This window comes from Edaphobacter sp. HDX4 (assembly GCF_036877565.1).
Lineage (GTDB): Bacteria > Acidobacteriota > Terriglobia > Terriglobales > Acidobacteriaceae > Edaphobacter.
Genome location: NZ_JAEDXW010000021.1, coordinates 57,672 through 104,347 on the forward strand (window position 1 = coordinate 57,672; position 46,676 = coordinate 104,347).

The 46,676-nt window shown below is 57.9% G+C and carries 42 protein-coding genes (1 of these 42 only partly in view); 19 read left to right on the top strand and 23 right to left on the bottom strand.

The annotated features are described in order from the left end of the window. Nucleotides 1-1,021, bottom strand: the 5' portion of a protein-coding gene (locus JAO29_RS18170; protein ID WP_334269680.1) for a glycoside hydrolase family 18 protein. Its footprint begins 116 nt before the window's first position; the window shows 1,021 of its 1,137 coding nt (coding positions 1-1,021); it begins with the start codon at nucleotides 1,019-1,021; its stop codon lies off the left edge, out of view. 658 nt (nucleotides 1,022-1,679) lie between these two features. Here JAO29_RS18170 and JAO29_RS18175 point away from each other — a divergent pair. From JAO29_RS18175 to JAO29_RS18190, 4 genes are all read left to right on the top strand, one after another. Beyond that, nucleotides 1,680-1,982: a hypothetical protein gene (locus JAO29_RS18175; protein ID WP_334269681.1), complete on the top strand. Its 303-nt coding sequence runs from the start codon at nucleotides 1,680-1,682 to the stop codon at nucleotides 1,980-1,982. 60 nt (nucleotides 1,983-2,042) lie between these two features. Continuing rightward, entirely contained in the window at nucleotides 2,043-2,624 is a 582-nt protein-coding gene (locus JAO29_RS18180) for a KdsC family phosphatase (RefSeq protein WP_334269682.1), read from the top strand. Between the two features lie 90 nt (nucleotides 2,625-2,714). Further along, nucleotides 2,715-7,148: a DEAD/DEAH box helicase gene (locus JAO29_RS18185; protein ID WP_334269683.1), complete on the top strand. Its 4,434-nt coding sequence runs from the start codon at nucleotides 2,715-2,717 to the stop codon at nucleotides 7,146-7,148. Beyond that, nucleotides 7,135-7,308 carry a DUF5522 domain-containing protein gene (locus JAO29_RS18190; protein ID WP_334269684.1) on the top strand — a complete coding sequence of 58 codons (174 nt, stop codon included), beginning with the start codon at nucleotides 7,135-7,137 and terminating at the stop codon, nucleotides 7,306-7,308. Before JAO29_RS18185 ends, JAO29_RS18190 begins: the two co-directional genes overlap by 14 nt. Nucleotides 7,309-7,318: 10 nt before the next feature. On the opposite strand, the gene JAO29_RS18195 is transcribed toward JAO29_RS18190, so the two are convergent. The 4 genes from JAO29_RS18195 to JAO29_RS18210 form a co-directional block, all read right to left on the bottom strand. Next, nucleotides 7,319-8,218 (bottom strand): tetratricopeptide repeat protein, encoded by a 900-nt coding sequence (locus JAO29_RS18195; RefSeq protein ID WP_334269685.1) that lies wholly within the window; start codon nucleotides 8,216-8,218, stop codon nucleotides 7,319-7,321. Nucleotides 8,219-8,296: 78 nt separating this feature from the next. After that, nucleotides 8,297-10,456 (bottom strand): VWA domain-containing protein, encoded by a 2,160-nt coding sequence (locus JAO29_RS18200; protein ID WP_334269686.1) that lies wholly within the window; start codon nucleotides 10,454-10,456, stop codon nucleotides 8,297-8,299. 14 nt (nucleotides 10,457-10,470) lie between these two features. Continuing rightward, on the bottom strand, nucleotides 10,471-13,914 hold the full coding sequence (locus JAO29_RS18205; protein ID WP_334269687.1) for a TonB-dependent receptor: 3,444 nt from the start codon (nucleotides 13,912-13,914) through the stop codon (nucleotides 10,471-10,473). 58 nt (nucleotides 13,915-13,972) lie between these two features. After that, nucleotides 13,973-14,752: a hypothetical protein gene (locus JAO29_RS18210; RefSeq protein WP_334269688.1), complete on the bottom strand. Its 780-nt coding sequence runs from the start codon at nucleotides 14,750-14,752 to the stop codon at nucleotides 13,973-13,975. Between the two features lie 175 nt (nucleotides 14,753-14,927). On the opposite strand from JAO29_RS18210, the gene JAO29_RS18215 reads away from it, so the two are divergent. From JAO29_RS18215 to JAO29_RS18225, 3 genes are all read left to right on the top strand, one after another. After that, a complete protein-coding gene (locus tag JAO29_RS18215; RefSeq protein WP_334269689.1) occupies nucleotides 14,928-15,626 on the top strand; it encodes a VIT1/CCC1 transporter family protein in 699 nt (232 codons plus the stop codon). A gap of 73 nt (nucleotides 15,627-15,699) precedes the next feature. Next, a complete protein-coding gene (egtB, locus tag JAO29_RS18220; protein ID WP_334269690.1) occupies nucleotides 15,700-17,055 on the top strand; it encodes an ergothioneine biosynthesis protein EgtB in 1,356 nt (451 codons plus the stop codon). Nucleotides 17,056-17,216: 161 nt separating this feature from the next. Continuing rightward, on the top strand, nucleotides 17,217-17,681 hold the full coding sequence (locus JAO29_RS18225; protein WP_334269691.1) for a hypothetical protein: 465 nt from the start codon (nucleotides 17,217-17,219) through the stop codon (nucleotides 17,679-17,681). An 88-nt stretch (nucleotides 17,682-17,769) separates the two neighbouring features. On the opposite strand, the gene JAO29_RS18230 is transcribed toward JAO29_RS18225, so the two are convergent. Further along, nucleotides 17,770-18,546, bottom strand: coding sequence for a ThuA domain-containing protein (locus JAO29_RS18230; protein WP_334269692.1), 777 nt, complete (start codon nucleotides 18,544-18,546; stop codon nucleotides 17,770-17,772). Between the two features lie 141 nt (nucleotides 18,547-18,687). Between JAO29_RS18230 and JAO29_RS18235 the strand changes: the two genes are divergently transcribed. After that, complete coding sequence (locus JAO29_RS18235) at nucleotides 18,688-19,737, top strand: YncE family protein (RefSeq protein WP_334269693.1); 1,050 nt, start codon at nucleotides 18,688-18,690, stop codon at nucleotides 19,735-19,737. A 120-nt stretch (nucleotides 19,738-19,857) separates the two neighbouring features. Continuing rightward, complete coding sequence (gene egtD / locus JAO29_RS18240; protein ID WP_334269694.1) at nucleotides 19,858-20,910, top strand: L-histidine N(alpha)-methyltransferase; 1,053 nt, start codon at nucleotides 19,858-19,860, stop codon at nucleotides 20,908-20,910. Here egtD and moaC read toward each other — a convergent pair. The 10 genes from moaC to JAO29_RS18290 all read right to left on the bottom strand — a co-directional run bounded on the left by moaC (nucleotide 20,907) and on the right by JAO29_RS18290 (nucleotide 30,076). Beyond that, the gene (gene moaC, locus JAO29_RS18245; protein ID WP_334269695.1) at nucleotides 20,907-21,383 is read right to left on the bottom strand and encodes a cyclic pyranopterin monophosphate synthase MoaC; all 477 of its coding nucleotides are present in this window, start codon (nucleotides 21,381-21,383) and stop codon (nucleotides 20,907-20,909) included. The genes egtD and moaC overlap by 4 nt on opposite strands. Before the next feature lie 107 nt (nucleotides 21,384-21,490). Then, nucleotides 21,491-22,765, bottom strand: coding sequence for a molybdopterin molybdotransferase MoeA (locus JAO29_RS18250; protein ID WP_334269696.1), 1,275 nt, complete (start codon nucleotides 22,763-22,765; stop codon nucleotides 21,491-21,493). 83 nt (nucleotides 22,766-22,848) lie between these two features. Further along, the gene (locus JAO29_RS18255) at nucleotides 22,849-24,033 is read right to left on the bottom strand and encodes a tetratricopeptide repeat protein (RefSeq protein WP_334269697.1); all 1,185 of its coding nucleotides are present in this window, start codon (nucleotides 24,031-24,033) and stop codon (nucleotides 22,849-22,851) included. A gap of 59 nt (nucleotides 24,034-24,092) precedes the next feature. Continuing rightward, nucleotides 24,093-24,773 (bottom strand): 7-cyano-7-deazaguanine synthase QueC, encoded by a 681-nt coding sequence (gene queC, locus JAO29_RS18260; protein WP_442886432.1) that lies wholly within the window; start codon nucleotides 24,771-24,773, stop codon nucleotides 24,093-24,095. Nucleotides 24,774-24,832: 59 nt separating this feature from the next. Beyond that, entirely contained in the window at nucleotides 24,833-25,114 is a 282-nt protein-coding gene (locus tag JAO29_RS18265) for a putative signal transducing protein (RefSeq protein WP_334269699.1), read from the bottom strand. 8 nt (nucleotides 25,115-25,122) lie between these two features. Further along, nucleotides 25,123-25,827: a DUF3108 domain-containing protein gene (locus JAO29_RS18270; protein WP_334269700.1), complete on the bottom strand. Its 705-nt coding sequence runs from the start codon at nucleotides 25,825-25,827 to the stop codon at nucleotides 25,123-25,125. Between the two features lie 238 nt (nucleotides 25,828-26,065). Further along, nucleotides 26,066-26,623 (bottom strand): methyltransferase family protein, encoded by a 558-nt coding sequence (locus JAO29_RS18275; protein WP_334269701.1) that lies wholly within the window; start codon nucleotides 26,621-26,623, stop codon nucleotides 26,066-26,068. 4 nt (nucleotides 26,624-26,627) lie between these two features. Then, nucleotides 26,628-27,734, bottom strand: coding sequence for a glycosyltransferase family 9 protein (locus JAO29_RS18280; protein WP_334269702.1), 1,107 nt, complete (start codon nucleotides 27,732-27,734; stop codon nucleotides 26,628-26,630). A 12-nt stretch (nucleotides 27,735-27,746) separates the two neighbouring features. Continuing rightward, nucleotides 27,747-28,784 (bottom strand): tetraacyldisaccharide 4'-kinase, encoded by a 1,038-nt coding sequence (gene lpxK, locus JAO29_RS18285; RefSeq protein WP_334269703.1) that lies wholly within the window; start codon nucleotides 28,782-28,784, stop codon nucleotides 27,747-27,749. Further along, nucleotides 28,781-30,076, bottom strand: coding sequence for a 3-deoxy-D-manno-octulosonic acid transferase (locus tag JAO29_RS18290; protein WP_334269704.1), 1,296 nt, complete (start codon nucleotides 30,074-30,076; stop codon nucleotides 28,781-28,783). The genes lpxK and JAO29_RS18290 overlap by 4 nt, the downstream gene beginning before the upstream one ends. Before the next feature lie 58 nt (nucleotides 30,077-30,134). Here JAO29_RS18290 and JAO29_RS18295 point away from each other — a divergent pair, with 58 nt between their 5' ends. Together JAO29_RS18295 and JAO29_RS18300 are read left to right on the top strand one after the other, a co-directional pair. Beyond that, on the top strand, nucleotides 30,135-30,830 hold the full coding sequence (locus JAO29_RS18295) for a hypothetical protein (protein ID WP_334269705.1): 696 nt from the start codon (nucleotides 30,135-30,137) through the stop codon (nucleotides 30,828-30,830). A gap of 7 nt (nucleotides 30,831-30,837) precedes the next feature. Then, nucleotides 30,838-31,401, top strand: a complete 564-nt coding sequence (locus JAO29_RS18300; protein WP_334269706.1) for a GNAT family N-acetyltransferase — start codon at nucleotides 30,838-30,840, stop codon at nucleotides 31,399-31,401. A gap of 88 nt (nucleotides 31,402-31,489) precedes the next feature. On the opposite strand, the gene JAO29_RS18305 is transcribed toward JAO29_RS18300, so the two are convergent. Next, nucleotides 31,490-32,248 carry a PEP-CTERM sorting domain-containing protein gene (locus tag JAO29_RS18305; protein ID WP_334269707.1) on the bottom strand — a complete coding sequence of 253 codons (759 nt, stop codon included), beginning with the start codon at nucleotides 32,246-32,248 and terminating at the stop codon, nucleotides 31,490-31,492. A 194-nt stretch (nucleotides 32,249-32,442) separates the two neighbouring features. Here JAO29_RS18305 and trmFO point away from each other — a divergent pair, with 194 nt between their 5' ends. Continuing rightward, nucleotides 32,443-33,822 (top strand): methylenetetrahydrofolate--tRNA-(uracil(54)-C(5))-methyltransferase (FADH(2)-oxidizing) TrmFO, encoded by a 1,380-nt coding sequence (gene trmFO, locus JAO29_RS18310; protein ID WP_334269721.1) that lies wholly within the window; start codon nucleotides 32,443-32,445, stop codon nucleotides 33,820-33,822. Here the strand turns inward: trmFO and der are convergent. After that, the gene (gene der, locus JAO29_RS18315) at nucleotides 33,819-35,609 is read right to left on the bottom strand and encodes a ribosome biogenesis GTPase Der (protein WP_334269708.1); all 1,791 of its coding nucleotides are present in this window, start codon (nucleotides 35,607-35,609) and stop codon (nucleotides 33,819-33,821) included. The genes trmFO and der overlap by 4 nt on opposite strands. Nucleotides 35,610-35,879: 270 nt before the next feature. Between der and JAO29_RS18320 the strand changes: the two genes are divergently transcribed. From JAO29_RS18320 to JAO29_RS18340, 5 genes are all read left to right on the top strand, one after another. Beyond that, nucleotides 35,880-37,784, top strand: a complete 1,905-nt coding sequence (locus JAO29_RS18320; protein WP_334269709.1) for an ATP-dependent DNA helicase — start codon at nucleotides 35,880-35,882, stop codon at nucleotides 37,782-37,784. Between the two features lie 8 nt (nucleotides 37,785-37,792). After that, nucleotides 37,793-38,038, top strand: coding sequence for a hypothetical protein (locus JAO29_RS18325; RefSeq protein WP_334269710.1), 246 nt, complete (start codon nucleotides 37,793-37,795; stop codon nucleotides 38,036-38,038). Nucleotides 38,039-38,132: 94 nt separating this feature from the next. Continuing rightward, entirely contained in the window at nucleotides 38,133-38,510 is a 378-nt protein-coding gene (gene queD / locus JAO29_RS18330) for a 6-carboxytetrahydropterin synthase QueD (RefSeq protein WP_334269711.1), read from the top strand. 7 nt (nucleotides 38,511-38,517) lie between these two features. Next, a complete protein-coding gene (locus JAO29_RS18335; protein WP_334269712.1) occupies nucleotides 38,518-39,201 on the top strand; it encodes a 7-carboxy-7-deazaguanine synthase QueE in 684 nt (227 codons plus the stop codon). 43 nt (nucleotides 39,202-39,244) lie between these two features. Next, nucleotides 39,245-40,300 carry a purine nucleoside permease gene (locus tag JAO29_RS18340; RefSeq protein WP_334269713.1) on the top strand — a complete coding sequence of 352 codons (1,056 nt, stop codon included), beginning with the start codon at nucleotides 39,245-39,247 and terminating at the stop codon, nucleotides 40,298-40,300. Between the two features lie 22 nt (nucleotides 40,301-40,322). Here JAO29_RS18340 and JAO29_RS18345 read toward each other — a convergent pair whose 3' ends face one another. The 4 genes from JAO29_RS18345 to JAO29_RS18360 form a co-directional block, all read right to left on the bottom strand. Then, nucleotides 40,323-40,784: a DUF1440 domain-containing protein gene (locus JAO29_RS18345; protein WP_334269714.1), complete on the bottom strand. Its 462-nt coding sequence runs from the start codon at nucleotides 40,782-40,784 to the stop codon at nucleotides 40,323-40,325. Nucleotides 40,785-40,864: 80 nt separating this feature from the next. After that, nucleotides 40,865-42,379: a monocarboxylate uptake permease MctP gene (mctP, locus tag JAO29_RS18350; protein WP_334269715.1), complete on the bottom strand. Its 1,515-nt coding sequence runs from the start codon at nucleotides 42,377-42,379 to the stop codon at nucleotides 40,865-40,867. 129 nt (nucleotides 42,380-42,508) lie between these two features. Beyond that, on the bottom strand, nucleotides 42,509-43,081 hold the full coding sequence (locus tag JAO29_RS18355; RefSeq protein ID WP_334269716.1) for a hypothetical protein: 573 nt from the start codon (nucleotides 43,079-43,081) through the stop codon (nucleotides 42,509-42,511). 36 nt (nucleotides 43,082-43,117) lie between these two features. Next, nucleotides 43,118-43,912 (bottom strand): enoyl-CoA hydratase/isomerase family protein, encoded by a 795-nt coding sequence (locus JAO29_RS18360; RefSeq protein ID WP_334269717.1) that lies wholly within the window; start codon nucleotides 43,910-43,912, stop codon nucleotides 43,118-43,120. 95 nt (nucleotides 43,913-44,007) lie between these two features. On the opposite strand from JAO29_RS18360, the gene ribH reads away from it, so the two are divergent. Continuing rightward, nucleotides 44,008-44,895, top strand: coding sequence for a 6,7-dimethyl-8-ribityllumazine synthase (gene ribH, locus JAO29_RS18365; protein ID WP_334269718.1), 888 nt, complete (start codon nucleotides 44,008-44,010; stop codon nucleotides 44,893-44,895). After that, nucleotides 44,895-45,317 (top strand): transcription antitermination factor NusB, encoded by a 423-nt coding sequence (gene nusB, locus JAO29_RS18370; RefSeq protein ID WP_334269719.1) that lies wholly within the window; start codon nucleotides 44,895-44,897, stop codon nucleotides 45,315-45,317. Before ribH ends, nusB begins: the two co-directional genes overlap by 1 nt. Before the next feature lie 71 nt (nucleotides 45,318-45,388). On the opposite strand, the gene JAO29_RS18375 is transcribed toward nusB, so the two are convergent. Continuing rightward, nucleotides 45,389-46,676: hypothetical protein (locus tag JAO29_RS18375; protein ID WP_334269720.1), on the bottom strand; the 1,288-nt coding region annotated here is incomplete at its 5' end.

The window sequence follows — 46,676 nt, forward strand, 5'->3', positions numbered from 1 at the left end:
TCTCGGCTTCCGGATCGTTGTAGGTTATGAAGGTCTTTGTCTCTCCGTTGTAGAGATAAGGAGCCTGCGCCGTGGCGTCCCAGTACCGCACGAATCCTTCCGCATTTACGAGCGGCACAACATCCCTGTAGAAGATGTCTGCGCCAGAGGGTGCGGCGATCGGCTGCCATAGCCCGTTGCCTGTGGCCTCGACGCCCGTCCACTTGCGGCCATAAAAGGGCACCCCGAGGACAAGCTTTTTTCTCGGAACTCCCGCGGCAAGGTTCATCCTTACTGCATTGTCGATCGAGATCTGTTTTGGATCTGCGCTGCTGGTGTAGAGGGGGGAGTCGTGGCCGGTGTTCTTCTCAACCGCGTTGTACCAGTCGTAGCACATCATGTTGACGCTGGTAAGCCAGCGTGAGGCGGCTCGCATGTCGGTGTGATCGAGCCAGATCTGCGTCGCTCCTGTTGCTGAGGACGTCACCAGCGGCCGACCGAGACGCTTCTGCTCACGGTTGAAGCGCAGCCGCAGCTCTTTGAGCAACAGTGTGTACGTCTGCTTATCCTGCGGGCGTACGGTCGTGTTGATCGCATGGGTGTAGCCGGGATACTCCCAGTCCACATCGACGCCGTCGAGCTGGTACTTCTCCACCATCTCCACGGCGCTATCGACGAATCGCTTGCGACCCTCTGCTGTGATTGCCATGTCCGAGAATCCGGCAGATCCGTTGCCTCCGCCACCGACGGAGATCAGCACCTGCAGCATCGGATTCTGTTTGCGCAGGCTCGTCAGGACGGCCAGGTTTGCGCGGTCGGTATCCCGGCGTTCCGCGATCAAGCCATCCTTCAGGGTGAAGAAGGCATAGTTGATCCGCGTCATCTTCATCGCTGCGAACGTGCCTGGATCGAGCGTGCCGGTGCGGGGACCGAGGACGTACCCCACCACCTCATACCGCGGCCTTTTCGCCATACTGCTTGCATGTTCGGTAGCGACGCAGACCCACAGAATCGCCAGGCACAGCATCCATCTTTTGTGCATTCATCCTCCATAACTTCGGCGACCCGTCTGCCTGTTCCCAAGATCATCAGGAGCGACGGAAACGCTGGTTTCCCGCTGCCAGGATCGGTTCGGTTCTTCCAATGTAGTGAGTCAGTCCTCAATTTCATAATGAATCGAAGATGCGGGCGTCCGCTCAAATGCAGGCGACAGATCGGGAAAGAAGATGCGCGGCAAGTGGAAATCTCTTGTCTTCCGGCCGAGCCACAATAAATAATGAAGGTAGGAACTGTTTCAAAGACGATTCCATGCTCCAAGCTGACACGTATGCTGAGGAGCGTCTGCTGTGCTTGTTGATTTCTCAATCCCTGCTTTGAGGTCTGTATGGTTTCTCCCAATCTTTCTCCTGTGAGCGAGCGCGACCCACGGTCTGCCGGCCACATCCATCCCAAGCCCTTGCTTCCGTATTCTGCTGTGATGTGCGAACAGTGTGGAAACTTCCATACACTGCGATCGGGGAGAAAAACTCTTCTTGAGAGGGCCGTTCTGGCACAGCTCGGTTACTATCCGTGGAAGTGTCTCGACTGCTCGCATCGGTTTATCGCGAAGAGCCGCGGCTGAGGACTGCCACCCTTAGGGAAATTCCGCGTCCAATGCTTCGGAGCCGGGTCTAACCGCTTCAGGAGACGCAAACGAGACGATGAGAACTTCTGTATCTGCTGCAATCTGCACATTTGTAGTCTTTTTCTCGATGGCGTATGGGGCGCCAGCTCAACACCTGCACATGGGCCCGCCACCGCCACCGCCTGAGGCTATCCCGGCCGTTCCGGCGGCACACCCGAACTGGGCTTGGCGCGGCGGCTATTACCGCTGGCATGGGAATCGATATGTCTGGGTTCCAGGTGCCTACGTTCGTCCGCCACACGTAGGGTATCGCTGGTATCCCGGACATTGGCGGCAGACCCGGCACGGCTGGGTGTGGGTGGCAGGGCATTGGCGTTGATCGTTGGGCACGGCAGGCGGTGGTCCATCCTACCCAAGGACCCAAGCTATCATTGTGATCATGAATGCTGAAGCCCGTGCCAAAAAGATTAAAGTTCTGATCTTCGATGTCGATGGAGTTCTGACCGACGGACAGATCTTCGTTATTCCCGGCCCCGACGGAAAAGGGATCGAAGCCAAAGGGTTTGCTGCGCATGATGGCCTGGGAATCACGCTCGGTCGCCTGGGAGGCCTGCGGATTGGCATCATCACAAAACGCAACTCTCAGACGGTGGCGATACGAGCGCGCGACCTGAAGCTTGAGTTCGTCTACCAGGGGCAGGCGCATAAGATGCATGCCATTCGCGAGATCCTCGAGAAGACGGGATACTCGATGGATGAGCTGGCTTATGTGGGCGATGACATTATCGATCTCCCGGTGATGCGGGTGTGTGGGTTGTCAATTGCCACCGCCAACGCACGCCAGCAGGTAAAAGACGCCGCTCACTACACGACGCCGAACCGGGGAGGCGAGGGAGCGGGGCGGGATGCGATCGACTTTATTCTGTCTGCGCAGGGGACTCTTACGAAAGTTATTGAGCAATATCTCGACGAGGACAATCAGGCGGCCGAGGTAGCGGACGTCGGAGTCGGAAATATGTGATTCTGGTGAGGTCTCCAGGCTTTGCGATGCCTGAGGTCTGCTAAGTCCTTGGCGAATAAAGATCGAACAAGTTCGCGCTAGAATAGCGCAATGTCCACGGCTGCCGAAGAAATTGAGATTCCGACCTCGCTCGCCTGGGCACATCCGGTCACAGCGGAGTGGTTCCTTCGCCGCTTCGGTTCACCGACGGAACCACAGCAGGAGGGCTGGCCCAGCATCCTTGCTGGAAAGGCCACGTTGATCTCTGCTCCCACCGGGAGTGGAAAGACACTGGCCGCTTTCCTGGTCTGCATCGATAAGCTGTTGCGCGATGCCATCGCGGGTACGCTTGCGCCAGCGACGCAGGTCGTCTATGTAAGTCCGCTTAAGGCTCTTTCGAACGACATCCAGAAGAATCTCGAGCAGCCGTTGCGGGAGATTCAGCAGCTCGCGCTGGAGCGAGGCTATCTCTCCACCGAGATCCGGACCGGAGTGCGTACGGGCGACACCCTTCCGAAAGAGCGCGCGGCCATGTTGCGGAATCCGCCGCACATTCTGGTCACGACTCCCGAGTCGCTCTATATTCTGCTGACGGCAGGGAAGTCACGCGAGCATCTGCGCGGCGTTCAAACGGTGATCGTCGATGAGATTCACGCGATCGCCGACGATAAGCGGGGCGCTCATCTGGCGCTCTCGCTCGAGCGCCTGGACGCTCTGGTACGTGGAGAAAACCGATTGTCGCCGGGTAGTTTTCTAACCGGGCGGGCGACTTCGCCTCAGCGCATCGGTCTGTCAGCGACGCAGAATCCTATCCAGCTGGTCGCGGACTTCCTTACTGGCGTACACCCGGAGCGGCCCAGGGCAACGATCGTGCAGGTGGGGCAGCGTCGTGAACTGGATCTCGCGATCGAGGTTCCCTCTGACGAGTTGAGTGCCGTTCTCACAACCAAGATGTGGGATGAGATCTTCGACAAGCTGGCCACGTATACGCAGTCGCACCGCTCTACGTTGGTGTTTGTCAATACCAGGCGTCTGGTGGAGAAGATTGCGTTCGCCCTTGCAGAGCGCATTGGATCGGAGAATGTAGCGGCGCACCATGGATCGCTTTCGCGCACCCTTCGACTCGATGCCGAGCAGCGATTGAAGAATGGCCAGATCAAAATCCTTATCGCGACAGCTTCGTTGGAACTGGGTATCGATATCGGCGATATCGATCTGGTCTGCCAGATTGCGACCACGCGATCGGTCTCGGTGGCGATGCAGCGCATCGGGCGCGCCGGCCACTGGAGAGGAGCGATCCCGAAGGGGCGTTTCTTCGCCACGACCCGCGATGACCTGATGGAGCAGGCTGCGCTGATTCACTCGATGCGTTCCGGCATACTCGATCAACTTGAGATTCCGCATCAACCAATCGACGTCGCCATGCAGCAGATTGTGGCCGCCTGTGGGGCTGAACCCTGGCAGGAAGATGCACTCTATGCTCTGGTAATCCGTGCGTGGCCTTATCGTGACCTGACGCGCGAACGATTCGACGAGATTATTGGTCTGCTTGCCTCGGGGATAGAGTCAAGCCGCGGACGTTACGGCGCCTATCTGTCTCGCGATGGAATCCATGAGGAGCTGCATCCTCGCCGCGGAGCGCGCATGATTGCGATCTCCAACGGCGGTGCGATTCCTGAGACCAATCTCTACTCGGTGGTGCTTCAGCCTGAGGGGGTCCAGATTGCGACCTTGGATGAGCACTTTGCCGTCGATTCCTCGCCGGGCGACGTGGTTCTGCTTGGCAATACAAGCTGGCGTATTCAGCGGGTGGAAGCTGCTGGGCGTGTCTTGGTGGAAGATGCTCACGGTGCGCCTCCAAGCCTTCCCTTCTGGGAAGGCGAGGCTCCACAGCGCACAAGCGTTCTGTCCGACGGCGTGAGTGAGTTGCGCGAGCAGATTGCGGCGCTTACGGCCGGGGTCTCTCCGGAACATATCTCGCCTTCTATTCCTGAGGTTGCGGAGGCAACGGCCTGGCTGATGGAGCATTGCGGCGTGTGCGCAGGCGGTGCCAGGCAGTTGATTGAGTATGTCGTGATGGGTCGGGCTGTTCTGGGATCCGTTCCATCGAAGACGACGATCATCGCGGAACGCTTCTTCGACGAAGGCGGCGGGATGCAGCTCATCCTGCATGCTCCCTTTGGCGGCCGGATCAACAAAGCATGGGGGCTGGCACTGCGAAAGCGCTTCTGCCGCGGGTTCAACTTCGAGCTGCAGGCGGCCGCGACGGATAACGGTATCAACATCTCCCTTGCAGAACAGCACAGCTTCCCGCTGGCGGACGTCTTCCAGTTCCTTACGGAGCACACGACGAAGGAGCTGCTGGAGCAGGCATCTCTCGCATCTCCCATCTTCAAGACCAGATGGCGATGGGCAGCGAATCGCAGCCTGCAGCTTCTCCGGTTTTCGAAAGGCAAGCGTGTAGCTCCGCAGATTCAGCGCACACGCTCCGAGGATCTGCTGGCCAGCGTCTTCCCGCAGGCAGCTGCATGTTTTGAAAATATCGAAGGAGACATCCAGATTCCTGCTCATCCGCTGGTGGATGAGGTGATGAAGGACGTTCTGGGAGAGGCGATGGATCTTGAGGGTCTCATCGCTGTTCTTCAGGGAATCAAGGACGGAAGCATCCGTTGCCTTGCGGTGGATACTCCCGTGCCGTCGCAGTTTGCACATGAGCTGTTGAATGCAAACCCGTATGCTTTTCTGGATGAAGCCGGGCTCGAGGAGCGACGCGCGCGCGCGGTATCGCTCTCCCGTACACTGCCGTCGAGCGTGATGGAAGAAGCGGGTCGACTGGATCCAGAAGCGATCGATCAGGTTCGGCGGGAGTGCTGGCCGGACATACGCGACGAGCACGAGCTCCATGACTTGTTGCACTCGCTGATTGCGTTGCCCCTGGACTTCTTTGCCGGAAAAAAAGAGGCGCAGAACTGGCAGGTATTTTTCGAACGGCTTTTGCGTTCGGGGCGTGCGCAGGCGGTGGAGTGTGAGGGAATTGCCTGCTGGGCGTCCACCGAACGAACGGCTCATCTGGCCGCGCTGTGGAAAGATGACGGGGATAGCGCCACCAGAGAGCAAGCTCTGCGCCAGTGCATTCAAGGCTGGGTACAGGTGCTTGGACCCACGACCGCGGGGGACTTCGCGGAGCGGCTTGGGCTCAAGGCCGCCGATGTCTTTCAGGTCTTTCTTGCAATGGAGATGCAGGGTTTGCTGATGCGCGGCATCTTCGAGCGTGCCAAGCCTGCGAATGATCATGAGATTGAGTGGTGTGAGCGACGCATTCTGCAACGAATTCATCGACGCACGATGCATGCTCTTCGGAAACAGATTGAGCCTGTCTCGCCGGCGGTGTACATGCGCTGGCTGCTCGGATGGCAACATCTGGCCCCACAGACGCAACTCAGCGGGGAAGAAGGTGTGCTCGAGGCACTGCATCAGCTGGAAGGATTTGAAGCTCCTGCGATCGAATGGGAACGAACGCTGTTGCCGGCACGGGTTGCTAATTACGATAGCCGCTGGCTCGATTCCCTGTGTCTCTCGGGAGCTGTGGGGTGGGGCCGGATCTCTCCGCATCCTGCATGGTCGAGTTCCGAAGGAGCGGGACCGCGGCGTGTCATCCCGACGAATGCAGCACCTATCGCGTTCTACATTCGGGAATCTGCTGAGTGGCTGCCGCATGCCCTTAGCAGAGAGCGTATCGAAGAATCACGACTGAACCAGGTGCTTAGCTCCGATGGCCTTCAGGTGAGAGCTTTGCTCGAGCAGCGCGGGGCCTGCTTTGCGAACGATATCGGCCGCATCCTTGGGCTGTCGCGGCAGTCGACGCAACTTGCTTTGTGGGAGCTGGCCACGGCCGGTCTTGCCTCGGCCGACGGTTTCGACCAGCTTCGCGCGATGATGGATCCGCGCCGCCGCACGACCTCAACGGCCTCTGCCGCGCGACGTCACGGACGCTCAACTGCAGGGCGCTGGTCGTTGCTCAACGAGGTGGTCCATGCCGCGCCGACTGCGATTGAGCAGGCAAAGCGCACCGACGAGGCGCTGGAGTCCTATGCATGCATGCTGCTCAACCGGTATGGCGTCCTCTGTCGTGACCTGCTGGTGCGGGAATCGAATGCACCCAAGTGGCGAGACCTGATAGGGATTCTGCGTCGCTTGGAAGCGCGCGGAGAGATTCGAGGAGGCCGCTTCGTTACAGGCTTTGGAGGGGAGCAGTACGCATTGCCCGAGGCTGCCGACTCCTTGCGTGCTTCGCGAACTCGCGAGTGCGATGCTGTGATCGCGGTGGCCGGTGCCGACCCCATGAACCTCGTTGGTATCGTACTGCCGGGCGAGCGGGTTCCCTCAATCCCTGGTAAGCAGGTGCGATATCGCAATGGAAGGCTCCATGACGATCTAACGTCTGGCGCCGAGATCGTGGACAGCGTTCCGATGTCCCCGCCTCCTTTTACAACGGTGCAACCGGCGGTCGCGGCCGTGTCTCTCTTCAGCCATGTGGAATCCTAAGGCCGCCAGCGACGACACAAAACCCGATGACTCAGAAGGCCGTGGGCTGGAGTCAGAAGACTTCTACTATGAGGGACCGTACCTCGTCTTCACGGAGAAGTACCACCTGAAGCGTGGCTATTGCTGCAATTCCGGCTGTCGGCACTGCCCTTACAAATAGCCTTCCCGCATCAGTGCTTTTCTGGAGGAAGTGGAGGCGGCGGACCCGAACCTTCGGCGATGTTGGTGCCCTTGCTGCGAAGTTCCTTCGCATTCTTCACGATGACAAGGATGCGAGGATCTTTCCGGTAGGGAGCAAACATCTGATCGGAGTTCATGGCACTCAGGATGTCAAAGCCCGCTTCGCTCGCGCTTGTAAGGTAGTGCATCATCATCGGCTCATCGCCGCGCTGCAGATACAGTCGCGCCAGCTCGAAGCAGTAACGTGCGTGGTCTTCAGGTGAGAGCATCCGGGTTGTGACTCCAAGGGTGCTGTGGTGCTGCAGCATCTCTGGATCGAGCTTGAGAGCGGTGTCAAATTCTTTGCGGGCCTGGTCGAAGTCCTTCCTCTCGAAGAGAGCGGTCCCCATGTTGGAGTGATAGGTCGCGGAGGTTCTATCCAGCTTGCTGGCGCGTTTGTAATTACCGATGGCGCGATCGTAACGCCGGTTCAGGTACTCAATGACGCCGAGATTATTCCAGGCCTCGGGACTCTTTTTATTGATCTTCACCGCGCGTTGGAATAGAGAGCGCGCGGCATTCATGTCGCGCAGTTCCATCTCGGTCACGCCCATCTTGTTCAGGAGATGGACGGGTTCGCCACCTCGGCCGAGAGCATAGCCGTAGAAGTCCATCGCGTCTTCGAAGAAGCGCCGCGCACGCAGAATGTCTGCGGCGGATTCCAACCGTTCTGTCGATGCAGAAGCTGGATCAGGAAGATGAGGACGTATCGAATCCCACACCGGATTTTGATGATCGAGAGCGCGAGCTTCTTCGTGGGTCAAAGCCTTCTGACCGGAAAGGTTCGTGCCGAGGAGCAGTAGGATGGCGAGGATAGAAAGGGAGGAAAAGGAGCGTGCCGCGTGACCCATGGCATACCTCCATGAGGTAGGACAAAATCATCCGCCGGAAGCATGCAACTGTCAATGTCGTTCGTCACGGTACTTGGCCTACTGTTGTCCTCCGGAGCCTGCAGTCGCGGGTGCATTTAATTGTGGACTGGAGGCTTCGACTCGCAGCGCCAGCCTAGGAAAACTGAAACTTCCGCCAGCATCGTCGATGACGTTGACCTGGCAGATATATGTACCGGGTTTCAACTGGGTTAGCGGCACGTCGAACTGGAAGGCAACTGCTCCGCGGTCGGGAACATTGACGGTATCCGCAGAGATCAGGGGTGTCTCGTATACTTTGACTCCCCCATTCATAAATTCAATGCTGGTAAGTACTTTCACGGCTCCTGAGGCACGTCGCGTCAGCCCTAGTGAGGGCTTTGGCACTGCGTTTTCTTTCTCGCGCGTTGGATCGTACACCTCATAAAGGAGATAAAGATGCTGGTTCTGGCGGAAGACGTGAGCGATGTTGGGAATCCACTCGACACCGTCACGAACCAAGGGGTTCGTAGATTTCTTTGTCGGATTTGGCGTCTGCTGACTTGCAAGCACGACCGAGCTGAGCTTGAGTGGGACCTTTTTGAGATCGGGAACCTGCAGATCGGTCTCGAAGCTTCCCATGCGACCGGTCTGATTCTCTCGAAGAACGAATTTGAGGTGATAGTGACCCGGCGCGAGGGTGAAGCCTGTCGAGTATTGGATGTTCTTCCGGCTGACCTGCTGCGAAGGATCGAGCGCCAGCTTCACCGTGTCGCGAACTTCGCCAACCGAGATGCCCTGCGCATTTTTGACCTGCCCCAGAATGTCGATGCTCGCCTTGTCCCTGTCGCCATTCTTGAGAAAAGGGATCTGTGAACCGGGAACGATCAGCGAGACCGGGATGAAGAAACGATTCTCTTCCATGCGGAAGTAGAGCGCTTGAAGATAGACAGCAACGTCGGTTGCGGGAAGATCGCTGCGCATCTGTTCCATCAGCGCAAGCTCCCGGTCCTCGTTCTTCTGGTGCTGAAAGTCTGCAGGAGCGTAGTAGCCGGGACGGTACTCCAGCTTGGCGTCGTTGCGGTTCAGCTTGATGGTCAGCTTGCGGTAGGCACCGTTGCGAGCAGTATCGGTCGAGCGGAAACCAAGAATGTAGTAAGCCTCAGTATCGTGCTGGATCTGCTGGAATGCGGGAGCGAAGTCATTGGAGTCAAAGAAGGCCTTCCCTCCGGTATCCGCTGAAAGAGTTGCCAGGACCTCCTGTGAGCCGAAGTTCGCATCCAGTTGACTCTGCATGGCGCCACCGCTGTATGCGGCGGTTCCACGCAGGCTGCCTTTGGAGGCATCTCCAACAGGCGGGAGTGCCTGCAGGCCGCGGGAATCGACACTGTAGATGGCCATGTTGGCACGAACCGCTGCGTTTGTCGCCGCACGCATACTGGCCTGATTTTCGATGCCTTGCCGGGTGAGACCACCTGAAAAGTAGAGCATGCTCTTGCGCTGATCGACGCCTTCAAGGCTCTTCGCAATCGTGCGAATGGCGTACAACTCCCGGTCGGTATTGAGCGAGTTGTATTCGGAGTCGTCCGCGGTGAAGCTCGAAGCGTCGTCGGAGGTACCACCGGAGTTGCCGCCTTCGTTTCCAGCGGCAAATCCTGTGCCTTCCGTACCGTTGTAGCGCCCGACCGCTTTCAGCAGTGCAGCCTTATCCGCGGTGAAGTCCTGGTCCAGGCTGAGGGAGGTGTTCATGCTCACTGCGGCGACCAGATCGGCCGGCTGCATCTTCTTATTGATGTAGTCCTGTGCGGCTTCGACTGCGCGGTCAACGTCCTCAGGCTGCATGCTGCTGAGGTCGAAGAACATCACGATCAGCCGATGATCTTTGAGCAGGGCGGGATTGGCGGCGAAGTTACGATTGACGAGATCGGCCACGGAGGCCGTGCCGCTGACCGTAGCCTTCTCGTGCAAGGAGACGGCCTCGTCGACGTTTTGAAAGTCGAAGCTAGCAATCTTCTGGGGTTTGCCGTTCTCGAGTACGGTGAAATCTGCCGGTGTTAGGCCCTTGATCACCGCGCCTGTTTTTTTATCGCGCACGACGACATTCGTGAGCACGATGTTGCTCTCAACCCTGAGCGTGAAGGTGCTGGTCGGCGGGGCCTGCTGTGCCATGACAGGCAGCGTTCCATAGCAAACCGGTCCTGTCATCAGCCCTGCCAGTAGTGCCGCAGTGATGCGCCGCATCGCCTTCATCCTTTCTAAAACCTGTACCGTGCTGTAAACGTCAGCCTTCGCATGTCTGCGGTCGAGGTTACCTGGCCGAAGGTGCGGGAGTTCAGCGTTGTATCGATCGCCGAGTACTGGACCGTGTTGAAGACGTTGTTGGCAGTCATGCGGGCTTCGAAGGAACGCGTCTCCCCCAGCGGAACTGTTCGCGAGAGCGAAGCATCTACCGCGACGGTTCCTGGTCCCATGATCGAGCCGCGGGAGGCGGTTCCGTAGACGTTTGCAGGAGCCGTGAAGGCATCCGGGTTGAACCAGTCAAGTATCGTTCCTGCGCCATGAATAGGTTGAGAGAAGATACGATCAGGGCGAAGGGAGTTGTTTGTTCCTGTCGCAGTCTCTGCAACGGTAGCAACATAATGCGGTGTGTAATAAGTGCCGCTGGCGAAGGTGAAGTCGCCCGAGAGGGAGAAGTTGTCGAGAGCCTTCGACCAGAAGCCACCCTTGGAGAAATAGGCGCGATTGGGGCCAAAGGGAAGCTCCAGGACCCAGTTGCCTGTAAGTTTGTGACGGATGTCGAAGGAGCTGTTTCCTTCTTCTGCATTCAGATTCAGATCATTCTGTGCGGGAACCACGGTTGTGCCGCCAATCGAGGAGGCATTATCAATCGAGTGGCCGTACTGGTAGGTGGCCTGCAACGAGATGCCCTTCTGCATTCGCTTCCGCACGTTGATTGCAAGTGCATTGAAACGAGAAAAGCCAAGGGAATCCTCATAGTTGAACGGTTGCACCGAGGGATTGAGAACACTGCTTGCACTTCGGTTGGGGACTCTCACGATGTCCAGATTCCCACCCAGTGCGCCGTTGTAGCCGACGTTGAGGACGATATCGAGGGGCAGGGTTCGCTGAATATCGAGATTCCATACCTGAACCCGCCCGAGGCGATAGTTAAGATTGACACTGTAGTTGTTCTGGACAGAGGCAGTGGAGCAGTTGAAGGCGTCCGGCAGTTGAAGCACACCGCAGCCCTGACGCTGAGCGATGTTGGTCTGCGTGACGGCAAAGGGAGGCTGGAAGGCAAGCTGACGCGCAAAGCTTGAGTACTGCTGGGTGTTGTAGTTGATGCCGTAGCCGCCGCGGACGACCGTCTGTTTGAAGAAGCTCCCTTTCGGCCTGTATGCGAAACCGAATCGCGGAGAGAACATCGTGCGGTCAGGATTGACGAGCGAACGGGGAAAGGCTCCGCTGTATGGCCCGCTCTGTCCTGGCATCACCTGGGCTACCTGTGTGAAATCCGCGTTGTGGTCGAGGTTTACGAGGTGATCGTACTTCTCCGAATAGGGAGAGAAGTACTCATAGCGCAGCCCGTAATTCAACGTCAGGTTCGGCAGGATTCGCCAGTCGTCGGTCGCGTAGAGGTCCCAGACGTTTGCTCGCAGATAACTCTTTGAGAGTCCAGCCTGCACGGCAGCCTGTTGGGGCAGCCCGAGCAAAAAGTCGGCAAAGCTGAAGCCGCCGGTCTGTGCGGAGGCAGCAGTCTGGGTTGCATAACCAGTAAACGTAAAGGAGCCGAGCGGACTTGCTCCACTCTGCAGATTCCCGGGCGCGGTCAGGCTGTCGGCGTGTACTCGCCGATAATCTCCACCGAACCTGAGATTGTGTTTCTTGTGACTCCAGCTGACAAAATCGCTAAACGAGATGGTCTGGTTGGCGACGTCGCTCGGGGTGGTCTCGTTTAGCCCTGTGAGGCCGGAGAAGGTGAGCGAAGGGACACCGTAGTAGAAGGGATTGGAGGCGATTGTCTCGTTGCCGACGAGAATACCGGCATCGGCAGCGGGATTGTAGGTGCCATTCGTAAAGTAGTTCAGTGTCGTTGCATGCGAACGATTCCAGGTCACGGTCGCATTGTTGGTCAGCCTTCCATAGCCGATCGTGTATCCGGCCGACACGTTATAGCCGTCGGAGGACGACGAGCCGCCCAGCGGGAGGAAGACTTTTGGAAGGTCGGAGGCGGAGTGGCTGTATGCAAATCCGAAGTTGATGTTCTGGCGCAACGTCTTCGGGCCATTGCTTTGCTGCCTCATGCGGAAGCCGCCGAAGCCGGGGCTCTGACCGAAGTTCCGAACGAAGCGTCCGTTGATACTGAGAGTGTTTTGTCCAGCCGAGGTGATTGTTTGGTAGTTGTAGCCCTGTTGTCCTACGGCGGCGATGTTGGGGGCTGGATAGTATTTGAGCAGCGCTGTCGCCTGGGGTGAGACTCGGTTGCCGCAGATGACATTTGCAATCCCATTGCATTGAAACTGCTGACCAGTTGAAGGGTCGTAGATCGGTGTTGTCAGGCGCGAGAAGTCGCCGCTGCGTTCCGCTTCGGTTGGAACCGTGGCATACAGGTTCTGCGGAGTCGTGTTGCGACGTCCCGTGAGGTTGAAAAAGACGAATTGCTTGGTGCTCGGCTTAATCAGCCCCGGGATGAAGGGAGAACCGGCGAAGGTGACACCGAATTGGTTGCTGCTGTAGGCGGGTTTGACAACGGGGGCTCCCGTAAGCGAATAGTTGGTGGCGTCGAGAGCGCCATTTCCGCCCTGATAGAAGATAGCTCCGTGAGGCTGCGTGGGGTTGAATCCACGTCCCCCTCGGCCACCTCCCCCGACGGTGAACGCTCTGCCTCCAGGCCCGCCACCAAAACCACCTCGACCGCCTCCCCCGCCGACTATGCCGCCTAGCATTCCTGCTACGGCATTTGCGACATCGGACCCGCTCCCTCCCTGCTGTCGCGCACGGGACATTGCTTCTTCTACTCGTTCACGAATTTCATCTTCACTCAGGTTCCCAAGTCCGTTGGTCTGGCCCATCTGGCCGCTCACCGCAACGGAGTCTGCGGATGCGGTGTCGCCTCCAAGGTTGGCCATCGAGGGCAACTGAGCACCGGTGTTTCCCATGCCCGCGCTGGCATCGGCGAGATCACTGCCGCTTCCTGTTACGCTGAGCGATTGGACTCCTCGGCCGAGCGTGCCGGCAAGAGCATTTACCGCCGATGCGGTCTGCGTTTGCTGTCGTTCCTGCTGCTGTTCTACCCGCGACGCCAGCTGCATGGTAAAGTCGACCGTCTGATCTCGTCTGACTCCATTCTCTGCCGTCGTACTTAGCAGCACTTCTTTGCTGTCGGTAGCGAATGCGGCGAGCTCCGCGCGAAGAACATACCGCCCATTTCGAGGAATGCTCATGACAAACGTCCCGGTCGCGTCGGTAGTGGTAGCGTATTTCTTTCCGGTAAGAGTGTTCGTCGCGGTAATAGCGACCCCGGGCAAGGGAACTGCTCCGGCACGGGCTGTTCCTTTGATAGTTCCGCCCGCCTGTGCAGCAGAGGTAGCAGCAGGGCTCTTCACTAAATTTGTGTCCTGAGCGTGTGCCGCTGCCGTCTGTCCAACGGTGATCACGGCCAGGATGAAGACCGCTACCCTTTGAAATGCCCTTCTCACGAGACCTCGCTCCGATCGTTCAAAAAGCCGAATCACCAAGATGATCCAATGAGCAAACTCAGGGTTTCGTCGGAGAGGGTGTCTCCGACGGCGCTTTGGCTGGTCCCCCGGCGCGGCGGCCTCCCATTCCCATCGCCCCTGCACTTCCAGGCGGAAGGATGGCGAGCGTGGTCGGAACGAATACGCCTTGCTTAAGGCCCCCTCGTCCCGCGATCATGTCGCCAACTTTTACATCCGCGAGGGTGACGATCTCGCCACTGCCGTCGGCTTCTCCAGCCGGGGTGGCGTTCTGAGCCGGAGGAGTACCCCCGGCCATCGATCCGGCTCTCCGACGTCCCCTCCCTTTGCGGAATGAGGTAGTCTCATCAACTGCGATGACCTGGCTGACGTGGTCAGGGCGTTGAACTGTGAGCTTCAGATCGTCGATGGCGGTGACCTTGCCTGTTATATACGTCTTGCCAAGGTCCTCGCGCATCTTCCTGACCTGCTCGGCGTCGACGACAGCGACAAACAGGGCATGCAAGGTCTTCGCGGGGGCATCCAACTCTCCCATCGCTCCAACACCGTCTCCCACCTTGATCGCCGAGACCTGGATGGGTTGTCGATCCTTGACCAGCCGTGTATTTGGAGTCAAAGATACCTGATAGATCTCATCGGAATCGGTCTTGATGGTCACATGGTCGGAGGCGGCTGCGGTCACGGTGCCCCGTATCATGGGACTTCCGGCCAGACCGGCTCCTTCATCGCTAGGCGTCTCCTGAGCGGAAGATGCTGATACGCCTGCCACTAGAACCACGGCGGTCAACAGATACCGCACCCGCCTCGCTCTCATCTGCATTGCCCTCATCCCTTTGAACCCGTGCTGATAGAGACGCTTTCTTGCGAGGAAAGACGCTGTGGGTCAACAAAAAACTCCCCGGACTCCTGCATCCTGAACGGAGTCGGTCTACACTACCGCAGTGTCCGAGCTTTCCAATAGCCCCACTATCACTCCCACTTCGGCTGGAAGAGGCATGCAGCCGCACGTTGAAAAACATTTTGAGTCGTCCGCAACGGTTCGCGATATTGTCATCGGCCTGTCCGACGGCCTGACCGTGCCCTTTGCACTCGCCGCAGGACTGTCTGGCGCCGTCAATTCGTCGCGAATTGTTGTTCTCGCCGGACTCGCAGAGATCGCGGCAGGATCGATCGCAATGGGGCTTGGAGGGTACCTGGCGGCGAAGGGCGATGCGGAGCACTACATTTCGGAGAAGCAGCGCGAAGAGCGCGAGGTTGTGGAACGAACCCATGATGAAGAAGAGGAGATATACGAGATATTTGAGCAGTATTCTGTGCCCAGGGAGAATGCAGCTCCCGTGCTTGCGGCGCTCAAGCAGAACCCCTCGGCCTGGGTCGATTTCATGATGCGTTTTGAGCTGGGCCTAGAGGAGCCGCCGCCCGGCCGTGCACACCGTTCGGCGCTGACGATCGCCATGTCCTATATCGCAGGAGGACTGGTCCCGCTGGTCCCTTACATGCTGGTGTTCCAAAACGATGCGGCACTCAGATACTCCGTGCTCGTTACCCTGATTGCGCTTGCCTTTTTTGGTGCTCTGAAGGGACGAATCGTGGGTTCCGGATGGTTTCGCAGTGCTCTGCAGACCGTGCTGATAGGGGGAGTTGCCGCGGGAGCGGCTTATCTGCTGGCCCGTTTACTCAATCAGTTTCCATAAGTGTTGGCTGGCTCTGAAAAAAAGCAACAAAAGGTGCTGATAACCCATCCCATCAAGACATATAAGGACGAATATGCCAGCTTCTACCCAAAACGCCTCCCCTGCTCTTTTAGGCCGATTCAAGGCTGTTCGTAGCGCGACGCTGGCTCTCTGTCGTCCGCTGTCGCCTGAGGACATGATGGTCCAGTCTTGTTCGGAGGCTAGTCCGATCAAGTGGCACCTTGCACACACAAGCTGGTTCTTCGAGACGTTTGTCCTGTCTGAGTTTCTCGCTAACTACAGTCTGTTCGATCCGAATTTTCGTTGGCTCTTCAATAGCTACTACAACTCGCTGGGAGATATGCCCGAGAAGAAGCTGCGGTCATCCTTCTCGCGTCCTCCACTTGAGATCATCCTCGCCTATCGCTCCCATATCGACTCCGCGATCGAGCACCTGCTCCAGCATCCCATTGAGGATGAGGCCGCCCGCCGCATCGCTTTGGGAATCGAGCACGAGCAGCAGCATCAGGAGTTGATCGCAACCGACATCAAGCATGCTCTGTTCACGAATCCTCTGCACCCGCCCTATATAGATCGCGCGGAGCCGGTTCCGTTCGCGACCATCGCTCCACCACTGGAGTGGATCGAATTCTCGCCTGGTCTGACGGAGATAGGGCTAACGCCGGACCTCACATCCACCGATCTCTTCGCCTTCGACAACGAGACGCCACGGCACCCGTTTTACGTGGCTCCGTTTCGGCTGGCGAGCCGGCTGGTCACCTGTGCGGAGTACCTCGCCTTTATCGACCAGAACGGCTACAACAGACCTGAGTTGTGGCTCTCCGAGGGATGGACAACGATTCGCGCCGAGGGCATACAGGCTCCCATGTACTGGCAGCGGGATTCAGAGACTAAATCCGGCTGGTCGATCTACACAATGCACGGATTGATCCCGCTCGAAGATCTCTCCGAAACACCGGTCTGTCATATCAGCTTGTTTGAGGCAGATGCGTATGCCCGTTGGGCTGGTCATCGCCTTCCAACGGAGTTCGAGTGGGAGTATGCCGCTTACCAGCTCGGTAATGCCCAGACGCACTCTTCCACAGGCAACAACTCGGTCGATGTCCATTCCCGTTTCGCAGTCACGCCGAACCTGCTTGAGAGTGGCAACCTTCATCCAACCGCGGCCAGCCACTTGCCAGGTCTCCAGCAGATGTTCGGAGATGTATGGGAGTGGACCGCCAGCCCATATACCGGCTATCCCGGCTACGCTCCGCTACCCGGCGCCCTTGGTGAGTACAACGGTAAGTTTATGAGCTCACAGATGGTGCTTCGTGGAGGCTCCTGCGTCACCCCGGCTACTCACATACGAGCTACCTATCGCAACTTCTTCTCGCCTGAAACAAGGTGGCAGTTTTCAGGTCTTCGGCTCGCCCGAGACATTCGTTAGCGAACCCACTGTACGCGCCTGGAGGTTCAATCAGGCTGCCTTATCTGCACGTTTTCAACAGATAAAATTTCTGTTAATCAAGATAGTTCAATACTTGCATGCTGTTCCTCCTCCATGCGCATCTTACTTTCTGACATGTGCAATGTCGAAAGAGAGGAAAGATGACAGGTCGCTTCTTTGCGAAAAGATTACTTGGTACCACATTGGTCCCGGCGCTGTTGCTGGGCTTTTCAACTGGCGCCGCGCTCGGACAAGGCCACAGCCCTGACCACGACAACGGTCACGGCTATGATCATCATGATGATCGCCACGACGATCACCAGGACCAGCACGGACAGGACTTCCGATTCCGCGATCAAGACCGAAACCACTTCGCATCTCACTATCAACACGACGTTCAACACTGGCAGCACAACTCGCATGGACGCCCTCATTTCACGCGAGGTGAGCGCATCCCCAGCAACTACCGGTTTCAGCCGGTGCCCCGTTCTTACTATGCGGAAGTTCCCCCTCCTCCCCCGGGATATCAGTATGGGTACTATGACGGGTATGTCGTAGCCTATGATCCCTCGACGCGAATCATCGCCGACGTGCTCGATCTGGTTGGAGCCGCAGTAAACCGCTGATAGCTCCGCTGTAAATCACCGACAGTTCGGTCGCGCGATCGGTTTAGCCTGGCTGGTCAGAGCCAAACCATCCGCGACCCGCTGCCGATCACATTCCCTTTTTCGCTCCAACCCAAGTCATTGCGTCTTCCATCAGACGGTTCTGTACCTTGCTGGTGAAGATCTTGTTCCCGTGCCCCATGTTCATGTAGAGCATGCGGTAATGTGTGTTCGTCCACACAACAGGAAGATCTCCGCCTCGCACCACATCCTTCATACCCAACGGATAGTTCGATGGAGCGAGCGTCAGCAGAACTTTAACGTCCTTGTTGTCTCGCGGCGAGGGACGCCATATGTACCACTCGTTCGCTGGAGCGAGGAACTGATGGGGAAGATGACGCGTCACGGGATGTGTGGGATCGTCCACTGTCAGAGTAGCGGGCAAGGGCGGCCAGTTGTTTCCATAGAAGACGCCGCCGCCCAGGAAACGAACAAACCATGGCCAGTGAGTTCCGCTGTCATTATAAGCAGCGATGTGGAAACCCAGCCACCCGCCGCCGTGTTCCATATACTGTTCGAACGCTGTGCGCTGCGCTGCTGTATGAGGGAAATCGTCCAGCCACACGATCATCTGATAGGCCGCGAGATTGTTGGGATTCATGTCATCCCAGTTCGTCGTTGTCGCAAAGTCGAAGTAGTCGCGCCTGCCAGCCTTCGAGTAAAACTGAATCGCCTGACGGGCAAAATCGACGTGATCGTGCTCTACTGTCTCGGAATAAAATGCCAGCACATGAAAGGCTGGCGCTGTCTGTGCATCGGCACGAATCAGTGCGACATACATCAGGGTTGTAAGAAGGGCAGCGAACTGCCAGCGGAAGAGCTGCATCTTTCGAAAGGCCTCATCGGATGTTGAATGATTCAGGTCAAACAGATAAAAGGATTCTGCAACGCCTGATAAAATCGTCTTCCATTGTAGACAAACGTTTGCTTGATTGATTTGGGCGTTCGCTCAATCCGGGAGGTACCGTTGCTTCGCCGTTCTCTTCAAGTCTCGGCAGAGATGTTCCTGCTTCTGTTCTGCGCAGCCTCACTTTGCGCGAGTGCCGAACCTCGGGTGACAGGACTCATCAACCGCGACGCTGCCGTCTACAGCCGGTCTACCGGCAAGATTTATCTAGTGGACTCGGCCCATGGTTCAGTGATTGCAGTGTCGTCACCGGAGCATATCCTACCCATCAAAGTCGGCGGCGAGCCGATGGCTATAGCAATCAATCAAAAGACCGACAGGATCTATGTGGTCAATGCTGCAGACCGGTCCGTTTCGATTATTGACTCTCGTACTGATACGGTAGTGGCCACAGTTCCAACTGCCGCCCGCCCCTACGCCATCGCAGTCGACGAAGTGTCGAACAAGGTCTTCGTTTCCAATACCTTCAGCAATATGCTTACCGTAGTCGATGGGGCTTCCAACAGCACCTCCAATCTGCGGACGGGTTCTGCGGACGCTATCCTGGTCGACCCGGAGCGGCAGAAGGTCTACCTTCTGGGGTATGAAACTGACTCCATCACCGAGCTCGACCCGAATACGGGCGCCACGAGGAAGCTTGCGGCAGGCGATATGCACCTCTGGGGGATGGTGCGCTCGGAGGGCCTCCTCTATGTGTCCCATGTGCAGGGTTCCAGCATCGCCGCGATTGACCCACTGACCAGTAAGATTCAGAATCTCCCAACTGGCTCGATGCCGTGCGCGATCGCTGTAAACAGCAAAACCGGCGAGATTTACGTAGCGAATTATGCCGACGGCACCGTAACGATTCTTTCGAAAGAGAGGAAGCCTTCGAGCGTTCGCGTCTCCGCTCAGCCGCAGGGCCTGGCTTTGGATGAGGATGCAGGACTTCTCTACGTTGCGAGCCCCCAGCAGAATACCGTTACAGTGATTGACACCCGGACCGCACAAACTCTGCGCACGTTTCACGATTTGGATCATCCCTATGCCGTGGCGTTCTCTCCGGCCACCCACCAGGCCTATGCCATCAACGAAGGCGAGAGTCCATTCACACGCCTTAAACCTCGGTAGGAGTATGCTGACACCGTTCCGTCAGCAGGATGTAGGTTTCGGAGTTACCTTTGCCGGGAACCTGCATCCAATTTCCAAGCGGCTCTCGACCGCGGATTCCAGAGAGGGGAAATATCTCTAGTGCCTACCATCCCCGCGGTCGTTGACTCATTTTCTCCGCTTCGCGAGTCACTACTTGCCCCCCCGCCCATTGATGCAGTTGCTGCCGAGGTCCGCTCAGGCCTCACCAGCAGCCCGAAGACACTCTCCCCATGGCTCTTTTACGATGAGGAAGGGTCGCGACTCTTTGAAAAGATCACGGAGCTTCCCGAGTATTATCTGACTCGTGCCGAGCGCAACCTTTTCAAGCAACATGCCGATGAAATTCTGGAGCGTGCATGTGAGCCGACAGGCAACGACCCGGCTCCGATGCTGACCATTATCGAGTTGGGTGCGGGTACGGCCACGAAGACTGGGATCCTGCTTGCTGCTACCGTGCGAAGGCAGCGTACCGTTGTGTATCAACCGGTCGATGTTTCTGTTACGGCTCTTGCAGAGGCAACAGAGAACATTCGCGCCAATATCCCGGGAGTGACCGTACGATGTCAGGTCGCCGACTACACCAGTCAGGCGCTTCCTTTGAATCGACTTCCTGACACCCGTACTCTGGCTCTCTACATCGGTTCCAGTATCGGCAATTTCTCACCGGATGACGCCAGAGACGTTCTGCGGAATCTTCGCGCTCAGCTGCTTCCCGGTGACCAACTTCTGCTGGGAACGGATCTTGCTCCGGCCGAATCCAAAAGCGTCGCTCATCTGATCGCTGCGTACAATGATGCATCGGGAACAACAGCAGCCTTCAACCGGAATGTGCTTGTTCGGTTGAACCGTGAACTAGGGGCGAACTTCGAGATCGATAATTTCGAACATTGCGTTCAATGGAATGCCCGTGAGTCGCGCATTGAGATGCATCTCGTAGCTCGCGCTGCACAGCCGGTCCGCATTCCTGCCAACGCTGCAGGGCCAGCGTTGACCATTCACTTCGCTCCCGGTGAGTCCATCCACACCGAGAACAGCTATAAATTCACGTTGGATCGCATTCGTGACCTGTTGCGATCAGCAGGATTTTCGCTGAGTCATACGTGGAAGAACTATGAACATGTCTTTGCGGTGAACCTGGCAACCGCAGTTTAGGTCGCGAGGTTCACGGCACGCCGCCATTCGCCGCTCTTCCCGCCGCTTTTGCTGATGAGCTCGACTTCACGTATGCGGATCGCCTTGTCCAGCGCCTTCGTCATATCGTAGACCGTAAGTGCCGCAATGGAGGCTGCTGTCATGGCTTCCATTTCTACCCCCGTTCCGGCTACAGTGGCTGCGGTCGTCTCAATTTCCACGCCACCTTCGACCACCTTCGCGACGACATCGACGAAACTCAACGGCAGCGGATGGCACATGGGGATGAGAGATGCCGTCTGCTTGGCCGCTTGAATTCCGGCAAACCTTGCCACTTCCAATGGATTTCCTTTGGGATTGCTCGGAAGAGCAGCCAGAGCTTCGGGAGAGATCTCCACGAAAGCCCGAGCCTTCGCCTCGCGGCGACTCGGCACCTTTGCGCCTACGTCCACCATATGCGCCTGTCCTTCGTCGTCATAGTGCGATAATTTCATCTCTTCACAGGCTCCTTTCGTGGCAGGGAATGACTCGAGGAGCCTCTCACCGCCCTGTGCCTTTGGGAACAGCTGCAGACGTGTTGCACAATATCCGATGCTGACATTCAACGTAGCAGGATCGTGATCACGTCTCCGGGTCGGAAGTGCGCAACATCGCCTGGAAGAACCGCATAACAATTCGCCCGGGCATTGGCTGCCATATCGCCCGATCCTTGCCAGACCACCAGCCTGACCTCGGGACGTGCCCGGGTCGGACTGAGTCTCGCAGGCAAGACCCTTGTGATCGCCTTCCGCGGCTCGACATCATCAACGAGCGTGGCCTGTGCAAATGGTGGCCCCTCGGCCATGCATCCTCCCAGCGCTTTCAACAAAGGCGCAACAAAACAGGCAAAGGTCACCTGGGTAGATACAGGGTTTCCCGGCAGTCCAAAGAAGTATACGGCGGGCGTTCTGTCATCCTGTGGAAGCTGACCGAACACGACAGGTTTCCCCGGCTGCATCTTCACTCCGGTGAAAAAGAACTTCGCTCCCATCTCCAGCAGAACCTCTTCGACCAGGTCGTATTCGCCCATGGACACGCCCCCGGTCAATAGCATCAGGTCTGCTCCGCGAGCTTGCCGGATTGAGGTCTCCAGGGCCTCTCGTCGATCCGGAGCGACCGGCAGCTGCAGCGGGATTCCTCCTGCGGCGTTGACCAGGGCTGCAAGCCCATAACTGTTGGAATTCCGTATCTGCTGCGGTCCGGGCGTGTCCATCACATCAACCAGCTCATCGCCAGTAGCCACGATCGAGACTCGCGGCTTCGCAAAGACCTCCAGAATCTGTGCTCCACATGCTGCCGCCAGCGCCACTGCAGCGGGATCCAATGTCGTGCCCGGTTCTAGAACAACATCACCGGCACGGGCCTCGCTTGCGCGAGGAACAATGTTTTCTCCTGCTTCAATCTTTCGACCTTCCATGAGCCTGATGGCTGCCTTGCTGTGCAATCCGCTTCTATCTACGTGCTCCAGCATCACGACAGCGTCCGCATCATCAGGTACGGGGGCTCCTGTCATGATCGCAACGGCCTGATCGGGAAGCAGCGGCTTGTCCCATCGAGCTCCTGCCGCAATCTCCCCTTCGACGGCGAGCCAGGTTCTTTCCATTGCGTCCTCGGCTCGCACAGCATATCCATCTCGCGTGGATCGATCGAAGGGAGGCTGATCGCGGTCTGCAGCTACCGCCTTCCCCAGAATGCGTCCGAATGATCCGGTGAGCTTCACGGTTTCGATTGCCGGCCGAGATACCTGCTCAGCCTGCGCGAGAACAATCTCGAGAGCTTCGTCAAAGGTCACGATCTCCTCGTTACCACGCCCATCGCGTACACTGGCCGATCTCATTCTGCTGGCCTCTCTCCACCGGTTCTTCGCACAAACAAACAGGGCCTCGGCTTCCGCCGAGGCCCATGCTTTAGAAGGGGAATTTACTTCTTGCCCTTTCCTGCCTTGTAGCTGGACTTCACCTGAGCTCCGATACCCGTAAGGATGCCCTTCACCTCTTCGGAGCGGGGACCTTCGGGGACCAGCTCGAGGTACTGCTGGTAAGCCTCGACGCATCCCGGAGGCGCAGTGATCTTCTGCGTCTTCGGATCCACACTGGCCTTCGGAATCAAGGATTGTCCTTTGATGTAATAAGCATCTGCCCGTTTCGGATCTGCTGCGATAGCTTTATCTGCCGCTGCTGCAGCTTCATCCAGCTTGCCTGCGTTATATAGCGTTGCCGCCTCGTTGTAGTAGTACATGCCGGCGTTTGCAGGCTGCGCCTTCGCAGCCTCTTCGTAGGCATCCGAGGCACCCTTGCCGTCACCACCCTTGGCCAGAGCCTGACCCATCTGGTTGTAGGCAGCAGCAGCGGTCTCGACGTTAGGCTTCTTGGAAGCTGCATTTGCATCCACGGCCTTCTTGTAGGAAGCCGCGGCCTCTGCGTACTTTGCCTGAACCGCAGGATCAGTTGGCTTGCCCGCTGCTTTTGCAGCCTTTGCCGCTGCATCGGCCGCACCGAGCTGCGCGTCGCCAAGTGCTACCCAAAGGATGCCTTCGTCGGGTTTCTGCGAGGTCGCCTGCTGCATCGCCGTGATGGCCGGGTCGAAGTTGCCGGCTTTTGTATCCGCACGTGCCTGGGTCAACAGCGCATTGAGATTCGCAATCTTGGCATTCGCCTGTGTCGCCTCAGAGTTCTTCTTCTTGAACTCCTCCAGCTGCTTCTTCTCCTCGGGAGTCATCTTGTCGATGTACTCCTTGCGGGTCATGTCGAAATTGAGCAGGTGATCTTCGCCTGCGGTGAACGTGATGTTGTCTAGGAAGTCGACCGTTTTGCCATCGACGAACACTACAGCCAGGTAGCTGCCCGGGGCAATTCCCGTGCCTTTGAAGTTACCCGAAGCATCGATTTCGAATGTGTTTGTATACTTCCGGCTCTTTTCGTCAGAGGACCGGTCCTGGGTAAGCTTCACTTCACCCTTGGTAAGCGGTCCTCCAATCGCATTGTTCACATGCCCGTGCACACTGGCCGGGGCCGGTTGTGCCCATCCGTTCTGCGCTGCCAGAGCGAGCAAAAGCGCCAGGCAGGCTCCCAGCCCTACGCTCCATTTTCTTGCAATACGGTTCATTATTCGTTCTCCTGATTCAATTCTCGTCTGACTACTTTGGGACGGTCGCGCCAGCTTTTTCAAAACTTCGGTGAGACTGCGGTATTAGATGCCGCTTTTGGGCTGGCATAAGGTATGGGATCTGCGGCTCCGGCCTCACGAAATGCTCTCAAACGCAAGACGCAGCTCTCACAGACTCCACACGCCTCCCGTTCGCCGGAATAGCATGACCAACTTACATGGAACGGAGCGCCTAATTCAACTCCGAGCCTCACAATCTGGTTCTTTTTCATATGGATCAATGGTGTTTCCACCCGAATATCGCCCGCTTTCGTGCCCTCCCGGATCAGCTGGTTGAAAGCCTCATAGTAAGCAGGTCTGCAATCGGGATAACCCGAGCTGTCCTGCTCCACCGCACCGATAAAGATCTTCTTTGCTCCCAACACTTCAGCCCAGCTCACGGCAGCCGAGAGAAAATGTGCATTGCGGAAAGGAACGTAAGTAACCGGAATCTCTGACCCGATTGCAGTCTCTTCCGCAGGCGCGTCCGGCACCTCGATCCTCTCGTCGGTCAGGGCCGACCCTCCAATGCTGCGGAACAGGTCCATCTTCAGCGGCAGAAACTCCCTTGCTCCGGTCAGGCGCGCAATCTCCTCTGCCGCCGCCCTTTCCTTCGTTTCCGTCCTTTGCCCATAGCTGAAGTGCAGGGCAAAGACGTCATAGTCCCTGGCCGCCAGGACCGCGCAAACCGTTGAATCCATTCCTCCAGAGAGGCAAAGGACTGCCTTTGATCTTTCCGGGCGTGAGGTCGCAGAAGCACTCATTGATCATCCTCCTCATCTTCAGGACTCTCCTCGGTTGCGTCGGCGTCTGCCGATGGCAGAAGCTGTATTGCCGCATCTTTATCCTTGCGATGAACCAAGAGCCGCGCTCGAAACGCCGCACCTAACAGCTGATTCGCGTTCTCGCCCTGCAGAAAGCACTCAAAGCCGGAGGTCTCCAGCATTCCCTTCGCCATCTGGGCCTCTACCGGATCCTCAAAGCGCGCCACCGTAACAAACTGTTCTGGATCAAATTCCTGCCCTAATGTCAGTTCGTCCATGGGTTCCCTCACTTCGTCTCGTATGACTGCAGCCGAGCTGTAATCGTTCCCCAGAACAGACTGGCCCTGACCTGTACCGGAATGTGCCTGGCATCGTCCGTGTACCAGATCCAAATTTTGCCCCGGTTCTTCACGACACCCTCGTCTGCGGTCGGTTGAACCCGGATCGTCTGAAAGGTTCCGGCGGGAGTCTTGATCTCCTCCTTTGCCTCAACCTTCATCGTGACGGTGACTGTTCGCATTGAGTCGGCGAGCGGAAACCGGAAGTCCTGCCCAACCACCAGCGGATGTGATCCCGCATAAAAAATAGCGGAGAGAGAATCGGTGACGCACGCCGGAATCGAGGCGGTAAGCTGCTTGGTCGTTCCCTTTACAAGGTTGCGCTCAACTAACGTCTGTTTGCCCTGGCTGTAGTTGAAGTTGAGGTCGCTTGATATCTTTCTCCGACCCTCCAGCGTTTGCTTGGAGAATCCTGAAGAGCACCCGGTCTTCGTATCAAACGACGACTGGAATCTGTCCACCACAGGGAACAGCATGGTCACTCCGCCCACGGTGTCGGCGGAAGCAGTAACCTTCTCGGTCGTACCTTGTTGCTCAATCTGAAACGTGGCAACTGCAGCAGTGAAAACTCGCCAGTCTACGGAGTAGCTGAGTGTCTGTCTGGTCGGAAAGACATATCCTGCCGGCGGAGGCTCGAGCGTCGGAATCGTCACCGGCTGCGGTGGGGGGAAGAGTCGCTGCGTGAGCGACTGAGCTGGACAGACAGGCGCTGCCAGCCAGCACAAAAAGATCGGGAGAAGGAATACCGTGAAACGTTTCGACAGAGCTGACTCACACGAATTGGAATTGAGGGTCTAAGCACAAACCCTCACGTAAAACCCTTCACCAGCATCCCAAAGAGATCCATCGTCGGGGAATGCTCTTTGGCATTCTCCCGGAAGCCTTGTGCCGCTAGCGGCGAAGCAACAAGCGTACCGCAAGCGCTCCGTAAATTGCTGCGCTTCCCATAAGTGCATTGTACTCGCGGTGGTGGAGGTACCGCTCTCGTGAGAATCGCCCTGGCGGCAGGTCGTTCTGTGCCGGCGTAAACCGGGGCAGCAGCCGTGGGACCTGCCGGGAGTAGTCGTCAAAGCCGGGAAAATGACTTCGCAGGTACTCTTCCTCCGAACGGATCGTAGGCAGATAGATGGCGAGAAATCCCGTTGCCAAGATCAGGAAGATGATCCAGTTGCCGGATGCCAGTGCAAATCCGAAGGCGATCATCATGGAGCCGAGATACAAGGGGTTCCGTGTGTAAGCGTATGGTCCCGTCCGAGTTAGCTCAGCATTCTTCTTCACATACCCGGCCGCATAGCCTCGTAACCAGAGTCCCGGGACGACCAGCAGAAGACTCAGCAGCATCAAGCTCCAGGTCGGCCGCGCCAGCCATAAGAACAGGGCCGCAAATATGAATCCCAGTGGTACACGGATGCGCCGTGCAATGCGCTGCCAACTGCTTCGTTCACTCACTCGTCTACCTTACCTGTCCCGTCCTGCGCAATTGTGGACCTTTCAAGAGCTCAATGGCCGCGTCTGCCACCTCATCTACTGTAATTTCAAGCAGGCCTGCCTCCGGTTCAGCCAGGCGACGATGATCGCGACGCGCCCCACCGTGGCGAAGAACTCGTGCCATGGTGCCGTAGGGTCCGTTTCGGGCTGGATCCGTCGGCCCGAACAATGCCACCACCGGTCTCCTGAGTGCCGCTGCCAGGTGGAGCGGCCCGGTGTCCCCCGCAATCACAACACTGGCTCGTCGCGTCAGTTCAATCAGCAGAGGGATATCCGCCCTGGCCATGGCAGCGTAGCCCTCGCTTGTCTCTACTACCCGCCGGGCTGTGAGATCCCCGGGAGCAGATGCGTTGACAAGGCTTGGGATGCCAAGTTTTCCCAGCTTCGACGCAACCGCTCCAAAGCGTTCCGCCGGCCATTGCTTTGCTCCCCACCCTGCGGTTGGCGCAATCAGAGCATAGCCCTGCTTCTCTGCCATAAGGCCGTTCAGGATTGTTTTGCATTTTTTTTCGGCGTCCTCATCGATGGGGAAGTCGATTGGTACGGGAGAGATAAACTCCCCCACTGCATCGCCGATCCATTCACACGCCTGCTCGATCACATGGACAGCCTTCGTCTGCAATCGTCTCCCATACAGCCACCGGGCTGGCATTTCACGTGGTTCAGCAGGGCCGGCAAACTGCCCGGCTCCGGCTAGCTTTCCAATCGTCGCCGAACGGATAGATCCTTGAAGGTCCACGCACAGGTCGAATCGATCGCTACGGATCAGGCGTCGTAGGCGAGCAATGTCTGAGACCGTCCACGTCGAGAACGGTCTTTTGCTCCATTCTCGTGTATGCGCAGGGTAGGCGCAGTCGATGACAGGCAGCTGGGTAGAGTCCGCCATGACGGCACTCATCAAAGGCCGCCACCTTGGTTCAATCACCCAGCCTATAAACCAGTCAGGATGTGCTTTTCTGAGAGCCACCACAGCAGGCAATGCGTGCAGTACATCGCCCATTGCGCCCGTCCGTACAATCAGGACGCGCTTTTTACCCCGCAGCGGGGAATGGAGATGATCCTGTGTCGCCAAGCGCTCATTCTCTCACGACCGCTGTCGCGTCTTTCTGCGATCCAGCTGAGAGACCATCTGTACCAGCTGCATCAGGGCATCTTTTTCGTCAACCAGCTCTACGTTTAGCCGGGCAACGATCAACGGCCCCAGCGCCTCCAGGCGCTCCCGCATCTCAGGAGTTAGTTTCACCGCATCCTTCTCGGTGGTGACAAAGCCATTGGCTCCTCGTGCTCTCGCGCGATCCAGTATGCGGGCCGTGTCTGGTTCCCGATATCGATGGTGGTCCGGGAAGATCACAGTATCCAGCGGTTCGTAGCGGGAGGATTTCAGCATGCTGGTGAAGTTCTCGGGCCGCGCGATACCGCAAAACGCGAGAGGCAGCGTGGGTAGACGCGCATCATCCTCTGCTATCTGGAGCGTTCGGCGAATCTTCCAGACTAGAAAACCAGCACCTTGTTGTTGCAACTGGTTTAGCACGCCTTCCAACCTCTTACACTCTTCTTCTCGCACGACCACGACGTCTGCTTCCGCGATGGCGGCAATTGGTTCACGCAGGTTCCCCGCCGGTAACAGCCGGTCCTCCAGATCGTCCAGTGTCAGCAGAACGATGTCGATATTGCGTGCCAGTCGAAGGTGCTGAAAGCCATCGTCCAACAGATGCACAGAGACCTTATTGTTCTGATGATCCTGTTCCGCCAGTAGACCTGCGCTATATCGTTCGGAGCCTGCAAACACCGGAGCTCCGGAACGTTGTGCCAAAAGTACCGGTTCATCTCCGTGCCACTCCGGATCGTCAGACGCGTCCACACGCTCGATCAGGTTGGAGGCTCGACCGTATCCCCGAGTCAAGATGCTGACTGCATAACCACGTCTCCGCAGAATGGTGGCGAGCATCAGCACCATCGGAGTCTTTCCTGCGCCCCCAGCGGACACGCTTCCAACGCTGATGACCGGCGACGTGAGCCGCTTCGGCTTCAGCCATCCCAGGCTGTACATCCGGCGCTTCGCCGTCACTACCGCTGCATACAGCGGAGAGAAGGGAAGCAGACCCCGGCGAATTCGCCTCATGACGCCTTCCTGTCCAGCAGGTCCAGCAGTGACGCAACTGTCCGGGAAGTCGCTCCTGCCTGTGCTCGGAACACCTGACGTTCGTGTTCGCCCATTGCGCGAGCGCTCTCTTCGTCTCTCAGTAGCTCGACGAAAGCTCCTGCTATCTGGTGCGTCTCGATGATCCTGATTGCGTTCGCAGCCTTCATCGCATCGACAATCTCACGGAAGTTCTCGCTCGATCTCCCCATCACGATCGGGACTCCAAACCGAGCTGGCTCCAGCGGATTATGGCCGCCCATCTTCACAAGGCTTCCGCCGACAAACGCCACTCTGCCCAGGGAGTATACCGATGCCAAGTCGCCGATCGTGTCCAGAAGAATCACACCCTCGCGCCTCCTCACGCCTCCTCCTCCGCGAAGCTCGCTTGCGCGCACGACATCGAAGCCTGAAGACTCCACCAGGGTCGCCACGGTGCCGAACCGTTCCGGCCGGCGCGGGGCGATGACCAGAATGCTCTCAGGCTCTTCCTCCAGCACCCGGGGCCACGCTGCCAGCAACATCCTTTCCTCGCCGTCGAGGGTGCTTCCTGCAATCACCACCTTGGCATCGGTCGGGAGATGTTCCTGCAGCAGGCTTGTCATAGCATTCTCGCCGGGAGCTTTTACGTCGTATTTAAGATTGCCCGTTACTTTGACCCGGTCTTCTGGTGCTCCGATCCTGACCAGCCGGCTGCCATTCTCTTCGCTCTGGGCCAGAAACAGCGACACCCGCATCAGCAGGGGCCGCCACAATGTCTTCAGTCGTAGATAGCGAGGCAGGGAACGATCCGATACCCTCGCATTGACCACCGCAAGAGCGATTCCCTGGGAAAAGCACACGTCCATCAGGTTTGGCCAAAGCTCGCTTTCCATAAGCACCACCATTTCGGGGTGGAGCGCACGCAGATAGCGGCGAATCAGGACCGCGAAGTCGAAAGGCAGATAGAAAACGGGCGATCGGGCTCCGAATCGCTCACGCGCCAATCGCTGGCCCGTCTCAGTCGTAGTAGAGACAGCAATGACCCACTCCGGCAAAGCATTGTGCAGTTCCTCGACCAATTCTGTCGCTGCCATCACCTCTCCGACTGAGACCGCATGCAGCCAGATGACTCTTCGTCCGGCAGCTGCCTCCGCCAGGCATGCTGGAACCTTTCCCAGGCGACCCGCCAGGCCAGCACGGTATCGCCCGCTGGTTGCCATACGTACCAGCCACCACGGAGCGCTCAGTACCAGAGTTACAACCAGCAGCGCGCTATAAACCGCAAGAATCAACCGAGCCCGTCCCCTTGCTTTACCAGGTCCACCAGCGAAGATGATAATCAACTTAGCGATGAAACCCTACATCCGCCTTATGTTACGAACGTCACTTCTGTTCGCCCTCTTTGGGGTGGCGCTCTCGACTGTTGTCTTTGCAGGTGGCAAAAAGGCTCCGCCACCAGAGCCCGCGAATCAGTATCCAGTCTTCGAGACTCATCCGCAGGAGCATGTTACCGTCGCGATCGACCCCTGTACCGAGCCGCAGAACTGCGACTTCTTCCGATTGCCCTACATCCGGCACTCGCTCATCCCGGTCCGCGTGATTGTTACTAACGATTCTGACGCCCCGCTCGACCTTAGCGAGGCCCGGATGCAGTTCATCACTGCCAACCGGGACAAATATCCCGCGGCGACCCTGGACGACATCAATCGGCGGCTTTTTTCGACCAAAGATGCTGTAGGACGCAAAGTTCCTATCATCCCCATACCGATTTCCAGGCATGCACCCCCTATCGACAAAAAGATCACCCAGGATGATGAGGACTTCGGATTCAAGACAACGACCGTAACCGCTCATTCGACGGTAGCCGGTTACTTGTTTTATGACGTCAAAGACCTCGATGACCCGCCCCTGAAGGGAGCGGAGATCTATATCAAAATGATCCACACCTCTGGCGGCAAGGAGCTCTTCGCCTTCTCCCTTCCCTTCAATAAGTGGCTCTCGGCACAGAAAGCCGCCACGAAAGCTGGTTCCAGTACCAATCCCTAAAGGTGTTATGAACGTACCTGAGCAATTGACCGGCGATTCACCAGAGGGGTCCCCGTCACCACTGACTATTCGCGAGGCCACTCCTGCTGACGTTCCCGAGATGCTGATCTTCATCCGGGAGCTTGCCGAGTATGAGCGGCAGCCTGAGGAGGCTATCGCCACCGCTGAAGACCTTGTGCGCGACGGCTTCGGCGAGCGGCCAGTCTTCCAGTGCCTGATAGCCGAATGGTCGGGTGAACCGGCGGCGATGGCGCTCTATTTTCCGTTTTATTCGACGTGGCGCGGAAACGCGGGAATCCATCTGGAGGATCTTTTCGTTCGCCCCCGGTTCCGTCGCAGAGGCATCGCCAAAGCTCTCTTTGCCCGTCTCGCTGCCATCGCTCTCGAAAGGGGCGATCGGTTTCAATGGCATGTTCTTGACTGGAACCAGATGGCGATCGACTTCTATGAACAGATGGGAGCGCACATGCTCCAGCAGTGGCGCATCATGCGTATCGACGGTGATGCGCTCAAGGATCTGGCCGCCCACGGAAATCCAAAAGTAGCGGCGGGAACAGATAGATCGCTATGAAGAAGTGACCACGGCTGCGCAGACAGGTAGCCCGATGATGCAGGGTCCGTTCTGTCCGCGCAGGTCGTAATCGAGCAGATGTGACGCTCTAGGCAGTCCGGCCAGCCGACGGCCCGAGCTTCCGCCGCAGCGCAATCAGCAGGCCGGGAAGACCGGTTCCCAGAAGCAGGAGAGAACCCGGCTCCGGTGTCGCAGCGGTCGTCACATCCACGCTGGTGCCTGAGAAGGGCTCGCCAAAGGTGTTGAGCACGACCCCGTTGAGCGCATCGCCGACACCGTAGGTGAGGCCTGCTCCGGGAACCACACCGTTGCTCCACAAATCGACGGTGTAGCCGCCCTCAACGTTGAAGAGCATGCCGTAGATATCGAACACGCCGCCACCGAAGGGATAGGGAGGCTCCGGGTCGCCGGGCGCAGGGGGAGGGCATACGGCCGGCGAATTTCCGCCGGGGAAGAACAGGTTGTCATAAGAGAAGCCAAACCCGTCAGCCTGGCTGCCCGGCGGAATGAATGTGCCGTCGGGGTTGATACCGGAGGGCAGAGAAGTCGGCTGGATGCCGGTGATAGCGCCCGAGAAGTTTGCAATGGAATCTGAGAAAGTTCCGCTGATTCCTGTGATCTGATATCCGCCGGGTACGCCGGGAACCGGGGCGTTCGAGACTACGATGGTGCCCGAACCACTGAGACCTCCACCCGTGAAGGAGAAGCTGTACGAGTCAGCCCTGGCGGCTTGTGCGGCCACAAGAGTCGTTGCCAATGCTGCAAATGTGAGGATGTTCGAGATTGAAGATCCAGACTGTCGTCGGCCAGCCATTTTGGCTGACGCCCGTTTGCGGAATAAGTTCATTACTACCTCCAAGGAATAGGAACGGGGCCCGGTTAACCTTTGGGGAGGAAGGTAAGAGTAGCATGCGTTTGCGGTGGATGTCCGCTTGGAGCAGAAGAGCAAGTTCGCCCATTTCCCCGCCATGAGTGTTGCGATCGGCCTCCTCCTCTAGCGACCCACGCTCCGGTACTCTCATCCGCGAGACAATAGACATGATGAAGAAGATCAAAGTGATCGGCGGAGGCCTTGCTGGCCCGGAAGCTGCCCTGCAGGCGGCGTGGATGGGCTGTGATGTAACCCTGTATGAGATGCGACCGATACGGTCTACTGAGGCTCACCAGACATCTGACTTCGCCGAACTCGTCTGTTCCAACTCTCTGAAGTCCGAAAGCGAAAATTCGGCTCCCTGGCTGTTGAAGCAGGAGATGCGTAGAGCCAACTCCTTTTTGCTAGCTGCGGCGGACGATAGTGCTGTTCCGGCCGGGCATGCTTTGGCAGTCGACCGTGTGGAGTTTTCCGCAAAGGTGGCTGCACTGATTGAGCAGAATCCGCGCATCACGGTCGTTCGAGAAGAGGTTACGAGCCTTGGCGAGCGGGCAGACGAGATTACCGTTCTTGCAACCGGACCGCTTACCTCACCGGCTCTTGTGGCCGAGCTGCAGAGGCTTACCGGATCGCAGCATCTCGCCTTTTACGATTCCATCTCTCCCATCGTCGATGCCAGCACGATCGACATGGATAAGGTCTACTTTGCGGCACGCTGGGACAAAGGAACGGCCGACTACATCAACTGCCCCTTCACCAAGGAAGAGTATGACCGTTTCATCGACGCATTATCGAGCGCCGAGATGGTTCCGGCGAAGGAGTGGGAGCGGATACCAGGTTCCGATGTCTCGGGTGCAGACGCGAAGTACTTTGAGGGCTGTCTCCCGATCGAGGAGATCGCTCGGAGGGGCCGGGACACGCTGCGCTTTGGCCCCATGAAACCCGCGGGCCTGACGAATCCGAAGACGGGACGCTGGCCCTATGCTGTCGTTCAGCTACGCCAGGAGAATCTCCGAGCGGATTCCTACAACCTTGTCGGATTCCAGAATCACCTGAAGTACGGCGAACAGGCTCGTGTGCTTCGCCTGATCCCTGGACTCGAGAACGCGAATTTCTTGCGCTGGGGTCAGATACACCGAAATACCTACATCAACTCCCCTACCGTGCTGACTGAGACTCTCGCACTGCGGGCTCACCCGAACATTCTGATTGCGGGCCAGCTCAGCGGCGTCGAAGGTTACACGGAATCCATTGCCGGAGGCCTGCTTGCCGGCCGTTTCGCTGCGGCGCTGGCGCATGGGCAAACCCCTGTCCCGGCACCGCGTATCAGCGCACACGGGTCTCTGATGCACTACATCACTCATAGCGAAGCCAGGAACTTCCAGCCTGCCAATGTAACGTTCGATCTCCTGCTCCCTCTTGAAGAGGATCTGCGGAAAAAGATCCGGGACAAGAAGGAGCGCCATCGCATCCAGTGTGAGCGGGCCCTCGCGGCCTGGGATCTGTGGCTGCAGGAGACTTCACTCAAGAGAGCGGAGAATGTAGCCTAATCCGCAGCTTTCTTGTTGCGGGCCCGAACCTTGAACCAGATGGGCGAGCCGATAAAGCCGAAGCTTTCGCGAATCTGATTGGCGAGGAAGCGCTCAAAGCCAAAGTGCAGTTTAACGTCTTTATCGGTGAATAGCACGAAGGTTGGCGGAGCCACCGCGGCCTGCGTCATGTAGTAGATCCGGACGCGCTTCGACATAGGAACGGAGGCTCTCTGGAAATCTACGCGCTCCAGAAAACGATTCATGTTCCCGGTGGACACCCGCTTGCGTCGTTCACGAGCCACCAGCTCAACTTTTTTGAAGACCTGATCAACTCCCTTGCCTTCAGCGGCCGAGATAAACAGCAGGGGAGCGTAATCGAGATACTTCAATGCATCCCGGACCTGCTGTTCGTACACCTTCTTGTCGGCAGGCGCTTTGCCGTCGGTTCTTGCTGTCGTGACGGCATCCCATTTATTGACGACGATAATCACGCTCCTGCCGCTCTCGTGGGCGTAGCCGCCGATGTTCGCGTCTAGCGCAGCGACCCCTTCGGTCGCGTCAATCAGGAGGAGAGAGACGTCGGCTGCTTCCAGATGCTTGCGCGCCATGATGACCGACAGCTTCTCGGCCATCAGTTTTGTCTTGCCCTTGCGCCGGATGCCGGCGGTATCGACGAAGCGGAATCTGTGACCTCCTCGCTCGACGACCTCGTCGACTGCGTCGCGGGTAGTTCCGGCGATGGGGGACACGATAGCTCGGCTGGTCCCCGTAAGCGCGTTCAGCAGGGTGGACTTGCCTACGTTTGGGCGACCGATGATGGCAATCTTGGTCTCGCTCTGCTCGTACTCGCCGTGTGTGCGGAGCTTGCGGACCGGAGCGGGACCATCTTCGTCCTCTGCCATCTCATCCTCGGCGGTCAGCATGACATCGGTCGGTTCCTCAGCCACGGTCTCGACAGGTAGAGCAGCGAAGACCTCATCCAGTAAGTCTCCTACCCCGGTTCCGTGCTCGGCTGAGATGGGAAGAACGTTGCGTAGACCGAGACTGCGGAAGTTTTCCGCTCCTGCGAGCAGCTCCGCCGAGTCCATCTTGTTGACAGCAAGAAAGATCGGCTTTCCGCCACGCAGCAGTAGACGCGCCAGTTCGATATCCGGCGCTGCCAACTCGGTGCGGCCGTCGACCACCATGACGATGGCATCGGCTTCAGAGAGAGCGACCTGGGCCTGGCGGAATATCTCACTGGGAATCAGGGCTTCGTCATCGGGAACGACGCCGCCGGTGTCGACTACGCGAACCTGCCTGCCGGCCCACTCAATCTCACCGTAAATGCGATCGCGGGTGATGCCCGGCTCGTCGCCGACGATGGATCGACGCGATCCGGTGAGACGGTTGAAGAGAGTCGATTTGCCGACGTTTGGTCTTCCGCAGACCGCAATCAGGGGAGATTGCGTATGGGGCGCATCCTGGTCAGTGCTGTATCGGGATGCATTGACCTCAGCCTGATGCCAGGCTTGTTGCTCCTCGACTTCATCGGCTTCGGCGCCCGGGCCTACGGGCACCGGTCTAACGCTTACGGGAGGACGCCTCTGATCTCCCCGAAGAGTAACCCGTGCCTCACGCTCCGGCGACTTTCGGGGAACCCTCTTGAGCTTCTCTGCCGCCGCCTTTTTGGAGGCAAGCTGCTTGCGCTTACGAGGATCGACTGCCCCCGTCGTGGGAGCGATTTTGGGAGATCGCCCCTTCTTGGGACGCGTGGTGGCCTGGCGATGCTTTTTCCCGAGCCGTTTTTGATCGTTTTTTGCCACCGGTAAGTTCCAGCTTTCTCCTCGCAGGGGTCGCCAACGAGGTCACTCCAAAATCGCCACTCAGCAAGCGGCGGAACGCAACCTGTCTATTATAGAAACCAGCAAGCTCTTTGCTGCTTCTTCGCCTTGTCCGCGCCTACGTCCATCCCGATTTTGCCTCCGCCACTCCAACCCGGCGAGAGGCTGCCGTCACTGCATGAGTTCTTTGCGCCGGGTGGAATTCTTTCCCGTTCGTCGCTGGCCTTTGAGCACCGACGGGGTCAGTACGAGATGGCGCGTGCCGTGGAGAAGGCATTTGAAGACAAGCGTCACCTGATTGTGGAGGCCGGTACAGGAACAGGCAAGACGCTGGCGTACCTGGTTCCCGCACTACGCAAGGCTCGGGAGCATCAGCAAAGAATCATTATCTCCACGGGAACAAAGAACCTGCAGGAGCAGCTCTTCTTCAAAGACGTCCCGTTTCTGGAATCGCTACTGGGTCCACTGAAGGTCTGTTACATGAAGGGCCGTGGGAACTATCTCTGCCGGCACAAACTGTATGCACTGCGTGACAATCCGCTGCTCAATGGACTTGAAGAGATCGAACAGTTTCATCAGATCGCCGCGTGGGAGAAGACGACGGAGACCGGAGATCGGGCGGAGATTGATGTTTTGCCCGAGACCTCTGCGCTCTGGCACAAGATCGACGCCCGCACGGAAGCCTGCCTTGGGCAGAGTTGCCCCGACTGGGAGCGCTGTTTTATCACCGCAATGCGGCGCAAGGCTCTCGAGTCGGACATCGTCATTGTGAACCATCACCTCTTCTTTGCTGATCTCAGCATCAAGCAACAGGCGGGAAACGCTCCGGATGCAGGTATTTTGCCGGAAGCGGTGGCGGTGGTCTTCGATGAAGCCCACGAACTGGAAGAGGTCGCCTCCAACTACTTCGGGATCGGTCTGAGCACCCAGCGCGTGGATGAACTCGTGCGCGATGTCGAGATCATGCTGCGAGCCAAGCAGGCGTCCACTTCTGCGATCGAGAGCGCTTGCTCCAGCTTGCAAAGCCGTTCGAAGATGTTCTTCTCGGCCCTTCCGGACGATACGCGTGGACCGGGTCGGATGCCGTTTTTGCATCGTGCGGACTTCCTTGAGGAGAGCGGCGATTACTACACTTCTACGCTGAACGCTCTGACCCGGCTGGAGGGTGAGCTGGAGCGGGTAAAGAACGTGGAAGAGTCCGCAGGGCTGCGCAAAAGGGCCGCCGATATCCGTGCTCATCTTGCCTTTCTGCTGGAATCGACGGATCACAATACGGTCTTCTGGATTGAGCGTCGTGCCACCGGTGGCGTGCGCAGTCTTGCACGGGGCTATGGCAATACGGCTTTCAATACGCATCTGCAGGCCACGCCGATCGACGTGTCGGAGCTGTTGTCCACTGCTCTCTTCGACAGCTACTCGACCGTGGTGCTGACTTCGGCGACCCTGACAGTCTCGGGTGGTTTCGAACATATACGTAAGCGCTTAGGACTGGTCACAGCCCGCGAGCTGATTGTGCCATCGCACTTCCAGTATGAGCGGCAGGCGCTGCTTTATCTTCCTCCTACGATGCCAGACCCTCGGGAGCCGGACTTTACCGACCGAGCTGCGGAGCGCATCCGTCGAGTGCTCGAGATCACCCGCGGCCGTGCGTTCTGCCTGTTTACCAGCTACAGCCAGATGAGGACGATCTACGAGCGCATGCTGGCGGAACTGCCGTTTCCTTTACTGTTGCACGGAAGTGCGCCGCGCCATGTTCTCCTGCAGCAGTTCCGCGACACTCCGAACGCGGTTTTGTTCGGTACCTCGAGCTTCTGGCAGGGCGTGGACGTACAGGGGGAACAGCTAAGCTGCGTCATAATTGACCGGCTTCCGTTTGCTGTTCCCACTGATCCCGTGGTGGAGGCGCGAATGCGCGCGATTGAAGAGTCGGGCGGCAAGCCATTCTTTGATTACCAGATTCCGAATGCGGTCATAACGTTGAAGCAGGGCTTTGGCCGGCTGATCCGTTCGCTGGAGGACCGTGGGGTTCTGATGCTTCTCGATCCCCGCATTCAGCGCCAGCGCTACGGCCGCATCTTCCTTGACAGTCTGCCCCCGTACAGGCGAACGGATGACATCAGCGATGTCGAACGATTCTTCGAGCGAGCCGTAGAATAGAGGAATCGATGGGACGCAATCTCTATATCCTCGCTGCGACGCTCTTTGCGCTCGCACTTATCTCCTGCGGAGTGGCCTACACCAATATTGCGCAGCAGCCAGGATCGCCGGGAGATATCTCCCTGTGGCGGACGATGGGACTTGCTCTGCTGGTGCTTGCGTTGATCGTCGCCCTGGGAGGCATTCTTTCCTCCTTGTTCGAGCAGGCGGAGAGGCGAGCCGAGGAGGATCGCCTGCGCAGGCGTAAACCCTGACCGTGGCGAAACCGGTACAATAAGTGCAGGCTGAGGCTTGCGCCCTTTTCTTCCTTCATCATTGCGCAGCCCGCTGAAAGGTATCGGAAAGACCATGTTTGAAGTGACTGTAGAAGCTGGATTCTCCTCCGGCCACTACCTCCGCAACTATCGCGGCAAGTGCGAGAATCCGCACGGCCACAACTATCGCGTCTTTGTCACGCTGATCGGCGAAGAGTTGGACGAAGCCGGTCTGCTTCTTGATTTCAAGTTACTGAAGCAGGTAATGCGGCCTGTCGTGGATTATCTCGATCACCAGATGATCAATGACCTCGAACCCTTCACCACTGTCAATCCGTCCGCTGAGAATCTGGCCCGCTACTTCTATCAGGAGACGACCAAGCAGCTTCGGGACATGACCGAGGGCCGGGTACGAGTAAAAGATTGCACCCTGTACGAGACCGATACCAGCTTCGCACGCTTCTACGAGTAACTGAATCATGCACCTTATAGAGCTCTACAAGTCTGTGCAGGGAGAGTCATCCTTCGCCGGAGTGCCGTGTATCTTCGTACGATTGGCGGGATGTAACCTGCGCTGCGCGTGGTGCGACTCCGAGTACACCTTCACAGGCGGTAAGCCCTTTACTCAGGATGAGATCGTCAGCGAAATCGAAGCGCTGGCTCCCTGCAGGCTCATTGAGTTCACGGGGGGCGAGCCCATGCTGCAGGCGCGTGAACTTATCCCGCTGATGGAGCGGCTTCTGGCACAGGACTACACCCTGATGATCGAGACCTCCGGGGAACGCCCCCTCGACGAGGTTCCGAAGGCAGTTCACAAGATTGTGGATGTGAAGTGTCCAGGAGCCGGCGCTGCTGCGAACACCTTTCGCATGCAGAATCTCGACACCCTTACGAAGAACGACGAGGTCAAGTTCGTCATCTCCGATCGGGCGGACTACGAGTTCGCACGAACTTTTATTCGCGAGCACGCTTTGGAGACAAAAGCGGGACACATTCTGATTTCCCCGGCGTTCCAGAAGATTCCGAGCCCGATCCGTACTGCTGACAATATGGCTCTTGATCCGCGAAAACTGGTTGAATGGATGCTCGAGGACGGTTTGCCTGCGCGCCTCTCGCTGCAAATCCACAAGTTCATCTGGGAGCCCCAAAAGAAGGGCGTCTAATTCGAGGTAGCACCAGTGCGATCAGCCTGAGTTAAGATCAGGTATGCGACCGCTTTTTCCCCTCCTTTCGTTGTTTGTGGCGACGTGTGTCTTCGCTCAGACTCCTCAGAAGGCCATCGAAGTGAAAGTAGTTGTAGTGAATATGTTCGAGGTGGGGGCCGACACGGGCGATGCTCCTGGCGAATACCAGTACTGGGTGGAACGTGAGCACCTGGACAAGGTGTTTCCCCTCCCGGAGGGATACCACGACGTCCGCATGAACGAAGACGGTGTACTTGGGGTGGTAACCGGAGTTGGTACAGCTCGGGCTGCAGCTACGATCATGGCTTTAGGCCATGATCCCCGGTTCGATCTCACCCACGCTTACTTTGTGATCGCCGGTATCGCTGGAATCGATCCGCACATGGGTTCGCTTGGTTCTGCCGTCTGGGCCGATTACGTCGTCGACGGCGACCTCGCTCACGAGATTGACGCCCGGGAGATACCGAACGACTGGAAGACCGGTTATGTTCCTTTGGGGAAGTCCGTTCCTTACGAACAGCCTAGGCAGGCAAGGTTCGGGGATGATGGGAACGTCTATCAGTTAAATCCCGCTTTATTGGATTGGGCGTTCGGTCTGACAAAGGGCATCAAGCTCGAGGACAACGCAGGGATGAAGGAGAGGAGGCTGCAGTTTGCGCCTGCGGCTGCCCAGCGTCCGCCATTTGTTTTGCGAGGAGGGAATCTCTCCGCCTCCACTTTCTGGCACGGCAAGCTGATGAGTCAGTGGGCACACGATTGGGTCAGCTATCAGACTGACGGAAAAAGCACCTACGCAGTCTGCGGTATGGAAGATACCGGGACGTTGCAGTCGCTTACGTGGCTGGCCAGAGCGGGTAAGGTCGACATTCACCGCGTCCTGGTCCTGCGTACGGCATCGAACTACGATCAGCAACGAGAGGGCGCCACGGCAGCCGAGAGCCTGGCCGAGACCAAGATCAGGCAGTACAGCGCGTACATGCCATCTCTGGATACGGCTTATCGCGTTGGACATGTAGTGGTCGATGCTCTGGTCGCGGACTGGAGCAAGACCAAAGACCATATCCCTGGCCAGCAGTGAAGCTTTATTCAGCAGCCAAGGATCAGTCGATCATTCTGCGAACAATCCGGCGAACGGTCTCCGTGACCACCCCATAGACGACGTTTGAAGCGAGCTCGCTGTTACGTTCGCGAGAAGTTCGCGCCTCGGCTTTGGCAGCGAGTCCAATGGCCGCCAGCCTCGTATCATGGCTCAGAGCAACAAGGGCCATTCCGAAGCTTGCTCCCTGTTTGGATGTTGCAGAAGGGTAATACTCCGCCACCGCGCCGTAGGCTGCTCCCGCCACCGCTCCGAACCCCCAATGATTCCCGAGCGCGTCTGATCTTCGCACCATGGCGAGGGGTCCCCTGGCAGCAATTTGGACAGGAGCGGCTGCAGGCTCCAATTCGCCGTGCAATTTCGGAGGGTAGAGTCTCTCAACAGCCGACTTCGCGGCAGTGGCGGCGATGCCGCCAAGCAATCCGGCGATGGCACCCTTGATGATGGACCTCGAACGTGTGCTCACAATGGTCTCCTTGGCAGATCGGTTCCGCTAGTAGGATGCTCGTTTCAGGGGTATCGCAACGAAGGCATGATCGAGAATGTTCAACCTACGTAGGCGGCTGCGTCGGTCGAATCGGACCCCGAGTTCAGTCCAACGGTACGAAAGAGAAGAGTCAAAAGCACCGAGATCGCCAGATTCAGCAGCAACGCTGGAACAGCGGCATACATGGCCCATGTCCCGCCAAGCCAGGCGGGCAGGTGCAAGGGATAGACTGAGCTCTTGAGGTGCAGAGACGCAGCCATAGCGGTGCCAGAGGTCATCCCCACAGCCCACCCGGCGAGTAGCGCCCAGGGGTGGAACCATCGTGTAAAAACTCCGACGACGATGGAAGGAACGAGCTGGCACATCCAGATCCCGCCGAGTAACTGCATCTCAATCGCATACGGCGTTGGGAGATAGAGAACAAAGATAAGTGCGCCAAACTTGACCACCAGGGAGACAATCTTCGCCATGGCGGACTCTTCGCTGGGGAGCATTCTCCGCGAGACAAGCGCTCCATACAGATTGCGGGTAAAGAGATTGGATGCCGCGATTGACATGATTGCCGCGGGAACGAGGGCTCCTATGGCAATGGCTGCAAGGCAGAAGCCTGCGAACCACTCTGGGAACGATCGCATGAACAGCAGGGGTACAGCCGAGCTTGTATCGGGAGCTTTAACACCCGCCGCGAGCGCGAGATACCCAAGCAGGGCGACCAGGCCAAGCAGAAAGCTGTAAGCCGGTAGCATCGCCGCATTGCGCCGGACTACGTTCGCGTTGTTGGCAGACAGAACTGCCGTGGCCGTGTGGGGGTAAAGCATCAGTGCGAGGGCGGAACCGATTGCGAGCGTGGAATATCCCAGAAACTGGCCAGGTTTGAGGAAGATGGTGGCTGCAGGAGTGTGTGTGGCCAGTGCCTGGTTGGCCAGCTGAAAGACGCGGGCATAGCCGCCGAGCTTGATCGGGATAATGATGATTGCAGCCAGCACCATGACGTAAAGCATCAGGTCCTTGACGATCGCGATCACCGCGGGCGCCCGCAGACCGCTCGAGTACGTATAGGCTGCAAGGATGATGAATGCGGCTGCGAGCGGCCACTCCCCGTGCAGTCCCATGGCGGCGATCACCACCTTCATACCCACCAGTTGAAGCGCGATGTAGGGCATCAGCGCCAACACTCCGGTGATCGCGATCGCTATCGTGAGCCAGCGATTTCCATAACGGCCATTGACGAAGTCGGCGAAGGTAACGTACCCATGTCGATGGCAGACGCGCCAGAGACGGGGCAGCACTACCATCATGTATGGATAGGCGATGACAGCGTAGGGTACGGCGAAGAAGCCTACGGCTCCGGCACCATAGAGAGCTGCTGGTACGGCAATGACCGTGTATGCAGTGTAGAGATCGCCGCCGATCAGAAACCAGGTGATCCAGGTGCCAAAACTGCGGCCGGCGAGTCCCCACTCTTCAAGCGAGGCAATGCCTGAGGCTGGACGACGCCAGCGTGCTGCCCAGAACCCTGCCAGGGTGACCAGCAAAAAGAAGAGGCAGAACACAGCCAGCGCGATTGGATGCAATCAGCAGTTCTCCGAATGGATTTGGAATAACAGCATCCTATCTCATCAGGAGCACATGCACTAAGAAGACGGGGGGCTGGAAGCTTTCCAGCGGAAGCTGTCGTCGAGAGCATTCCGCTTTGGATCGAGCTACAAACCTCGCCCGTTGTCGTTCCACTCGTAGGCAACCACCCCGAGATCTCCCAGGGTCTTAAACACCATCTCCACGTTGCGGCGGATCTGCGGCCTGGCGTTGACCGGCACTTCATGGGCCTCTTCGACGGCGACAACGCGACCGTAGGGCCACGCGTTCTCGGGAATGGCATTCAAAGCCGTAGGAAGATCGTTAAGGCGTACATCAAGATTGCGTCGGCGAGCGTTGACAGGCCGGAGCAGGCCACCGACACCCAGCGGGCTGGTGTTCGCGTCTGCAATCAGAACATGAAGAGTTACCATGCCACCCTGAACCGTAAGGTAGGGGTTCTGCCATTCGGTCAGGCTTCGGACGGCCATATAACGGCTCTTGGTAGGTGGAGGGATCAGCTCCATCTGTTGCCGAGCGGCATCGAGTACGTCCCGCCGTTGTTCTGGGAGCATGGGGGCAGCGGCTGAACCGGAATTGCTTTTGCAACCGGCTAGCACAAGCGGAAGAGTGAGGGCGCTGGCAAGGACGATCGCGCAACGGGATCGTCCGATGAAGATGGACATATCAGTTATCAGCATATCAAGATTTTCGGGCCATTTCCTGACGCCTTCCGGCTAACTGCCAGTCCATTGAGGCGGGCGCTTTTCGAGGAAGGCCCGCGTACCTTCGATCTTGTCTTTTGTATCGCAAAGGTGACCGAAGATGGTGCTTTCCAGTCGTAAAGCGGACTCCAGGCCGCGGTCCGCACCTTCGTAGACGGCCTGAATACAGGCGGATACGGCCAGTGGAGCAACGGCCAGAATGGACCGGGCGAGTTCTTTTCCCCGAGCCATAAGCTCGGCCGGTTCCACAACCTCATCGACCAGCCGGAGTCGCAGAGCCTCGCTGGCGTCGATCCGCTGACCGGTTAACAGAAGCTTCAACGCTGCAGATGAGCCAATCAGGCGCGGAAGGCGCTGGGTACCGCCATAGCCGGGAATCAGTCCGAGGCGGACCTCTGGCTGGCCGAACTCGGCGCTGCTGGAGGCAAGTCGTAAAGTGCAGGCGAGGGCAAGCTCACAACCGCCTCCAAGTGCATAGCCATTGATCAGGGCGATCACGGGCTTACCGCAGGTCTCAATCTGACGGAAGACACCTTGTCCTCGGTGGGACAGATCCTGGCCCAGGGAACATCCGATGCCAGCCAACTCGTTGATGTCGGCTCCAGCGGCAAAGGCCTTTTCTCCGGCCCCGGTAAGAAGAATGACGCGGACCGCCGGGTCATCCTCCAACTGCGCGAAGATCTCTTTGAGGTCAGTGAAGACCTGACCGTTCAAAGCGTTGAGAACCTGCGGTCTGTTCAACGTCACAACTGCAATCTGATCCTCGATCTCACAGGCCAGCGTTTCGAACGGAAGAGTCTGGGACATAAGATCTCCTTCTGCGAGTTATGGACCCATTTGACTCCTTCGACGCACCCGCAGAGGCGAAGGATCCTTTGTACGACAACGATACAATCTAACTCATGATCAAAGGAATGACGCTGGTTCGTGAGGTGGCCTCCGCCGAAGCTCTCGATAAGTTCGGGCGGCTTATGCTGGACCTCGGTTTCGAACAAGGGAAGGGCTGGGAGGATGAAAATGGGCGCGGACTAGCCTTACTTGCGCCGCTCGGGAATCTGGAGTTAGTCACGGGCCGAGCCCCCTCCGTTCCGCCCATTCTGATCGAAGTGACTGGTCTCGATGCTGTTCATGCGGCTGTAGAAAAGTGGATGCTGGCCAACTACCGCACCGAGGAGGTTGCAGCGCTGCTGACGAAGCCGGAGCTGACCCACTGGAACAGCCGTCTCTTCACTGTCAGTTTGAAGGACGGGGCTTCTGACGGCCTGTCACTCGGCTTCTGGCAATCAGAAAACCCCCTGCACGGCAAACCTGCAGCGATCGAGGGAGACCTATCAGCGCAGGGCATGCGTTTTGCTATCGTGACCGCACGCTGGAACGCTGTCATCACGGATCGTCTGCTCCAGGGCTCGCTCGACGCCTTGTACCGGAGCGGGGCAGGCAGGACAGATGTAGAGATGGTGCGGGTGCCTGGCGCATGGGAGATCCCCTCTGCCGCGCGGAAGCTGGCCGAGACGAAGAGATTCGATGCGATCATTACGTTGGGCTGCCTGCTGCGCGGCGAAACCGCCCACTATGAGGCAATTTACAACGAGGTTGCTCGTGGAATTGGCCAGTCGCAACAGGAGACCGGAATCCCCCACGCCTTTGGCGTACTGACCTGCGAGACGCTGGAGCAGGCATTGGATCGCGCTGGGGTCAAGGCAGGCAACAAAGGGTTCGAGGCTGCCGTTGCGGCGATCGAGATGGTTTCCATCCAGCAGAAGCTCCGCAGGCCACAGGAAGGAAAGTAATGGGAACACGACGCAAGTCCCGGGAATTAGCCATGCAGATGCTCTTCCAGGGAGACCTTGGCAAACATACGCCGGAACAGGTCGCAAAGCTCTTCTGGGATTCACGCGATGATGTGGACGACGACACACGGGCCTTCGCTGAAGACATATATCGGGTGGCCACCACGAAGCAGCCGGAGATTGACAAGCTGATTGAGGCTCATGCCCAGAACTGGCGACTCGAGCGGATGGCTGTTGTCGACCGGAATCTGCTCCGCGCCGCCGTTGCGGAGATGATGGGGAGCCCCAACACTCCCGCTGCTATCGTCATCAATGAGTCGCTCGAGGTTGCCAGGCGCTATGCCGCACCAGAGTCCATCCACTTCCTCAACGGCGTTCTGGACGCCATCGCCCGGGACCTGCTGAAGCAGCGACTGGGCTGACTATTATTGATCGCACAGAAGCAAAGCCCTCTCAAAGAGGGCTTTGCTTCTGTGCTCCGAAAATGCGTCGCCTAGGACGTCGCCTTCCGTGGGTGCTGGACCAGCAGGTTTGGCGTAACGATGGTGGAAGGATCGTCGCTGTTGTTGATGTACAGCGGCAGCTTGGGGCTGATGACCTTGGTCGGATCGTCAGCGAGCGTTTTCGTGTTGATGAGATGGACTTTGTTATCGCCTGAGGTTCCAATGTAGAGCGTCAGGTCATCCGAACTGATCGTTCCTGCAACGGGCGCCGTGGCTCCCGTGAGGTTGATCTGAGTCACTGTTCCGTTGGCAGGTGAATATGCGGGAAGCGAACCACTGCCCGTGTAGGTGACAAACGCAAGGTTCGAGTTCGACGTTGGGATCACGCCCGTGATCTTGGTCGGAGTAACGCCGAGCGGATAGGTGTTCAGGGCCCCCCGGAACTGGGTGAAGTAGTCCGGTGCCACTACCGTTGGGCAGGGGCCCGTCCTTGCAGAGCCACTGGTTGGATTGTTGGGATCTCCGGCTGGCGGTGGTGGAGGAAGCGGATTGTTGAACGCGAGATCGGACAGCGTTCCGCCGTTGCTCGCGGTCGCTCCAACGACGTGCTTGCCGTCATTGGTTGCCAGCAATCGATCGGTCGTAATCGTTTCGGTATCAGCCAGAGGATAGAAGTCGTTTCCAGTGACCTGTTGGTTGGCACCCGTTCCGGTGATGGTAGTGCTGGCGCAGTAGCTGCGGCCCGTAGTCGGAGAGCCGGCGAGATAGGCTCCTACGCTTGGAATTGTGATCGCGACATCTGTCGCTGGATTGGGCAGCGTGATCTGCGACCAGCCGGTGAAGCTCGAGTGGACCAGAAGCTGGTTGGTTGGAGTGATCTTATCCGGATTCGTAGGATCACTCGGATCCGGCGTTCCCAGAGTGATGTAGACAGTCTGGTTGTCTGGAGTGAACTGGGCGTGGGTCGCAACGCCGCCGTAATTCGAGGTAGCCGTAGTCGTGGTTGTCGTTCCGGTTCCCGTGGTGGTGGTGGTGGTGGTGCTTCCCGAGGCCGTCGCGTAGAGGTAGATCAGCTGCTTCCGGGGATCAGAGATGACCAGTGAGCCGCCATCCGGTGAGATAGCCAGCACCTGCCCGGCTACTGATGCATCTTCGCGAGTCAGGCTGTTTGTGGATGCACTGAAGATCATTAACTCCGTCGGCGTTCCCATATAAATCGAGCTACCGTCATTCGACATCACCATCGAGTTTGGAGCGTAGGGAAGCCGCACCGATGTTCCTAGGGCCGGATTCGTGAAGTCGACCGGAAGAATATAACGGGACTGCGTGCTGCCGATC

Coding starts and splice junctions, on each gene's coding strand:
- JAO29_RS18195 (WP_334269685.1), bottom strand. CDS start 8,218: ATGGGTCACGCGGCACGCTCCTTTTCCTCCCTTTCTATCCTCGCCATC.
- JAO29_RS18305 (WP_334269707.1), bottom strand. CDS start 32,248: ATGAACTTATTCCGCAAACGGGCGTCAGCCAAAATGGCTGGCCGACGA.
- JAO29_RS18210 (WP_334269688.1), bottom strand. CDS start 14,752: ATGCAGATGAGAGCGAGGCGGGTGCGGTATCTGTTGACCGCCGTGGTT.
- JAO29_RS18255 (WP_334269697.1), bottom strand. CDS start 24,033: ATGAACCGTATTGCAAGAAAATGGAGCGTAGGGCTGGGAGCCTGCCTG.
- JAO29_RS18180 (WP_334269682.1), top strand. CDS start 2,043: ATGAATGCTGAAGCCCGTGCCAAAAAGATTAAAGTTCTGATCTTCGAT.
- JAO29_RS18265 (WP_334269699.1), bottom strand. CDS start 25,114: ATGGACGAACTGACATTAGGGCAGGAATTTGATCCAGAACAGTTTGTT.
- queD (WP_334269711.1), top strand. CDS start 38,133: ATGTTTGAAGTGACTGTAGAAGCTGGATTCTCCTCCGGCCACTACCTC.
- moaC (WP_334269695.1), bottom strand. CDS start 21,383: ATGAAATTATCGCACTATGACGACGAAGGACAGGCGCATATGGTGGAC.
- JAO29_RS18200 (WP_334269686.1), bottom strand. CDS start 10,456: ATGCGGCGCATCACTGCGGCACTACTGGCAGGGCTGATGACAGGACCG.
- JAO29_RS18215 (WP_334269689.1), top strand. CDS start 14,928: ATGCAGCCGCACGTTGAAAAACATTTTGAGTCGTCCGCAACGGTTCGC.
- JAO29_RS18320 (WP_334269709.1), top strand. CDS start 35,880: ATGGCGCGTGCCGTGGAGAAGGCATTTGAAGACAAGCGTCACCTGATT.
- JAO29_RS18335 (WP_334269712.1), top strand. CDS start 38,518: ATGCACCTTATAGAGCTCTACAAGTCTGTGCAGGGAGAGTCATCCTTC.
- JAO29_RS18325 (WP_334269710.1), top strand. CDS start 37,793: ATGGGACGCAATCTCTATATCCTCGCTGCGACGCTCTTTGCGCTCGCA.
- JAO29_RS18300 (WP_334269706.1), top strand. CDS start 30,838: ATGAACGTACCTGAGCAATTGACCGGCGATTCACCAGAGGGGTCCCCG.
- JAO29_RS18175 (WP_334269681.1), top strand. CDS start 1,680: ATGAGAACTTCTGTATCTGCTGCAATCTGCACATTTGTAGTCTTTTTC.
- JAO29_RS18185 (WP_334269683.1), top strand. CDS start 2,715: ATGTCCACGGCTGCCGAAGAAATTGAGATTCCGACCTCGCTCGCCTGG.
- JAO29_RS18225 (WP_334269691.1), top strand. CDS start 17,217: ATGACAGGTCGCTTCTTTGCGAAAAGATTACTTGGTACCACATTGGTC.
- ribH (WP_334269718.1), top strand. CDS start 44,008: ATGATCAAAGGAATGACGCTGGTTCGTGAGGTGGCCTCCGCCGAAGCT.
- JAO29_RS18295 (WP_334269705.1), top strand. CDS start 30,135: ATGAAACCCTACATCCGCCTTATGTTACGAACGTCACTTCTGTTCGCC.
- JAO29_RS18230 (WP_334269692.1), bottom strand. CDS start 18,546: ATGCAGCTCTTCCGCTGGCAGTTCGCTGCCCTTCTTACAACCCTGATG.
- nusB (WP_334269719.1), top strand. CDS start 44,895: ATGGGAACACGACGCAAGTCCCGGGAATTAGCCATGCAGATGCTCTTC.
- JAO29_RS18360 (WP_334269717.1), bottom strand. CDS start 43,912: ATGTCCCAGACTCTTCCGTTCGAAACGCTGGCCTGTGAGATCGAGGAT.
- JAO29_RS18355 (WP_334269716.1), bottom strand. CDS start 43,081: ATGCTGATAACTGATATGTCCATCTTCATCGGACGATCCCGTTGCGCG.
- JAO29_RS18340 (WP_334269713.1), top strand. CDS start 39,245: ATGCGACCGCTTTTTCCCCTCCTTTCGTTGTTTGTGGCGACGTGTGTC.
- queC (WP_442886432.1), bottom strand. CDS start 24,773: ATGGATTCAACGGTTTGCGCGGTCCTGGCGGCCAGGGACTATGACGTC.
- JAO29_RS18190 (WP_334269684.1), top strand. CDS start 7,135: ATGTGGAATCCTAAGGCCGCCAGCGACGACACAAAACCCGATGACTCA.
- egtB (WP_334269690.1), top strand. CDS start 15,700: ATGCCAGCTTCTACCCAAAACGCCTCCCCTGCTCTTTTAGGCCGATTC.
- JAO29_RS18250 (WP_334269696.1), bottom strand. CDS start 22,765: ATGAGATCGGCCAGTGTACGCGATGGGCGTGGTAACGAGGAGATCGTG.
- lpxK (WP_334269703.1), bottom strand. CDS start 28,784: ATGAGGCGAATTCGCCGGGGTCTGCTTCCCTTCTCTCCGCTGTATGCA.
- trmFO (WP_334269721.1), top strand. CDS start 32,443: ATGAAGAAGATCAAAGTGATCGGCGGAGGCCTTGCTGGCCCGGAAGCT.